We start from the raw sequence: 57,671 nt of genomic DNA on the forward strand, positions 1-57,671 counted from the left end.
GACCCTGAACCAGTAAAGATACAATCACCATAAAAAAGATGACATGAAAAATCTGATTAGCACCTTGAATACCAGCGGTTAAAGGAAAAGTTGCTAAAACAATGGGAACAGCCCCCCGTAAACCTACCCAAGAAACAAATAGTTTCTCTTTTATTGGCATCTTTACTAATGATAGACAAGAAAGGGTAGCAATGGGACGCGCCACGAAAATTAAAAATAAACCCATTGCTATTCCCACCGCAGCGATAGGAATAAGTTGGGACGGAATCACTAGCAATCCTAGGTTTAAGAACATGATAATTTGCATCAGCCAAGCTAGGGCTTCATAGAAACTAAAAATATTTTTTCCTGCACTAGGAAGGTGGGAATTGCCAACCACTAAACCTGCTATATAAGCAGCCAGAAAACCATTACCACCGACAACGGTACTTAAACCATAGGTCAGCAAAGTTAGAGCGAGTGTCATTACAGAATATAGCCCTTCAGCAGTTAAATTCATGCTACGAATGGCCCAAACTGTCCCCTTGCCCAAGCCATATCCCATCGCCAGGCCCATCAACATTTGCATAATCACCGATAGGATTAAAGACCACAATGAGAACTGCCCTTGTTCCAAGATTTGCACGATTTCAATAGTTAGTAAAGCGGCCATGGGGTCATTACTGCCAGATTCAAATTCTAGCAAAGGTTGCAGATTTCCCCGCAGACCTAAATTACCCGATCGCAAAATTGAAAATACGGCGGCTGCATCAGTAGAAGAAATAATCGCCCCTAACAATAATCCTTCAGTTAAATTAATTCCTCTTACGCCAATATTAAAGGTGGAAAAGGAACCCAGCATAAACCAAGCAAAAATCCCTAATAAAAGAGTGGTTAACCCGACTCCTACTGTAGCGAGAGTGAGTCCGGGAATTAACACGGGACGAATTTTCGCCCACTTAGTATCTAGTCCGCCGGAAAATAAAATAATAGTCAGCGCCATATCTCCGATAGTCCTGGTTAATTCGGGATTGTTATATTCAATAGCGCCTATACCTTCGGAACCCGTGACAATTCCAATCATTAGGAACAGTAGCAAACTAGGAACACCTAAGTGAATGGCAGCTTTACTAGCAATGACACTAGCTAACAGCAGGATAGCAATGGCAATAGATAAATATTCGATCGCAATCATCTAAAATTTCGGTTAAGGTTTGGCGGAAACTGCTAAATATATAGCAATCTTTTTGAAAAAAGACAAGGGAGGAATTTTCCTGGAGGTCTTTATGTCATATAATAGCTGCTAAGATAGTCCGACTGTGGAGATCAGTTGCAATGAACAACCATGATGTCATTCAGTGTAGCAGTGACAGTTGGGATTTTGCCATCAATCACCGCCCAACAACGGGTTTAAATGTTCACCCCACCGCCGATGATTTGATTTTATACTTAGCCCAGAAAGCGATTGAATTTCAGCTTCCCCCCCAGATTAACCGATTTAGTGACCTTTCGACACAGTGGCATGAGGAAATCGATCGCACTTTTGGTAGCTACCAGCAAGCCTGTGTGAGGGTTAACCAGCTTTTACTAGCCCTTCATCAACTTAGGGCGATCGCCCATTGTTGTCACCAAAGCCCCATTGGTAAAAAACTCCCCGCCGCGCTGTATGTGCATATTTCTGCCCTTAACCGCCTTGACCCGCTGCTGCGCCTGTATGAACATCTAGCCCGCCAAGCGCTTAACCCAGTTCCCCCCACAACTCTGATTAAATTTCATACGGATAAACCGATTATTTCTTATTTATTTTACCCAGATTTTGATACAGATGCTCACCCGGATTTAGCCACGAGTTATCAAGTGATAGTCCCTAGGGGTAGAGTAAATTTTTCTAACTATACTAACAGCAATAACCCGCCTATCCTACACCGTAAAGAAACTTTTGTGGCGGCGGACTATCCCCTTTATGACAGTTTTTACCAATTAACCCAGATGGAGGAAAAGCTAGGATTGTTGAGTAAAAAAACTCGACTTTATAGCAGTATTGGAACCCGCCAAGGTTGGTTAAATCATCTGGTTAGATGTGGTGTGGCGATTCAGGATCATCAGGTGGTGTATCTGTCTGATCAGGAATGGGAAACAGCTACGATTACTCCTCGCATTGAACGCCACAAAGCTGCGATAATTCGGAAAAGTTTATCTCGCCCTGTACGCCTGGCGCTGGAAGCGGGATTATTTCGGGAAAATAGCAGTTTCTTTGATTATGGTTGTGGTTATGGAGGTGATTTAAAACAAATAAGCGATCGCGGTTATTTATCAGCAGGTTGGGACCCTTACTATTCCCCAGAAACTGCCCAAATTGTATCGGAAATTGTGAATCTGGGTTATGTGATTAATGTGATTGAATGTCAGGTGGAAAGACGGGAAGCATTAATTCGGTCCTGGGAGTTAACGGAAAGGGTGTTAATTGTGGCAGCGCAAATTTTGATTGATGATTGCGATCGTGGTATTATTGCTTATGGAGATGGGGTGATTACTAATCGCAATACTTTTCAAAAGTATTACCAGCAAGAGGAGTTGAAAATCTATATTGATCAGGTTTTGAATGTGGATTCAATCCCGATTGATTTGGGTGTTTATTTGGTATTTAGAGATGAATCAGAAGCTGAGAATTTTCGCGCCTCCCGATTTCGATCGCGAGTTTCTTCTCCCCGCATTTGTGTCCAGGTTAAGCGTTTTGAAGAATATCAAGAACTCCTGCAACCTTTGATAGAGTTTTTGTGCGATCGCGGTCGGCTTCCGGTGGGGTCAGAACTGCCACAAACTTCCGAAATTGAGGCAGAATTTGGAACTATTAAACGCGCTTTTAAGGTAATTATGCAAGCCACTAACTCACAAGAATGGGAAAAAGTAGCAGATCGTCGTCGCCAAGATTTGCTGGTTTATCTAGCCCTCAGTCAGTTTGGAAAACGTCCGAAATTGTCGGATTTATCTGCACAGGTCAAAAATGACATTAAAGGGTTATTTGGTAGCTATAAGAAGGCTTGTGCTTTGGCTGATGTCATGCTTTATAGTATGGGGAACCCTGATATAATTGCTGAATGCTGTTATCATAGCGAAATAGGTCAGAAGCGCCCAAACTCCCTTTGGGTTCATATTAGCGCCCTAGAGAAACTCGACCCCCTGTTAAGGGTGTATGAGGGTTGCGCCCATCAGACGATTGGACGCTTAGAAGGAACAACGTTGATTAAATTTCATATTAAAACGCCGAAAATAACCTATTTATTTTATCCTGATTTTGATACTAATCCTCATCCGGTCCTACAAACCAAAATGGCGATCGACCTGCGAGATCTCCAGGTCAGTTATCGAAGTTATCAGGGTGCTAATGCTCCGATTCTTTATGCTAAGGAAGCCTTCGTTACCCCAGACTATCCCTCGTATGAAAAGTTTGCTAAACTTACCTGTCAGGAACAAGACTGGGGGCTTCTGGATGACAAATCAGCTATTCAAACCCTCGGAGGTTGGTTAAAATGTCTGGAGGAACACTGCGCGGAAATTCGAGGACATAGAGTTTATTGGCGATCGGATGCTGATCCTTATCAGGTTAAACTGATGAAATCAGCCCGCCGAAATCGTCGCCCAAAATCCCAATCTGTGGACGACCATACCGGAACAGAAAACCAGGAAACCACACCCAGTGAGGAGTAATTCATTATCATCTTAAACCTCTCCATAGTAGCATATTTTTGTGTTTTTTAACCTGCCACGACTCATTGATGATATTGATATTAACGACCCGGACAATTGCCCTTTAATTTTAACTAACTAGGAGATAAAAGCCAGATGAATGCTGAAACATTACTAGCATCTTATGCTCAAGGGGAGCGAGATTTTCACAAGGCTATTTTAATTGGCGCTCAACTTCAAGGGGCTGATCTTAATAGCATTAATCTGAATAAAACTAATTTGATGAATGCTACTCTTACTCAAGCGAATTTAAGTCTAGCAGAAATGATAAAAGCTAATTTAATTAATGCGGATATGGGTCATGCTAATCTCCGGGGTGCAGATTTGACCAAAGCCTATTTGAATGGGGCTAATTTGATGGGGGCTTCTTTGAATAAGGCTAAACTATTTAGTACCAGTATGGGTGGTGTCAATTTAATTTATGCCCAGCTAATTGGCGCGGATCTCAGACAGGCTAACTTAACTCAAAGCAAACTGATTGGGGCTAATCTGAGTAATGCTAACCTGCAAGATGCACAACTAAATAATACTAATCTGATTGGTGCAGATATACGTGGTTCTATGTTACTCAATGTTGATTTTAGGGGGGCTAATTTGAGTAGTACTTTAATTAATGATGACACTCAGTTAGACCCTAAGTGGCGTGTGATTTGGAAAATTTCTAATCATGGGGGTCAAAAACATGATTTAACTAATGCTGATTTGACGGAAGCTAATTTAATTGGGGTGAATTTGAAAGAGGCTAATCTCAAGGGCGCAGATTTGCGAGGGGCTAATTTGAGTGGCGCTTTTTTGACTAATGCTCAAGTAGAAGGCGCTCAATTTAAAGGGGCGATTGGACTTTCGGAAAATGCCAAGTTTGACCTGAAAATTCGGGGGGCAATTGTTGATTAAATCAACTCATAAAAAGCGGGTTTTTGAGTTTATTTATTGGCTGTAAATAGCGGTAAATAGCACCAATAAACCCGCCCCTAAAGTCTGGTTTTGGTCACTGAATGTAGTTCATTTCGTAGCCAAATTTGTTAGGGTCAACTTCGTTTAAATTCAAATCTCCTAACCCATATTCAGCCCAGCGACGTTCCACCATTTTAGCGACATCTGGATCAGATTCTAAGGCTTCCCCCCATTCGTGTTCGGTTTCTGGGGGGATTTTGGTGGTCGCATCAATACCCATCCTTCCCCCTAAACCAATTTTTTCACTCGCAAAATCTAAACTATCAAAGGGGGTATGGGGGAGAATAAATACATCCCTTGATGGGTCAACTTTTGAGGCGATCGCCCATACTACTTGGCGCGGATCGCGGATATTAATATTTCGATCCACCACGATCACAAATTTGGTATAGGTAAACTGCGGTAAAGCACTCCAAAAGGCTAAAGCAGCGCGGCGCGCTTGTCCGGGATAAGCCTTATCAATGGAAATAATTGCGGCTTTGTAGCTGAGGGCTTCCATTGGTAAAAAGAAATCACAAATTTCTGATACCTGCTGGCGCAGAATAGGAGTATAAATCCGATTAAGGGCGATCGCCATCATCGCCTCTTCTTTGGGTGGTCGTCCGCTAAAAGTAGTTAAATAAATAGGATCATGGCGGTGGGTGACACAGTGAAACCTAATCAGTGGCGAATCTTCGACACCCCCATAATAACCCATGTGATCACCAAAGGGTCCATCGGGTAGCACTTCCCCTGGGGTGATAGTTCCTTCTAGGACAAATTCTGAATCTGCGGGAACTTCTAAATCCACCGTTTTACACTTAGCCAATTGTACCCCAGAACCCCCATATAATCCCGCAAATAACCATTCAGATAAATCTACGGGAATGGGAGTAGCCGCCGCCATGATAATCAGCGGATCAACACCTAGGGCGATCGCAATTTCTAACTTTTTACCATTTTCCGCCGCCTTCCGCAGATGTCTCGCGCCACCACGCACGGATAACCAGTGAACAGTCATGGTATTATGAGACTGTAATTGTAAGCGATATACACCTACATTAGGAGTTCCGGTTTCACAATCTTTAGTGATTACCAATCCTAAAGTAATAATTTTTCCCGCATCACCAGAATAAGGGCGAATCATGGGAATTTTAGTTAAATCTACCTCTTCTCCCTCAATCACCACCTCCTGACAGGGAGGAAACCAATTCCGCCCAGGTTTGGCTTTCACCACATCAAATAAAACCTTACCAAAATCTATCGCCTGGGAGATTTTTTTCGGTGGTTTAGGTTGCTGTAACATCCCCAGTTTTTTACCTAATTCTTCTAACTCCTGGGGCTGTTCCATATTCATCGCCCAACAGACCCTTTGTTCGGTCCCCAACAGGTTCACGGCTACCGGGTAAGCGGCACCTTTGACATTTTCAAATAACAGCCCAGGACCGCCACACTGTAGCATTCGGTTGGAAATTTCGGCAATTTCTAAATCCGGGTCTACCAGGGCGCTAATTCTTCGTAACTGTCCCCGTTCTTCTAATATTTTCAAAAATCCCCGCAGATCTCGTGCCATGATTTTTACAGTTTTTCAATTAACTGTTTTCTATTGTGACATAATCCTGTTAATCATGGTACTTATCAAACCTCAATTATGGTGCGATCGAACCATTATTGCCTCACTGTTCCCTCAACGGGAAATCACTATCCACGGAGTCCCGGACAGCCAGAGTCCCTGGCTCAGATGATTATAACCCTTAGATGTCCGTAGGTTTGCTGATGATCCTATCCCCTGATTATACCCAAGTATGATATCATTATCAACGTCAGGGGTATAATCTTGTTGGGGTGCGTGATTAGACCCCAAAAGAGGAGTAGTTAAGCCATTAGTCGGATGGGGGATCATAGTTATTGACGATGATCCACCCGATCGCCATCCTCCATGCTAATCTAAAGAATAGAGAACAAATTTTGACGGTTTGTGTAGGGGTATGCCCCATAAGTCGCTCGTGCCACAGACGAATAATGGAACTACGGCGGTTAATCAGATCAGTAACCTGATCTATCAGACCGTTGTGTCGTTTCAACAACAGCACCCGGAGTGCTTACATATCCGCTATCAGAGTGTTTCCTGGGAACAACCTGAGTATAAAACTAAACTGTTAGCTAAATTGAATCACGGGTTGGGTCAAGCGCCTAACCCCGAAGTATTGCTATCTTGGGTGAGATCTTATCTGAGATCTCTGCTAAATTCAGAAGCGATCGCTACTAATACCTTTAATCAACTCAAGCCTAAACTTCAGCAACTCCTCAATTACGATAAAAACCAACATCTAAATGCTTCGATTCCTAACTTAAATGGTAATGGAATGATTGATAAAGGAGCGAGTATTCTACTACTTGATGCGGAAAATATTCAGCTAAACGCTGACGCCGAAAAGTTTTTAGAAAAAATCTGTCATTATCCTTTACAAATTAGGGTGGCTTTTGCGAACTGGCGCAGTTTAGGCAAAAAAGATGCCGAGTTTCATCAACGAGGCTATCAGTTGATTCATGTACCCGCAGGAAAGGATAGCGCGGATTTCAAAATGGCAACGGTGGGGTCATCAATTTTTGTACACTATCCTACGGCGCGAGAAGTGCTGGTTTGCTCATCAGATCAAGCCTTAATTCATCTCTGTAATACTTTACAATCTCACGGTTTGACTGTTTATCATGTCCGCAAAGATCAAGACCAAATTGTGGTATTTAATAGTCAAAATGGCACGACTCAAAAATATTCCTTATCATCGTCCAAAAAAGTTATTCCCAAAGTGGAAGAATTGCTGCAACAATTGCAAGAGTTAATTGTGGCTGAACAAAAGCGCACTAATTGCTATTGGATTAAGCTAACCAAAATATCTAGCCTTTATCATCATCAACATAAATTGACTTTGAGCCAGGTAATTGCTGAACACTTTATTGATTTTAAAGTCCAGGATATTTTTCTCAAAAACCCTCTGATTTTTGCGGTACATAAAATCTCAGATCAATCTCAAATTTATGTAACTTTATTTAATGAAAATTTCACGATTTCTACGGATAGCTTACCACCCAAGACTGCCCATAAAAATAAATCAAACACTACACCGACACCAATCAAATCCACCGATGATTTAGAAAATGCGTTAGTTAGTATTATCAAAGAAATAACTAAAAAATCCCCTAATTCTTTAGTGGATGTCTCAATTTTAGCGAGTAATTTTATGACCAAATATCATGTACCTATCAATAAGTTACTTCGCCAATTGAATCATAGCAAAAAATTACCCAATTTTTTGGAGTCTTGCGGTTCCTTTCACCTCAAACAAACCTCCAGAGGTTGGCAGGTTGGTTTATTAAATCCGAACTGAGTTAATTTACCCACGATCGCCTGTCTGTATCTCTTATACTAAAAGGTGGATTGTCTCAATTATGGCCAAATTGTCATCACTAATTTATGGAGTTCGACCACATTCATATCTATGTTGAGGATGCCATAGTATCTCGCAACTGGTTTATCGACAAATTCGGATTTGAGGAGGTGGGACAAAACATCAATGATCACGATCATACAATCACCATGGCCAATGGTCCGATTTATATCCTCCTGTCCTCACCCCGCCACCCACAGAGTCCGGTGGCGAACTTTCTCCGCCAACACCCCCCCGGAATTGCTGATATAGCCTTTCGGGTAGACAATTTATCCGAAACAATAGATCGCGCTATTTCTGGCGGCGCAAAACTTCTGCAACCCGTACAAAGCCATGATAGTGCGATCGCTGCTAGTCAATGGGGAATTATTTCCGGTTGGGGTTCCTTGCAACATTCCCTGATTGAAGTTAAGGCTATTTCCCCCTATAAATGGCTTCCCGGCTGTCAATACCCAATTAAACTAAAGCGATCGCCGATTCATTTAACAGCCATTGATCATGTCGTCTTAAATGTCGAAGTAGGTGATCTCAATGTTGCGGCAAACTGGTACAATTCTGTTTTAGGACTCAACCCCGAACAAAGTTTTAACATTCAAACTGATTACTCTGGCTTATACAGTCAGGTGATGACATCCCCCCAAGGAAAAATTAAATTTCCCATCAATGAACCCGCCTCCCCAAATTCCCAGATTCAAGAATTTTTGAATTTTAACCGAGGTTCAGGAATACAACATATTGCACTGACGACAACCAACATTATTGAAACCGTTGGTTTTCTCAAAAATCAGGGTTTACAATTCTTATCAATTCCCGAAAATTATTATGATACAATCGAGGCTAGGGGAGCTGCTTGCCGACTACAGCAAGATTGGGAACTCGTCAAAAAAAATCAAATTTTAGTAGACTGGCATCCTTCAAATTCAGCATCAATGCTGTTGCAAATTTTCACCCATCCAATTTTTAATCAACCCACTTTTTTCTGGGAATTAATAGAACGTCGTCAGTCAGCACAAGGATTTGGTGAAGGCAATTTTCAGGCTCTTTTTGAAGCGATAGAAAGGCAACAGATAGACCGTAGTTAACCACCCTCAAAACCGCCTATTTATGCTCATACTTAGGAAAATATAATGACTGAACTACGACAAAACTTAATCACTAGAGACTGGGTAATTATTGCCTCAGAAAGGTCTAAAAGACCCCATGAATTTGCGCCCCCCTTGTCTAAACTAGAACCCTTACCTACCTACCGAGATGACTGTCCATTTTGTCCCGGAAATGAACATCTAACCGGAACTCAAGAGTGTTTACGACTGGCTGATAATGGTGGTTGGCGAGTGAGAGTAGTAGGGAATAAATATCCGGCTCTCTCTGATGTTGGTCAACGAGTTCGTCATGGTGAAGGTATCTTTAAATCCCTGTCGGGAGTGGGATATCATGAAGTAGTAATCGAACACCCTCGCCACGATTTAAATATTGCTTTGATGGATATTAAAGACATTAGCAATATTCTCCGGGTCTATCGCCAACGCTATGGCGAACTACGAAAAGACCCTAGAGTTGAAACCATCATTATTTTTAAAAACCACGGAGGAAGTGCTGGGACTTCTTTAGAACATCCTCACTCCCAAATTGCAGCCCTTCCTATTGTTCCCTATCAATGGCGCGATCGCGCTAGAGAAGCAGTCCGCTACTACGATGATACGGGAGAATGTCTTTTTTGTCGCACCCTAAAAGACGAACTCAAAGCAGGCGATCGCATTATTTACGCAGGGGAGCATTTTGCCGCATTTATTCCCTACGCGGCGCTTTCCCCCTTTCATACATGGGTTTTTCCCCGTAATCATGCTTCTTCCTTTGATGAAATTACGGATTTAGAAATAGAGGATTTAGCCCAAACCCTCAAAGTAGTAATGTCTCAATTTTATTTTGGTTTAAACAACCCCGATTTTAACTATACCATTCGTTCCATACCCACGGCTGAACAGCGCACGGATTATTTCCATTGGTATATTGCCATCATTCCCCGCGTTTCCTTAACCGCCGGCTTTGAACTGGGAAGCGGAATGTATATTAATACATCTGTTCCCGAAGAAAGCGCTGAATTTTTACGCTCTGTCAAAATTCCCTCTAGTATTTGAAAGATTGCTGTGGGCTGGTTCTGAGGGCCGCCTACAGGAGCAAAAAAAAGCGACCCAAGAGGCCGCTTATATCTGATGAAAACCGCGTTCTGAATTGTTAGCCTTGTTTTAGACACTAATCCAGTGAGATACTACGAAAGATGAGTGAGCTTTGATGCTCAAAATAGGTAAGTGTTATATATGATCCCAAGTTTTCCCAGATTTGGCAGTGATCGCGATCAAATAAATCAGTGAATTTACTGATGGAAATTGGTGATGGGTTTCATACCCTAAGTGCGATCGCCTCATGGTTAAAGTTGTGTTCCAGATCACATCTTCCGTCAAGCCAAGGATTTAGTTAATAGGCTCGGTATTGCCACCCCTTACCCAACCGGTGCGACCTTCATCAGTGGCGGCGCGAACCCGCTGCCATTGTCTATCCTGGCTATCTTCCAAAACGATAACCTCTTCCTGATATCCGACCCCACCGACCCGGTTAGCATCAAGGCTAGGACTATCCCTGATAATTAACCCAATGGGTTGAACCACGATCGCCCGATAGGTCCCCTCCTCTAATTGTGGCTCAGGTTCAGGCTCAGGCTCAGGAGTAGGTTCAGGAGTAGGGGTGCTGGCTGTTTCAACCACCACTGGTTGATCAGTAGCAAAAGTCGGTCGTTGGGGGAGTTCCGTCAACCTAGCGGCAAAGTACAAAGCGGCGGCCAGAGTTGCGCCCGCCAAAATCAAGATAGCTAGGAACACACCGACTAAAAACTTAAAGATGCCATAAAGACTCATAGTATTTTGGGAAACATTTATTATCTGATCGCGATCGCCAAAAACAATCGGCTCAATGAAACCTGATGATAGCGAACATTGGAACCACATCAAGGCGAGCCACAAATTAAATAACCTAGTCCCCGTCTAAAATAGCTTATTGAGGCTATCTTGTCGGGAAGCCAATCTAGCCTTACCCGCCGCCGCCCAATCCTGTAAAAATTGAATCTGATCGCGAGCAGTACGAGCCAGAGGTATCATTTGACTGGCGGCTTCCAGTATATCCTCAGTGGTGAAATCACGATTTTGACTGAAACCAATGTGCATAGCTTCAATCAAAGTTTGCTCAATTTCCGCCCCAGAGAAATCCGGCGTTTCATAAGCTAGGCGATCGATATCGTAATTTTTGAGACCTTGGGGGCGCAATTTAGTTAGGTGTACCTCAAAAATCGCTTTCCGCTCATCTTGGTTAGGCAAACCCACAAAAAATATCTCATCAAATCTACCCTTACGCAGAACTTCTGGCGGTAAAGATTGGATATTATTAGCAGTAGCCACGACAAAAACCGGAGAAGTTTTTTCAGCCAACCAAGTGATCACAGTGCCAAATACCCGGCTAGTTGTACCGGCATCCCCTTTACCATCAACCCCCGCAAAGGCTTTATCTATTTCATCAATCCATAGGACACAGGGAGCGAGAGCCTCTGCTAACTGAATCATTTGGCGAGTCCGAGATTCCGACTCCCCTACCAGTCCCGCAAACAACCGCCCCACATCTAAACGTAATAAGGGTAAATGCCAATGGTGAGCGATCGCCTTAGCCGTCAGAGATTTACCCGTCCCCTGAATCCCCACCAGTAGCAAACCACGGGGATAGGGCAATCCATACTGTCGCGCCCGTTCCGAAAAAGCGCCGCCCCGCCGCAGTAGCCAATCTTTGAGGTTATCGAGTCCGCCAATATCAGATATATTTTCCTTGGCGGGGTAGAAATCCAAAATTTGAGTTTGGCGAATAGTTTGGCGTTTCTCTTCCAAAATCAGCTCTATATCACTGGGTTGTAGTTCCCCATGATTAGCGATCGCCTTAGCCAAAATCCGGCGAATGCGCTCCAGAGACAGACCCTGAAACGAGCGCACCATTTCATCTAACAGACGTGGCTCTGGGGTTTTTCCCGTTGCCATCAATAGGCTTTCCACCGATTTAGCAATAGTGAGGCGATCGGGCAATGGAAATTCCAGAATCGTGATCACTTCGCTGAGGTCTTCAGCAATAGTAACTTGGGGGGAAATAATCACCAAATTTTTCGGTTGAGACTTGAGGCGACGCGCCAGATTACGGATTTTACGAGAAATGGAAATATCATCTAAAAACCGATGAAAGTCCCGCAAAATAAAAATCGCCGGTGTCGTGTCCGGCACTTTTTCCACAAACTCCAAGGCGAGGAGGGGGTTACGAACTGCAAATCCCATATCATTAGGATTTCCCTCGTTGTAACCTTCTACAAAATCCCACACATAAACTGCTCGATTTCCTTGGTTCAAACCTACCTGCTTGATAGTTAACTCAAGGCGCTCCTCCTCTAATGTGGGAATATAAATCACCGGATAGCGCGATCGCAGTAATAATTCAAACTCCTGGTTAAATTGGCTCATGGCTTTTTTATCCAGATAATTGTTTTTTTAACGCTTCCAAGGCTGCCCAGCGGTGATCTATCGCTGAATCTACTGATTCCGAAACCTCAGTCGGGGCCGTAGGTACTTGACACATCGTGTCACACAGTTGACGACCTGGTAATTCCAAACACAACTGCTGATAAAACCAATCCGTAGGAGAAAAATGCCCTTGAGGGTCTAGGGTTTCCACCAAATCCTCAAAAGCCACCTCCACCTCTTCAGCGATCTGGTAATCAGATGATTTTTCTAACCAGATCGCCTCACTCGTCAGAATTTTCAAGCGGTGGTTGTACTGTTTCAGACAGCGATCGCAAGTCAAAGTTACAATCGTCTCCGCACGACCCTGGACATCCAAAAATGTCGTCTTATGACTAACTCGCATATACCCTCGCACCGGAGTCAGGGTATCCAAACCCGGGATAAACTCCTCAAACTGAAACTCCACCGTCCGCTGATGTGCATTAAGCAAATGAGGGATGTAAATAGCATCCATAATCTTGTGGCCGTCGCTTATTGTGCCAAAATGTTTGTCAGGCTTTCACTTTAATCACTAGACGGCGATCGGGTTCACTCCCCTGACTATAAGTTTCCACACCCTCACTATCCTTGAGAATATTATGGATTAGCCGTCGTTCCACCGAAGATAGGGACTTAATTTCCAACTCTATCCCCGTTTGTCGCACCTGACTCGCCGCATTTTCCGCCAAAGATCTTAACTCTTGGTAGCGGCGGGCGCGATACCCATTTAGCTCCACAGTATAAGCCACTTTTTCACCGTTGTCTTTCCCCAAATTCAGAATCGTATTAACCAAATACTGAATCGAATCGAGTCCCTCACCACCATCACCAATCAGATTTTTAGCCTGTTCAGGGGATATATTGGGACTTTGAATGGTTAACCAGTAGGAGTCTTCCTCCTCTGTAGGGACAACATTACCCGAAATATCTCCGAGTTTTAGGAGTTCCTCTATCCACTCCTGACCTCGACTAATTTGAGTCTTGTCCATTGCTTAGTTTATGCCTTCTTCTTAGAATGTCCGCCTGGTTCAAAAGGAAGTGAAGCACGTCCACTTTCACCTGGTTTCTTGTCTTTTTTGTCTTTTTTGCCGGTTTGTCTCTCCGACTCCTCCACAATTTTCTGGAGATTTTCCGGTAAAGGTTCTCGCGACAAGATAAACGCCTGACCTGTTTGGAAAATATTAGCAATCAGCATATACAGTAAAACACCAGCCGGTAGTGGGAAGAAGAAAAACATCCCCGTAAATAAAACTGGCGTGATTTTGTTAACCGTATCTTGTTGAGGATTACCCGAACTACCTTGATTTTGACCAGAGAGGACCTGGTTAATATACAAACTAATCCCGAATCCCAAAATCATCCCCACTATATCCCAGTGGATATTACCATCATCATCAAAAGCTCCTACCCGTCCCAAGGCATCAATAAACAAAAATCCCTTATCAGCAGCAATTCCTTTCAGGCTGGCTTGGATTGTCACTTCACCCGGTTTGACAGCTACCAAATTCCCTTCATCATCAATCTGAACCTTATCTTCCCCTTTAGTTACCATCCAATGGGGTTTAACTTTGGGATTTTCGTAACTATCCAGCTTTGACTGTAGACTTTCCCCTTGTGCTGTTTGAAATTTCACCTGGGTTTTTTGTCCCACTGCCAAATTATTACCAGTATCAATCAACGCCTGTACGGAAGAGTGAACACCATCTGCTACATAAACATTCTGAGCCTTACTCTTATATATTTGCGGTTGAATTTGCTCAATTTGTTCTTGGGGAAAAATTTGCAGGTCAATGGCGTAGTTAACATCCGAGAAGGGTGATCCTCGCAGGGTAGCAAACAAAGCAAATAGAATTGGCATCTGTAGCAGTAGTGGAAAGCAACCCGCCAGAGGATTACCCAATTCCTTATATACTCTGCTCATCTCTTCGCGTTGTTTCACCGGGTCATCTTTATAGAGCTTTTGGATTTTGTCCACTCGCTCTTTCATCAGCGGTTGTGTCACCTTCATCCGCCGCATATTCCGAATTGACCCGGCATTCAGCGGATATAGTGCAAAACGAATCACCAGAGTTAAGGCTACGATCGCCAAACCGTAACTAGGGACGATCCCGTAGAAAAAATCCAGGATCGGTAACATCAAATTGTTGGAAAGAAACCCAATACCAAAGTCCATGCGTCAAGAGTTAACCTAGCTGCTTGATTTTTTATACAAATTTTAACAATTAAGTTCCCAGGGTGGAACTTTTTTGCGCCATCTGATTGAATCTATATTTCCTGATTGTCTATGACCACAAGGAAATATAATCAACCACTATGGGTGAATTTTAAGTTACTGACCGATCACACCCGGCGATCTTCCCTGTTTTTGAGCAATTTTTTCACTAATGTAGTCGTAAAGCTCTCTAAATCTCGGTAAAGCTCTTAGTTCCAGACGGTTGCCATTTTTCAGGGTTAGCACCATATCTCCCCAGGCTCCGAATCCCCTAGGCACTTTGGCGACACTCACAATTTCTGAGTACACCACATCAGTGCGATCGCGTCCCATCCATCCTCCAATCACAGAAACCCGGCGGTTAGTAATACGATAACGCAGCCACAGTGCGCGGACCACTGCTCCCACAGTCAAAGGCAAGCCGATAATCGTAAATCCGATCAGTAAATTTATAATCAGATCACCAATATGGGGCCCACCTTCATAAAAGCTCTCCTCCCGAATGCCCATGTAAAACCTCTGCTTGTACTAACAACTTTTCTAATTCTCGCAGAATTTCTGCATAATTGCACTCGATCGCCGTTGGCTTGACCACAATCACCACATCCCAACCTGGCGAGATTGTTGGTAATAACTGTCGCAGTCCCGCTCTAATTTGTCGTTTGAGCAGATTTCGTCGCACCGCACGCTTGCTAACCTTCTGACTGATAGAAATACCAAACCTACTCGCGGGGACCCCTGCATCCATCTCAGGCGGAACTAACCGTTTTAATGCTCTCAGGGTTAAATGAGCAGTTTTACGATGTAGTCCCCTAGTATAGACTGCCTTAAAATCTTTGGGAGCGCGCAGTCGATTTACTTGAGGCAACATTTTGATTTGATCAGTTATAGCAGTGGATACCTAGACCAGCGAGGGCGCATCACCCGGCGGGAATAGAAGCTAGGGCTCATATCAATCGCCAAGCGTGAGCCCATCGCTTGCGTATCAGGGTTATGACCACTGCTTTGACACTCCCCCAAATCCATTGAAAGTCTGCCACCAGTGAAACGGATATCCCTTAAACAGATAACCGTGACCGTCCTTTTTTCCGGCGAGACCTAATCACCGCACGACCATTTCTCGTCCGCATCCGTACCCGAAACCCAGATACTCTCTTTTTCTTACGGCTAGTTCCTTTGAGTGTTTGTTGAGCCATTTGCCTATCCTCCCACAATCAGTGTTAAAATCACAATCTCTAATTGTAGCACATACACTGATACATTTACGCGGCATTTTTCCGGTTGTTCCCGGACAATGCAACGATAGCACTATTACCCGTTAAGGTAACAGAGGCGGTATCCCGCAAAGCTTTTAGAAAGATTCCAAAAGCACCGTTCCAGTCCCGTGGTAGAGTGAACCCGCACTCCCGACATCGGAACACTTTTGAGCCACCTAGCTGGGAATGGACATGACCACAGTGAGTACAGGTTTTGCTGGTGTATTCTTCGGTCACATCTACAACTGTTCAGTTATTTCCCCTTGATGTCTCAGGGTTAGTTTGAATCGATAATGCGCCCATTTCAGCATGGCGCGGGCAGTCTTAGACCTGATTAGACGCTTCACCTTGGCAACCATATTGGAAGTCTCGAAGGTGGGCCAAAAAATCAGGCTGTGTTATGGGATGGCCAGGGATGCGACCCAATCAACCAAGGGGTTGAAGTCCTCACCGGGTAGTCCCCACGCCCATTTCAGCTCTATTTCATACCCGAAGGTCTCGCACCATACTTGGTATTATACCGTATGGCCGTCAAATGTTAACCTAATTTGAGATTAAATCATGCTCCAGAAAACCTGACAGCCAGTTGGTTGAGCGATAATCAACTCAACCGCCCCAGCATCTGTTAATCAATACTGAGGACCCAAGTACCAACATAGCGTAACAGAGGCACATCACCGGGGCTGCGAACATTAGCATTAAAGTGGAACATCCCGCCAAAAGTAGGATTTCTGACGTTTGACATCACAATTTCTAAAGACTGTCCGGCTGGGATGGGTTCTTCTGGATAGATTTCAATAAAATTGTTTTCGGCATCCCAGATTACCTCCTCTAGGGGAATTGACTGATCACCGATACGAACCTCAATGCGATCGGGGTCAAATCTACCCTCGAAATGCTCAGGATACGAAATCGAGATCAAAGCCACAGCCATATTTAACTTCCTAGACGGAATTCTTAATCTGTAGCGGTCCCAGCGACCAGAGCGGCCACTTTGTAGAAAGAAATTGAGCAAATTCGCCCTTTCCGGTCCACCAAACAAAGTCACACCAGGACCTGATTGCGCCATAACCAGAGTCGGAAAAGCTCCCAACAAAAAGCCAGTCAGTGTCAAACCAGAAACTAGAGAACGGATTTTCATTGATACAAACTCCTGCGATAAGTGTAACGGCGGTAACAATTTGACTTATGGTTAAAGGATTATTTTCGAAATAAAGACAAACTAAAGATATCAATCAATGGGAACAACTACGATTATGATGTCAAACTAGACACTCATTCTGACACAATCATCATCATTGTGTCGAGTTGCTGTGGTAGCAGTGATTAGCCTGTTGTAGCAAAGGTTGCACATTTTGATTGATTAGCTACTTCAACCTAGACGGCCAGCTAGGTGGGGTGCTGTCAGATTTAGTGGTTGTCATCAAAAAATGACAAATGTTCTGATATGACGCGCTTTCCCAAGGCAGATCAAATTTCGATCGCTATCATAGAATCCTGTAGGGACGGGTTTCGCTCGTCACTAATCAATTGCCACAAACAAATAGGAGTGCTAAACCCGAAAGGAGCATGATTTAATCTCAAATTAGGTTAATATTTTAGGGCAATACGGTATAATAAGCGAGAAGAGTTGAGGATAAACCTATTGCCAAATATGTCAAACCCAAGGAAGCCGCCCAAATCCTTGGAGTCCATGAAAGAACACTCCGCAGATGGGACGAAAATGGCTCAATCGAGACCATCAGAACCCCCGCTGGGCAACGACGATACAACGTTGAGTCATATACTGCTGCCAAATCAGGCAGTGACAAACGCAAAGTCGTTATCTATGCCAGAGTTAGTAGCCGCGCCCAGCAGTCCGACCTCAACCGACAGGTGGCCGCACTGTCCAACCTCTACCCCGAAGCAGAAGTCGTCTCAGAAATCGGAGGCGGGCTCGACTTCAAGGGAAAGAAAATGCTGGCCTTACTGGGACATCATTTGTCAGGAGATGTCGGCATGGTTGTCGTTGCCCACCCAGACCGATTGGCAATATGGGGATTTGACTTGTTTCGATGGCTCTGTGAGCAAAACAGGTGCTCACTCATGGTTCTCAACGAGACAAGTCTCAGTCCAGAACCAGAAATGGTTGAGGACATCCTCGCCATCCTCCACTGCTTTAGCTCCAGATTATACGGACGGAGTAAATACAAAACTCAGGTCAAAGAAGATCCGGATTTACCCCAGCCCCGAGCTAAATCAAGTCTGGCGCAAATGGTTGGCCGCTTGTCGGTATTGCTACAACCAAGCAATTGCATTATCCCGGAGTGGTAAACGACTAAGCAAGTTAAAGTTACGCAATAAAGTGATGCAGAGTGACTTACCCGAATGGGTCAAAGAAACACCCTGCCACATTCGGCAAAATGCCATCTTTGATGCCTATCAGGCTTTGACCGCTAGTCCTGATGCAAGGTTTAGAAGTTGTCGTGACAGCTCTCAAGGGATTAAGTTCAATAATACTAATTTCTCTTCAGGGAGTTGGTATCCAAGACTAACGAAAGGATTAACTTTCATGGTTTCCGAACCCATCCCTAAAACTTGCGGGCAAGGGACTCAATTAGTCTTTGCCAAGGGGCGGTGGTTTGCGGTGTTTCCTGAACCAGTTGCCGTTACCCCAACTGACGCTACTGGCGTGATTGCATTAGACCCGGGCGTCCGAACTTTTATGACCGGGTTTGATGGTTCACGATTTCTGGAATTGGGCTCCGGAGATATAGGACGCATCACTCGGTTATGTCAACATTTGGATGATTTGATGAGCCGAATCGCCAAGGAACCCTGTCGTTCAAGAAGGCGACGGATGAGGCAAGCGGCTCAACGAATGAGAACTAAAATCCGGAATTTAGTGGATGAAGCCCACAAACAAATTGCTCACTACTTGACTCACAACTACAGCCTAATTTTTTTGCCCACCTTCGAGACTTCCGATATGGTTGCCAAGGTGAAGCGTCTAATCAGGTCTAAGACTGCCCGCGCCATGCTGACATGGGCGCATTATCGATTCAAACTAACCCTGAGACATCAAGCCGAGATAACTGGAACCACAGTTGTAGATGTGACGGAAGAATACACCAGCAAAACCTGTACTCACTGTGGTCATGTGCATTCCCAGATAGGTAGCTCAAAAGTGTTCCGATGTCCGGAGTGTGGGTTCACTCTACCACGGGACTGGAACGGTGCTTTTGGAATCTTTCTAAAAGCTTTGCGGGATACCGCCTCTGTTACCTTAACCGGTAATAGTGCTATCGTCGCATTGTCCGGGAACAACCGGAAAAATGTCGCGTAAATGTATCAGCGCGAAATGATTTTGGTCAAGCCGTCGAAAAGGGACGGAGTTTGAGATATAGGAGTTTTTGATGAAAATTGCGATCGCCAAAGAACTAAATGTTAATGAACGCCGAGTGGCTCTGATACCGGACGTAGTATCTCGTCTGGTCAAACAAGGCTTAGAGATTTATGTGGAAGCCGGAGCCGGAGAAGGGTCTTGTTTCTCGGATGCTCTGTATGAGCAGGCGGGAGCCCACGTGATTACGGACTCAGCCAAGTTGTGGGGAGAAGCCAATATCCTGCTGAAAGTGAGTCCGCCACAAGAAGACGAAGTTGGCAAAATGGCTGAGGGGGCAGTATTAATCGGATTTCTCAACCCCTTGGGAGAGCCAACCCTGATCCAAAAATTAACCGATCGCCGGGTGACAGCCTTCAGTATGGAAATGGTCCCCCGCACCAGTCGCGCTCAAAGCATGGATGCCCTATCCTCCCAGGCTAATATTGCCGGATATAAGGCAGTTCTGATCGCGGCGGCGAATTTGCCTAAATACTTCCCGATGCTGACCACGGCAGCCGGAACCATCAGACCGGCTAAGGTCTTAGTTCTAGGGGCGGGGGTAGCCGGACTACAAGCGATCGCCACAGCACGGCGTTTAGGAGCGATCGTAGAAGCCTTTGACATTCGCCCAGAAGTCAAAGAACAAGTCCAAAGTTTAGGGGCTAAATTCGTAGATGTCACCTTAGAAGAAGATACGGTCGCCGAGGGAGGCTATGCCAAAGAAATCTCAGAGCAAGCCAAACAACATACCCAGGAAGTGCTAACCCAGCACGTGGCTGCCTCTGATGTGGTGATTACTACGGCTCAAGTTCCCGGCAAAAAAGCCCCCGTTTTAGTCAACGCTAACATGGTGGATCAAATGAAACCCGGTTCAGTGATTGTAGACCTAGCCGCCGAACAGGGGGGAAATTGCGAAGGTTCAGAACCAGGTAAAAACATCCAGAAAAATGGTGTCACCATCATGGGACCCATTAACCTGCCAGCCTCGATGCCTGTTCATGCCAGCGAGGTATATGCTAAAAACCTCTCAGCCTTATTACAACTGATGGTAACCAAGGAGGGAGAACTTGATCTAAACTTCGCAGATGACATCCTCGATGGAGCCTGTGTTACCCACGGCGGGGAAATTCGTTCCCAACGGGTTAAAGAGGCTTTGGGAGTTCCTGTGGGTCAATAGTACAGACCACAGGCATCTCTAGCCTCAAGGGTATCAGGTCTATACTCCCCTATTTGTGAGGGGGGAGCCGCTCCCCTCGCTGGGTCACTGAGTAAAAGTACGGTGACGAACAGCTAGACGCTTTCCAAGCTACTGGAGATATTGAATGACAACAGAAACTCTGATTTCGGCTTTATTTGTTTTTGTCCTGGCATCATTTGCTGGGTTTGAGGTGATTACGAAAGTGCCACCAACCCTACACACTCCCCTAATGTCTGGCGCTAATGCCATCTCAGGAATTGCGGTTTTAGGGGCGATTATTATTGCCGGAGAACAGGATTGGAACATCACGGTGATTCTGGGTATTGTGGCTGTGGTGTTGGCTACTATTAATGTTGTGGGTGGCTTTTTGGTTACTGACCGGATGCTGCAAATGTTCAAGAAAAAGGAGGTTAAAGCATGATCGACTTTCTACCAACAGGCATCGAGTTGAGTTATTTGGTGGCGGTAACCCTGTTTTTCTTTGGTCTGAAAAAGTTGGGGTCTCCAGCAACGGCTCGCAATGGGAATATCTTGGCATCTATTGGGATGTTAATTGCGATCGTGGCTACTCTTCTTAATCAGCAGGTTCTCAACTACGGCACAATTCTGATAGCGATCGCCATAGGTTCCGCTATTGGTGGCATCGCCGCCTATAAAGTCGAAATGACTGATATGCCTCAGATGGTCGGTTTGTTTAACGGTCTCGGTGGTGCTGCTTCTTCTATGGTGGCTGTAGGCGAGTTCTGGCGCTATTTAGCCACCGCTGATGCTCCCCCGCTACCAACTACTGTTACAGCGGTGTTAGGGGTTTTAATTGGCGGTGTCACCTTCACAGGCTCCCTCATCGCTTTTGCCAAACTGCAAGGGATTATGAGTGGCTCTCCGATTCTGTTTCCCTTGCAACAACCCTTTAACCTAGCCCTGTTAATTGGCTTTGTAAGCGCAAGTGTTTATATCTGTGTACAACCCTTCAACGTCCCTGTTTTCCTGGCTTTAGTGGGCATTTCTCTGGTGCTGGGAGTGCTTTTTGTTATCCCCATCGGTGGCGGGGATATGCCTGTGGTGATTTCCCTGTTAAACTCCTTCTCAGGGTTAGCTGCTAGTGCGGCGGGTTTTGTGGTGATGAATAACCTGCTGATCATTGCTGGGGCTTTGGTAGGTGCTTCTGGTATTATCCTTACGGTGATCATGTGTAAGGCGATGAACCGCTCGATTACCAACGTCCTATTTGCTGGGTTTGGTACGGGTGAAGGTACAGCCGCAGCGCCTAGCGCTTCTGGTGGTGCAACCAATAAGAGCGTTCGCAATATCGACCCGGAAGAAGGGGCGATGATGTTGGGGTATGCTCGGTCTGTGGTGATTGTTCCCGGTTATGGCATGGCTGTAGCTCAGGCACAGCACTCGGTTAAGGAACTGGTGGATATGCTAGAATCCTTGGGGGTGGATGTTAAATATGCGATTCACCCGGTGGCGGGACGAATGCCGGGACACATGAACGTTCTGTTAGCCGAGGCGAATGTTCCCTATCCGCAGTTGTATGATATGGATGACATCAACCCCCAATTTGAACAGACTGATGTGGCTTTGGTGATTGGGGCTAATGATGTGGTTAACCCGGCGGCGCGGGAAGATAAAAATAGCCCCATCTACGGAATGCCGATTCTGGATGTTGACAAAGCCAAGCATACTATTGTGATTAAGCGTGGTATGAGTACGGGATTTGCTGGGGTTGATAATGATTTGTTCTACAAGGACAAAACTATGATGCTATTTGGCAGCGCTAAGGATATGGTTGCTAAGTTGGCTTCTGAGGTTAAACAACTCTAGGCTGTTCCCATAATTTCCGGTTCTACTGACATCCTTCGAGTCCCATGGACGGCGGGGGATGTCTGTCTGTATTGGGGTTTTATTTTAGGCTTCTCAGGAGTTCGGCTACGACGCGCCGATAGTCTGATGCTGCTTCTCTGGCATTTTTGCTGCGAGACCTAATAATGGAAACGCCTTCTAGGGGACAGCGTTCATGGGCTTTGTAGGAGCGAATAAAATTCTGGAAAACTGGAATACCTGATTCCCGCAAGGACTTTTGAGCCTCAAAAGCATCTCCAATACTGCGGGGGTCAACTTTGGTGAGCAGGACTTTATAATCAATGTTAATGGGGGCGACGCGATCGCGTACAGTAGCCATTAAAGCTACTAAATCCATGGGTGCGGCTTGGCTGGGTAAAATTAGATAATCAGCTACCTGGACTACGGCGGCTAGGGATTCGGATTTCAAGGCTGGGGGAGTATCGACGACAATCATTTGCACCTGTTGAACTTTCCTTAACTGTTTCAGGAGACTGGGATTGGTTTCTTCTGAGACATCAAAGGGCATTTCTCCCTGTTCAACCCACCACATAGCAGAACCCTGGGGGTCTGTATCTACTAGGAGGGTTGAGAAGTTGCTGGAAAGTATAGCCGCGAGATTGACAGCGGTTGTGGTTTTACCAACTCCACCTTTCCCATTGGCGATCGCTAAAATTGTCGGCATTCTATCTGAATCGGATAACTTGCTTAGAAAACATACCACGAAAGGTGGTTTGGTAGCGCTTCGGCGATCGCCTCCCCGTACCAGAAAGCCCCAAGATAGAGCAGAACAAGCCTCTACTTTGGGGTTATGGGTTAACTGGTCGGACGTTCAATCACGCCGCCACCTAGGAGTAAATCTTCGGAGTACCATACAGCCGCCTGACCGGGGGTAATGCCGAAAATAGGCTCATCAAAAATCAGTCGGACTCTGCTACCAATTTGGGGGTCTGCTTCGGAAGATAAAGGAACCACGGTTACGGGTAATGGCTTACTGCGATAACGAATTTGTACCTCGGCGCGGATAGGTTCAGAAGGCGGCGCAATGGATACCCAATTAACGCGCCTAATAGTGCATTCGGTTTGAGTCATGCGATCGCGATCGCCAACTACTACCCGATTGCGTCCGGGGTCAATACTCAGGACATATAATGGCTCTGCTGCCGAAATTCCCAAGCCTCGGCGTTGACCGATAGTATAGTGGTGGATGCCATCATGTTCCCCCAAAACCCGGCCTTCCGTATCGACAATTTCGCCTTTTTTCCCAGTAATATATTTATCTAAAAAGGCGCGCATAGAACCATTCGCCTCCACCAAACAGAGGTCTTGGCTTTCGGGTTTATCAGCAGTTTTCAGGTTATACTGAGCGGCGATGCGTCTAGTTTCGGATTTCGGGACTTCTCCCAAGGGAAAAACCACACCCGCGAGTAGATCCTGAGTTAAATCATACAGAAAATAAGACTGATCCTTAGTGCGATCGACGGCTCGTTTTAACTGATGGCGATCGCATTGTGAATTATAGGAAACCCTAGCATAGTGACCGGTAGCGATGTGGTTAATATTTAACTCCGTAGAAGCATAACCCAGCATCGGGCCAAACTTAACCGCACGATTACACTGGGAACAGGGTAAAGGAGTAATCCCCGCCCCATATCCTTCCACCAAATAATCAATAATATGGGTTTGGAACAGATCTCGGCTATCGACAATATAATGGGGGATGCCAAGCTGTTCGCAGATATGGGCTGCATCTACCATACCCTCGGAACAGCATTGACCCTTACCCCGCATTAACCATAGGGTTAACCCCACCACCTCATATCCTTGGTGATGCAGAATCGCCGCTGCTGCGGAACTATCAACCCCTCCTGAAAGACCAACAACAATTTTTTGCATTGAAATTATCGCCTCTACCAATTCCACCCGTCGCGACACGACTATACAATAAATTATATGTTATCAGATCGATGGGTAGTAGGTTCGCGCTCCGGGAAACTCCCCCAATTTCCCCCCCGATACTATGAGCCACGACTAAAACGGGGTTTCTGTGCTAAATATCGGTAAGGAAACAGTTGTTGAGTTACAGCTTGTTCACCAGTCGCTTAATACATTGCCCTGACCTTGTTCACCAGTCGCTTAATACATTGCCCTCACCCTAAATCTGGATCCCAGAGTGGGATCCAGATTTTGAGAGGTGATCAGATGATTTCTGAACAGGCTGTAATTGGCGATCGCCACTTAACTTTGAAAAATCAGTCAATCCCATTGATAGCCATGACCCAAGTATTTAATAGTACCGCCTCCGCCCTCTGTTACTCAATTATTTGCGATCGCACCCCCACCGAGGAAACCCGCGAATTTTATCATAATGATGTCGTGCGATTTGTCCTGGAACAACATAGGCGAATGCCCGATTATCTGCAATTTCCCATCTGGCTATTAACCGTTATTTTCGACTGCTGGGGATGGCTAAACGCCTCACCCTTTCATCGTCAACCCCACCAGCTTCGTCGCCAACAAATCGAAGCCTGGAAAAATTCCCCTTTTAGCCCCTGTCGGGATTTGATGCGCTTTTATGAGAGTTTAGTGGTACTGTGTTGGCAATCTTTGGTTAATTCCAATCAATGCGATCGCCATGTTTGAACCCCAATCCTGTGAAATTGCCGTCATTGGTTCCGGTCCTGGGGGTGCAATTACCGCCTGTTTATTAGCCGAAGCCGGACGGGATGTGCTACTTATCGAAGAAGGCGCTTTTCTTCCCCTAGAGTCCTGTGCGCCCTTTTCCCAGGAGGAAATGGTGCAGAAATATCGCAATGGGGGGTTAACAGCAGCCCTAGGAACCCCCAAAGTTCAATATGTCGAAGGTCGCTGTGTGGGGGGAGGTAGCGAAATCAACAGCGGGCTGTACCATCGAACCCCGGCGCAGATATTGGAGAGGTGGCGGACTGAGTTTGAGGTGGAAGGCTTAGAAGATGCTGACCTGTTACCCCATTTTCTAGCCTGCGAAGAGGCTGTTACTGTCTGTTCCCTACCAGGAAAACCCCCCGCCGCCTCTCTGAAACTCCACGAAGGCGCTATCAAGTTGGGCTGGGAGTCCCTAGAAGTGCCGCGCTGGTTTCGCTATGAAACCCAGGATGACCCGAATTTACCACCCAAGGGAACCCGCCAGTCAATGACTAAAACCTTTATACCTCGCGCTTTACGGGCGGGGTGTAGGTTGCGCTCAGAGACGCGAATTAACCGAATTGGTCGCCGAGGTCAAAAGTGGACTATGTGGGCTAATACGGGCGAAATTGAGGCGGAAACGGTGTTTATCTGTGGCGGGGCTATCCAAACCCCGGCTTTGTTGCGGCGCAGTGGGATTACTGACAATATTGGGAATTCTCTACAACTGCATCCGACGGTTAAGGCGATCGCTCAATTTTCCGAACCTGTTAACGCCCTTGATATGGGGGTTCCCGTCCATCAGGTTAAGGAGTTCGCCCCCCGGTTCAGTTTTGGCTGTTCGATTAGTTCCCCCCCTTACCTGTCGGTGGGAATGGTGGATCATCCTGAGTATATGGGGGAGGTACACCGCCACTGGGAAAATATGGCGATTTATTATGCCATGATTACCGCCTCCGGTCGGGGTTCCGTGCGTACCCTCCCCGGTTTTCGCGATCCTTTGGTGCGCTATCGCCTCACCGGTGAGGATTTGCGAAATTTGGGTGAAGGTTTGCGGAAATTGTCTCAACTGCTATTTGAGGCGGGGGCGATCGCAGTTTATCCCAGTTTGTCCGGTTTTGGGCGGTTGAAGAGAGACGATGGCGATCGCATCCCGGAAATTCTCCCGGCGGCGAGTACCAATTTGATGACGGTTCATCTGTTTTCCTCCTGTCCTATGGGAGAAAATCGTCGCCTGTGTGCGGTCGATTCTTTTGGCAAAATTCATGGCTTTGAGAATCTTTATATTGCTGATGGGAGTCTGTTATGTACCGCCCCCGGCGTGAATCCTCAAGGGTCGATTATGGCGATCGCTCGACGGAATGCGTTAAAGTTTTTAGACAAACTTTAGCTGTTGAATAATTACCAACTGCCAAAACTGTTCTAATTTCTGCCATCAATAATGTTGTTAATTCCCCGAAAAATAACAATTAGACCCACCACGGCTTTCTACCTGATTCCGGTTGTCATTTTAATGGCATTTGTGATCATCTACGGCGTGAGAGTTCCCCACTGGGATGAATGGGCGATCGCCACCATCTTTGAGAAAATAGCCCAGGGAAAAGCTGGGTTAAGCGATTTTGCCGAAATGTACAATGATCATCGCTACTTTTTCCTGAGATTAATTATCGTCCCCTTGGCATTTATTTCCGGTTGGGAGAAGATTTATGAAATCTTAATCGGGGTGTTATTTGCCATCCTTAACGGGATGTTAATTGTCAAAATTTCTCGCCAATGTTATCCAGATATTTCGCACTCCCGCCAATTCCACATTATTAATGGTCTATCCTGTCTGATTCTGTTTTCCCTAGGACAGTATCAAAATTGGCTGTGGGGATTACAATTGGGGATATTTCTAGTTAATCTGTGTGTGACAACTTCTCTCTGGGTTCTCAATTCACCGCCAGCCAAAAATAGCCTAATTTTGGCGACTCTACCCATCCTCATTGCCAGCTTCACATTAGCCCAAGGCATTATAGCATGGTTGGCGATTTTACCCACAGTTTTTTTAAGCCATACTCCCATCAAATCAGGATTAAAAAACAGCCTGATATGGCTAGGATTATTTGCCATTACTACCGCCGTTTATGTGCTGGGATATGACAGCAACAATCCCAGCAACTTTAACCTGTTGTATCTGCTCAATCATCCAGTGTTTTGGGTGCGGTTTTTTGTCACCCTATTAGGAGCGCCTCTAGGTTTCTATTCTGTGCCATTAGCCAATATTTTGGGGGTTTTGGTATTATTCAGCTTTGGGGGTGCGATCGCCTGGGGATATCAAAAAAACGGGTTCCAATTTTTAAAAACTGTCGCCCCCTGGATTAGTTTAGCATTGTTCGCCTTACTATTTGCAGCCATTACCACTTTTGGCAGGGTTGAAGCCGCATTATTTACCGATTTAGGGTTAGATTTTGCTTTGGGTTCCAGATATATCAGCAATTCCCTCTTTTTGTGGGTAGCGGTGTTACAAATTGGGTTATATTTCGCCAATGGAGAGGTTCCCCTTCTTCCCGGTAAACGGGGATTAACTGGTGTAGCGATCGTGATAATTTTTCTAACCGCAATTAATTCAGTATATGCCATTAACGAAGGTCAAGAATATCGGCAAATTTCTCAGCAGATAACCAGATGTCTGAAGGTGATCCAAGTTTGGGACGATCGCTCTCCTCACTGCTGGCACTGGTTTGAAATTATCCCCTCTCGCGATCGCTTTAAACAAACAGCGATCGTCTTAAATGATTTGGGATTTATTGACAGTCCTCAACTACAATTTATCAAGAGTTCCGAAAATTATGGTGCGATCGTCTGGTACAATTCCCCAGGTGTGTTTTCCCAAAACCATGAAAATGGCTGGATTATATTGCACGGAAAATTACAACTTAATCCTCAGCTAGTTGATGAAAATAATCAGCTGATGATACTTTCCAAGTCTTCAGAAGCCACAGCAATTTCTTACCCAGAGATTGACCAACATTTTTTTTTGGCTGCCATAGAAACAGCAGTTTTTAATCTGTATGAAAATACATCAATTCAAGCATGGATCAAGATAGGGGAATCCTCAGAATTACTACCTTTGGCGGGAGAAACTCAGATTAAAGTAGTTCTTGATGGCATCCCTAACCCCGGCTTTAACCGCCAACCTGAAAGCATTTACGGCTATATTAACCCCCCCCTCGCCACCTTAACTTTCAACCCCGGCGATCGCTTTATGCTAAACGGTTGGGCGGCGTTTGGCGATCGCGACCAACAACCCGATCGCGTCTTTTTTTCATATAGCGACCAGGACTTTTTCTTCGCCGACACTGCGATCGATTTGGAAACCCCCCAGGTGGCCGAATATTTCCATAGCGATCGCTACTCAAAATCTGGTTGGATCGCTGAACTTTCCGCGCCGGATATTCCCCCCGGAGAAACCACTATTCACGCTTGGGTTTATGATCCTGATAGGGGGGAGTTTGTCACCCTACAACGAGAAATTCCGTTAATTATTCTAGGAGGACCAGAGAGAGACCATGAGTGATCTAGTTTTAGTTACAGGTGCATTAGGCTGGTTGGGATTCAGTTTGGTCAAAGCCCTAGTTAAAGGACTCCCAGATATTGAGGCTTTTTCCCAACCCAGAAATAATCAGATTATTCGCTGTCTAATTTTACCCGGTCAAGACCCCGAAATTTTGAAAAACCTCTCCGATAAAATTGAAGTGATTGTCGGAGATTTGCGAAATCCCCAAGACTGCGATCGCTTTTGTGAAAATGCGAATCATGCCATTCTATTTCATACCGCCGGAATCATTCACCCTCCGCGCGTTTCCGAATTTTATCATATAAATGTCAACGGAACCCAAAACCTGTTAAATTCCGCCGTCACCAATCGCGTCAAAAGGGCTGTGATTGTCTCTTCTAATTCTCCCTGTGGTTGCAATCCCCACCCCGATCATTTATTTGATGAAAAATCCCCCTACCATCCCTATATGAATTATGGCAAATCCAAAATGCTGATGGAGTTAGCCGTTATGTCCATGCAGGAATCAGGAAAAATAGAAACCGTTATCGTCCGTCCGCCCTGGTTTTACGGGCCAAACCAACCCCCCCGACAAACCCTATTTTTCCAAATGATTCGGGATGGAAAAGGTCCCATTGTAGGAGATGGAAATAATTTGCGATCGATGGCTTATATAGACAATCTCTGTCAAGGACTTTTGCTATCAGCCGAATCCGAAAAAGCCAACGGTGAAACCTACTGGATAGCCGATAATCGCCCCTATTCCATGAATGAAATTATCGATACAGTCGAGAAACTGCTAGAATCCGAATTTAACCAAACTTGCGCCCACAAACGTTTAAAATTACCCGGAATTACCGGAGATATTGCCACCTTAGTTGATGGCACTTTGCAGAGTTTAGGATTATATCAGCAGAAAATTCATGTATTATCAGAAATGAATAAAACTATCGCCTGTTCCGTCGCCAAAGCCCAACGAGAATTAGGCTATTCTCCTACAGTTTCCCTAGAAGAAGGAATGCGTCGTAGTCTGAAATGGGTGTTCGAGAATTACCGAGGAATTGATAACTAATGGCTGATTATATCATCGTAACCGAGGGATTAACCGCTACAGAAGCCACTGCAGCCGTCGATAACTTATCCCCTTATTTTAAAGCCGTAATCTGTCAGTTAGCCGCCGATGCTGAACCCAATTCTCGCGTGTTTGTTGCGCCTGGTAATCCCTTCGGACATTCCCAATCTGAGGAAGATTATGCCGGGGAATTTCTCCAGCAATTGCGCCCAGATTTACAGGTTTTAGTTCCCCAAAATGTCCGAGATAAAACCTATTTAGATACCTTTGATAATGCGCGGGTATTGCGTTATTGGTTAAAGCAGGAAAAATATTGGCCCCTATACTCAGTAATTTTATACTGCAATAAACCCCACAGTTTCCGAAGTAGGATCATGTTTAAATCATGTGATTTTCCGGTGCAAAAAGTAGTAGGTTGTCGTCCTGAGAAGGTTGATAATTCTATGGCGATCGCCCCTCGATTATGGTTTTATAATTACCCGCCAATCCAATTCCTTTACGAATTGGCAACATTAGTTTACGATGCTGGGAGAGTCATTATTTGGAAGGTTAGCGGTAGTCCATAAAAACTTGTAAACAACTTCTATTTTGATAAGAGAGTCTCCAAACTGATAGTCATTTGATTGGTAACTTTCAAGTGTTTAATCTTGATTTTATCTTGTTCCCTTAAAAGAGTACGACAAGTTAACAAATCAGTTTGATTATTTAAAATTGAATACAATTGACTATTGTTATCTATCAAATTGCTTTTGAGATAAAACAAAATACCTTGAAAATCTATAGATATGGTTTCCTGATGATAACCTTGAATTGGATTTAAGTGATTGTTTAAAGTCAGTAAAATATACATCCTACTCATACCATCGGCAAATTTACCCTCAATATTTTTTAAAACAGAGTCATGATAATTTTTCACATTTATGGAGGATTTTAATTCAATTAAAATAATCATCAATCTATAAATTTTTTCATCAATCAAATTTTGTGTTGTATCCTGATATTTTTGTAATACTAAAATAGCACATTCAGGAGTTTTACTTTGGGTTGAGATACCGGGTATAGGTTTTTATAAATCAACTTTCCAAATTTTTTCAACTGTAGATTTATCATTATGATAATCCAATTGGTCAATCTTAATTGAGACTAGACGATTATTTGAGTAGTTCTTATTTTTATTTTCTTCGATTTCTATTATTTCATCATCACGGACTGGAATTTCAACTATAAATTGTTCATTAGTTAAAGCCTTATGTACTTCATCTCTCAGCAATAATATATCCTGATTGCCAGGATTATTTAAATAATAATGTTTCCTATTTTTTGATTTTTTACTCATCTTTAAACTAGCAAATTAAAAATCATCCTGTTGGCGGTAAATATAATCAGTCAGAATCCGCAGAGATTTATCTACATTATCTTCAACTTTTCGGAAATCTCTAAAATAAATGCCATAGTCATCACTTTGATAATCAACAATTTTTTCTCCCGTAAAAAAATAAACTCCTACTTTTTCCTGGGAAACCGAAATAGATGGATCAACATATTGAAGTTGATCAGCTTCGATGATTTGTCCAACATCAACTTTATATTCATTTTTCAGAACATCTAAATAGATATAATTATTAATCGCATTAGCTAAAATTGGACTGTGTGTCGTAATTAACACCTTATTATCATTTTCACTAATAAACTGTAGTAGTATATTTAATAAATTTATTTGATTTTCAGGATGTAAATTTTCCTCCGGTTCATCCATGATCAGAAAATTATTCTTTTCATTTACCCAATATTTCAGATACAAATATAGAAGCGTTAATTGATTGACAGAAGAAGACGCTAAATACATTGGTAAATCAAGGTTACTGACATCTAACTTAAAAGCAAATTCGATTGGTGCTATTCCTTCTTGACTCATCAGATTAATTTCGCCACCCATAATTTTCTGTAATTTTTGAACAAGATTTAGATAAAATTCTGGTTTTACTATGGGCAACTTCTCATTAAGAGAATAGAGACTTTCAATAATTTGATTAATTGGTTCTGTATAAGGTCTATTACTAATATTTAAGTCTTTAATTTCCGACAAATTAATTCTTTCATCATCCTGTTTAGTTTCCATTAAAGTTAGCAATTTATCCACAATTTGTTCACGTTCTTTTCTTTCAATCTTATAAATATAACGATAAAATATAGGTAAAAAACTACGACTAGCAGGCAAGAAAAAAGTTTCATGCTCATATTGTAGCAAAATTAAAATTATACTTTTAATTAATATGCTTTTTTTGCCTGCAATTAAATATCTATCAACAATTGTGCGAGGTACAAAATCAAAAAAATCTTCAGGAATCTTTTTTTCCTCAATTTGGAATCGTAAAGAGTTATTTTCTTTTTTTATCTCTAAATAATTAGAATCAATCTTATTATCATCACTGGCTTTTATGGTAAAACTTGCTTGTAAACCTCCTCGCTTTATTTCATCAATACTTGCTTCAAAGTCAAGTGATATATTATCAAATAATTTGGATGCTTGTAAATCTTTAAAAGTGTGCTTCTTTAAAGCATCCCTTAAAAAGGAACTATAGCTTATGATGATTTTATCAATTAATTCCTGATTAACTTCAAAGTGTTTGGCGTTTTTCAGAAGATTATCTTCAATAATGTCTAAATTATTTTGAGCAAAATTGTTGATGATTCGTTGATTAAAAATAGTCCATAATAATTGAGATACATAACTTTTTCCACTATTGTTATATCCTACAAAAACTAACAAATTTTTTGACAAATCAATGGCTTTACTATTGTTTTTAATCGGCCCAAAATTTTTGATAATTAATTTCATATTAATCCTTGTTGAAATAACTTTGACTATATCTTAATCTGTGATTTTAGCAAATTTTGATAATTTTGTGCAACTTCAGCTTACCAATATTAGTAGTTGTCCTCCAAAGGTTTCTGTTACAATTCCTTGACAAATTGGCCACATTAGTTTACGATGCTGGGAGAGTCATTATTTATTTGGAAGGTTAGCGGTAGTCCATGAAACATCTGGTAACAGGGGGTTCCGGTTTTTTAGGAAATCTGATCGCCCGTCGGTTGTCGCAACGGGGAGAAGAAGTCAAAATACTAGATATTTGGGAAGATCCAACTCGCCCCCAGGATATTGAATATATTAACTGCGATATTCGCGATCGCCAAGGTGTCGCCGCCGCCATGAAAGGGGTTGATATCGTTCATCATAATGTCGCTTTAGTTCCCCTTACCAAGTCGGGAAATAAGTTTTGGGAAGTGAATGTCGAAGGGAGTCGGATCGCCGCTGAGGAAGCTGCTAAAGCAGGGGTTAGCAGTTTTATTCACATGAGTTCTAGTGCCTTATTTGGCGACCCAAAATGTCCCATTACTAACGATACTCAACCCCAGCCTGTAGAGATTTACGGACGCGCAAAATTGGCGGGAGAATTAGCAGTCCGTGAGGTTTGCGATCGCCAAAGTTTACCCTTAATAGTAATTCGCCCCCGGACGATTTTGGGGGAGGGAAGGTTAGGCATTTTTCAGATTCTATTTGAGTGGATTCAAGAAGGGCGAAATGTCTACGTTATCGGGGATGGAAATATAAAATTCCAGTTTATTCATGCTCTGGATTTAATGGACGCTTACCTATTAGCTTTGGATTTAGGAAAACCAGGAATTTATAATGTCGGAAGCGATCGCTTTGGGACTCTTAGGGAAGGTTTGGAAAATTTAATTAGCTATGCGGGGACTGATTCTCAGGTAAAAAGTCTCCCCACCACTTTGACAATTGGCACCTTGAGACTCTTGGATATTGTCGGTTTAAGCCCCCTCGCACCTTGGCATTATCTCACCTATCATAAAGAGTTTTATTTCGATGTTGAACCCCTGTTAAATTTGGGATGGCAACCCAAATACTCCAATGATGATATGTTCCAGGAAAGTTACGATTGGTTTCAGAAAAACTATGATAAAATTCAGGCAGAAAAGGCAGGTTCCGCACACCGTAAACCCGTCAAAGAAAAAATCCTTTGGCTGCTCAAACAGTTGTCTTAACTGTTATAATGATGATACACGACTGCTTTCTGCAAAGGGGTGTGATGAAACCTAAATTTGGTATAAAAATTAAACCGGAATCTACCCGGGTATCTAATCCCAATTCGGCAGAAGTTACCCCAGAAAAATCGGGAGAAATTGGGGATATAATCAAGTTGCTGCGTCCCCACCAATGGACTAAAAATCTGTTCTGTTTGGCGGGGGTCATTTTTGGGGGTAGGTTAGGAGAAATTAATGCGATCGCCAACGGCATTTTAATGGTCGTCCTGTTTTCCATGATGGCATCAGCCGTCTATATTTTCAACGACATTCAAGACATCGATCGCGATCGCCAACATCCCAAAAAGCGATTTCGTCCCCTCCCCAGCGGACGGGTAAAATTAACAACCGCCAAAGCGATCGGCATTTTTTTAATCACCGTTTCTCTCATCGGTTCTTACAATCTAGGAATCCCCACCTTTTGCTGTCTGTTGTTGTACGGAATTAACAATGTCGCTTATTCCCTAAAACTCAAAAATATTCCCCTTTTTGATGTCAATTGTATCGCCTTCGGTTTCGTCCTCCGTCTCCTCGCCGGAATTTACGCCGTGGGAGACACACCCACCGCCTGGATTACCCTTTGTACCTTCTTTTTAACCTTATTTCAAGGTTTCGCCAAAAGGCGATCGGAACTCCTCTCTCTCCTCCACAAACACAACCCCATCGAATCCCTAGAAGAATTATCCCCAGACTCTCTTAATTCCACCGAAAAACCGTCATATCTGCAACTCTTTTATCAACGGGGTCAAAATAATCAACAGCGCCCCGTTTTATGCCATTATACCCTACCCTATCTCGACTCTTTGCTAAACAGTACAGCCACCATAACCATCATGTGTTATTCCCTATTTACCATCAGTTCCGGGAAAAATACTTCCTTAGTTATCACCGTTCCCATTGTCTATTATGCGGTAATGCACTACAAACGCATCGTCACAGTTTTAGCAGCCGGAGAAGAACCCGATCGCATTTTAATCGAAGATAACAGCATCAAAATCAGCCTATTTGTGTGGCTAGTTTCCTATTTAGCGATCGTCTATTTCGACCTGCATATTTTTCTTTAAAATCAGCCCTACTAGAAACCCGGTTTCTCACAGAAACCGGGTTTCTTTAGCTTACCCAGTGAGAAACGGGGTTTCTTTAGATTACCGAGGGTTATCAATCTGTTGTATAATTAGTTAGCTGCCAATCAGGGTTGGTAATTATGGCTAAATGTCCAATCTGTGAAACCCAATACACAGAAAACCAGGTCGAAACCTTTACCGTATGCGGTTATGACCTGACCTCGCTAATTACAACTGCCATAGGGGAACCACCCCCGTCAGTAATTTCCAACACGCCACTATATTGGCGGTTCCCCCTCGGATGGTCGAGTGTGGAATGGTCTGCATATTTATGTTGAAAATTTGGTCAATCTTCTGGAATGCAGAGACAAAAGGGTGGTGCGCGGCGGTTCGTGGTACAGCTTTCCAGGTTACTGTCGTTGTGCCTACCGCGACTGTATTTACCCGGCAGACAGCAGTTACGGTTTCCGGGTGTGTTGTTCCCTCCCGGAGACTCTTCGCCCTTAACTATATTACCCTTTTTTATTGTGATCAGTCTTATCCGCTATGCAAGCCTTAACCATAAAAACTCTGTGTTCTGAAGCTGAAAAATTTTCAATCTTAGAATCCCAACATCTAGAACCTTCACTTTATGGAATTACAGATGGTAAAAAGGTAGGTACTTACTTAGAGCAAAAATTTAGAAACTACCTGAAAAAAAATTATGACTTTAGGGAAGGAAATTCAGCCATTGGTATTGATTTCCCGGAACTGCAAGTTGATATGAAAGTGACGAGTATTAAACAGCCTCAATCATCCTGTCCTTTCAAGTCAGCTAGACAAAAAATTTTTGGTTTAGGATATTCTCTATTAGTATTTGTTTACGAAAAGCTAGATCATCATGATAATCAAACGGCTAATTTAAAGATTCTGAATGTCATCTATGTGCAAGCAGAGAAAACCGCCGATTTTCAAATGACTCGCGGAATTCGTGAAATTTTGCAAAATGAAGGAAATGTTGATGATTTAATTGCGTTTATGTGGGATCGAAATCTCCCCGTTGATGAAATTGAAGCTACCAATATTGCCGAAGAAATCATGGCTAATCCTCCAGAAGTTGGGTTTTTGACAATTTCCAATGCTTTACAATGGAGATTACAGTATAGATAGAAGAGTAATTGAACGTGCGGGTCAGGAAGATGGTATAATTACTGTTTATCGTTTTGAGTAGCTAGGTCCGTTATTAACAACAAATTAAAAGTAGAATATGGAGATTTTCAAACCCCTATAGAGTTGGCGAAACGAATTTGCCAAAAATTGTCAAGTTTAGGGGTGAATCCAGATTTGATTGTTGAACCGACCTGTGGTGTCGGTAATTTCATTGTAGCATCGATTAAACAGTTTAATTTGGCTGCTAAAATTGTGGGAATTGAGATTAACTCTGATTATATTAAAGCAGCTAAAAATAGTCCAATTATTAAACATGATGAGCGAGTTATTATTCACCATGGAGATTTGTTAAATTTCCCGTTGTCAAACTTGGAACAGTCGGGGGAAATCTTGGTTATAGGTAATTTTCCTTGGATTACCAATTCACAACAAGGGTTAATATCCGGTAAAAATTTGCCGCAAAAAAGTAACTTTCTCGGATATAAAGGCTTAGATGCTTTAACTGGAAAAAGCAATTTTGACCTGTCGGAATGGATGCTTATTCAAATTATTGAATGGTTGCAGAATTATGAACATAGCTATCTGGGGATGGTTTGTAAAACCTCTGTGGCTAGAAAAATTTTACACTATTTGCGCGATCGCCAAAAAAATGTCTGCCAATTTTCTACCTATGGAATTGATGCTAAAAAGTATTTTAAGGCGGCAGTTGAATCCTGTCTTTTATTCTGTGAATTTCGAGGTAAATTTAAACGCTATTTTTGTGATGTATTCCCCAGTATGGAAAGTGCGGATTTCCAGAGAATTGGTTTCTCTCATAATCGGCTGATTGCGGATATGGTCACTTTTCAAAAACTGAGTTTTCTTTATTCCGAAACTCAGCCCTTGATTAAATGGCGATCGGGAATCAAACACGATTGTGCCAAAATTATGGAACTTCGTCAAGTTAATGATGATTTAGTGAATGGTTTGGGAGAAAAAGTTAACTTGGAGGATGATTATATTTTTCCACTTTTGAAAGGCTCAGATATTGCTAATGGGAAGATTAGCCAAACTGATAAATATGTCCTGGTTACTCAAAAATCTCTGGGGGAAGACACGACTTTAATTCAAAACCACGCGCCCCAAACTTGGAATTATCTTGAACAGAATGCGGCGAATTTAGATGGTCGCCAAAGCAAAATTTATCAAAATCATCCCCGTTTTTCTATTTTTGGGGTGGGAGACTATACCTTTAAACCGTGGAAAATAGCGATTTGTGGTCTTTACAAAAAACTAGAGTTTCGATTGATAAGTCCCCTCAAGGGAAAACCTGTTTTATTTGATGATACGGTTTATTTTTTGGGCTTCGACACTGAACCGGAGGCGATCGCCATATTTGAAATAATCACTTCTGCTGAGGCGATCGCTTTTTATAATTCACTAATTTTCTGGGATGAAAAAAGACCCATCAAAACCAGCATTCTCAATTGTTTAAATTTACATCCGAGGCTAATACCCCCAAGAAACCCGGTTGTGAGCAACGGGGTTTCTTTTCCCCCACCATGTAGATAGATGGGGAATTGGGGGCGATAATTAGTTAGTAGCTTCGCGCACTGTTTGAAGGTGATTGAGACTTTCTTGATTAATAGCGATCGCCACATCTCCCTGATTAGCAAAACCAGATACCCGTTGCACCTGTCCCAAAAAAATCGGTTCCGAAACCCCTGGTTGAGGGTGAACAATAGTTCTGGCGCGGATAACTAAAGGCATTTGTCCTGCGCCGCCGCGACCGGGTGAATATAGGTCACTAGCAGCCTGTTGGAGAGTCGCCTCTAGTTGTGACTCAGTAATATCTGGAGCCACAACAATCACAATTTGGCGAGCGCCATCATCAAACACCCTGCTATAGCGGACTGCTCCAGGAATTTCAACCCGTTGAAATAATCCCAACCCCAAAGCGAACACGCCGCCAGCGAGGACTCCGGTAAAAGCAGTTATCCCCACCAGGCGAAAACGAATGCCCCAGTTTAGTACAAAAGCCAAAACAGTTAATGCAGCTAAAGCCAGGGTAGCGATACCCAGCCACTTAGAAAAATCGAGTAATTCAGGGGTAGTCAACATGGTAAGTCTTGTCCGAGACCAAAAGATTAATAAATCGTCACCTATCAACTGTCAATCATCAACCGTCACCTGTCAAGGCTTTTTCATAATCAGAAAATAAGTATTCATTTCCCCCTTTCCTTTCACGTCAATGATACCTCTGGGTTGAAATTCATAACCATGGCGCAGACGTTGATAGGTAGTTTCAGTGACTTGAATTTTCCCCGCCAACCCATGAGACTCCATGCGGTTAGCAGTGTTGACAGTATCCCCCCACAAATCATAAGCAAATTTGCGAGTTCCAATCACCCCGGCTTCTACCGGACCCGTATTGATACCCATTCTCATAGTCAAAGTTTCTCCGGGTTTTAGGCTAAAATTTGTCACAATCTTTTGCATTTCCAAAGCCATATCAGCGATCGCCTCCGCATGGTCTGGTCTCGGGGTAGGGAGTCCCCCCACCACCATATAAGCATCACCGATAGTTTTAATCTTTTCCAGTCCGTAATTTTCTGCCAACTGGTCAAAAGCGGAAAAAATTTGATTAAGAATTTCCACCAATTCAGCCGGGGATAGATTATCGGATAGTTTAGTAAAATTGACAATATCAGCAAATAATACAGTCACATCAGCGAAGCTATCAGCAATGGTACTTTCTCCCTGTTTTAACCGTTGTGCGATCGGTGCGGGGAGGATATTCAGCAATAACCGTTCCGACTTTTGTTGTTCCGCCGCCAACTTTTGCAGATAGGCTTGTTCTTGGTCTCGCAGGCGTTTTTTTTCCAAACAGGCATTAATTCTAGCCCGCAATAGAACATGATTAAAAGGTTTAGATAGATAATCCTCTGCACCGAGTTCAATACACCGGACAATGCTATCAATATCATTAACCGCCGAAATCATAATTACGGGAATGTGGCGCAACTGGAGATCTGCCTTGAGGGACTCCAGCACCTGATAGCCGTTCATTTGTGGCATCATAATATCCAACAATACCAGATCCAGCGCTGTCGATCGCATAATTTTCAAGGCTTCAAAGCCATTAGAAGCCACCAGTACATCGTAACCCTGTTTTTGTAAACGTCGAGCCAACAGGTCACGATTGATTTCATTATCATCAACAATCAACACAAGATCCGGGTGAGCATTCATCTAAACTTAGAACTTACAGATGGATATCACGAAGTCGCCTTATTTTTGAGGTGAGTCTCAATTTTCTCAAGTAGGCGGGGGAACTCCACTGGTTTAGTGTCATAATCATCACAGCCAGCAGCGAGACATTTTTCGCGATCGCCAGCCATAGCATGGGCTGTGAGGGCAATCACTGGAATTTCCTTAGTTTTAGTATCAGCCTTAATTTCACGGGTCGCTTGCCACCCATCTTTAATGGGGAGACTCATATCCATTAAAATCAAATCGGGGGCTTGTGTTTGGGCTAAATTCACCCCTTCCGCCCCATCTTCAGCAATTAAGACATCATAACCCTTTCGACTCAAGCGCCTTTTGAGCATATCGCGATTCATTTCATTATCTTCTACCAATAGAATCTTAGCCATGATCTAATTTTAAGGTTGAGGGTTTGACCAGTTATCTTTTCTGAAAAAGCCAGGAAACTACCCAGTTAATTCTCACTCAAACAGCCTTGGGTATAAGCATCAACTCCTGAATACTCTTCGGGGACTTGGGTTGTAGCGATCGCCTCTGAGGTTTTCACCTTGACTCGGGTAGGGATGACCACCTTAAAGGTTGACCCTTCTCCCAGTGTACTCTCTACTTGAATATTACCTCCCATCATTTGACAGAAGCGATCGCTAATAGCCAATCCCAAACCAGTTCCCCCATAGCGCCGAGTCGTCGAGGCATCCCCCTGGGTAAATGGCTGAAACAGTTGTTCTTGTTGTTCCTGACTCATACCGATTCCCGTATCATGAACCTTAAATTCTAGGACCGAACCCGACTCTTGGCTATAGGGGAGGGAGGATACACGAGAGACCTCTAACTTAATTTTCCCATTAGTTGTAAATTTCGCAGCATTACTGAGCAAATTCAGTAGAATCTGTCTAACCTTAGTCACATCAGCATACATAATCCCGATATTGTCAGGACAATCGACGGTCAGGGTGTTATTATTTTTGGACATCAGGGGTTGAGCCGTACCCATAACACTTTCTAAGAGACTGGAAATATCAAAAGCCTCTAAAAACAGGTCCATCCGTCCCGCTTCAATTTTAGAGATATCCAGGATATCATTAATCAGAGTCAGTAGATTTTTACCGGCAGTATAGATCCGTTCCAGGTCAGGCACAATATCTTCATATCCTAATTCTTCCGCTTCCTCGGATAAAATCTCGCTATAGCCGATAATGGCATTGAGGGGAGTACGCAATTCATGGCTCATATTAGCCAAAAAGGTACTTTTCGCCCGGTTAGCGGTTTCGGCGGCTTCCTTGGCGCGTTCTAAGGCTTCTGCTGCTGTTTTTCCTTCGGTGATATCTTCGACAGTTCCTTCATAACAAACCAGTTCCCCCATAGCATCAAAAACAGCCCTGGCATTTTCCGAAATCCAGATAGTTGTCCCATCTTGGCGATATACTTGGGATTCAAAGCCTGATATAACTGAACTCTTGGCGATCGCTGCTACAAATTCCGCCCGTCGGGTAGATTTAACATAAAGCTGGGTGCTAACATCGGTCAAATTAGCGATTAAGTCTTCCGGGGAGTCATAACCCAAAATCCTAGCTAAAGCTGGGTTAGCGCTAATATAGCGACCGTCTGGGGTAGTTTGACAGATACCCTCAGCCGCATTTTCAAAGATACTGCGATATTTAGCCTCTGTTTGTCGTAGCACTTCTTCCGTGCGTCGCCTTTCAATAGTGTTAGAAAACATTTCTCCCACCATTTTCAGCAGGCTAATAGTATCCGAAGACAAGGTATCAAGAGAACTGAGACTATCAAAGCGCAAAAAACCCACCAAAGATTTGCGACACACCAGAGGAATCATCGTCAGAAATTGCAGTTGGTGCTGGATATATTCTGGGTATTCATAACCGACCAATCCGGTCTCTTTATGGAAGTTTTCTAAGGCTTCCAGTTCCTCAAGAATCTGGTCAGATAAATTAGCCGATCTAATATGGATAACTTCATGCTTTTGTAACCATGAAAAAATTCCCGTAATTACCTCACAGTTAAGTTGGCTTGAGGTGACTTTTACTTGATTTGCGACCACGGAAACCAGGTCTAATGGTTCATTGTCTGACGACTCCGATACCAGGTTATTCTCGGCTTTAATAGACATCAAATTCGAGCGCCAGTCGTAGATAGATTGGCTATGATATTCAGGATCGGCGAATAGATAAATATAGCTTCTATCTACTCCGATAAACTTGCTTATTTTTTGCAGAGCTTCTTTAATTCCTGCATCAATTTCCTCGGTGCTTAGACTAATAAAATAGGTGGAAAGATTCGTAATTAGCTGCTCAAATTCTACTCGATTTTGCAGAGCTTTTTCTACTCTTTTGCGCTCGGTAATATCCCGGAAACTCCAAACCCTACCCACCAGTTTATTGCCGACTTTAGAAGGGTGAGAGTAAACCTCAAAAATCCTCCCATCCTTGAATTCTACCACATCGTATGTCGGTATGTAAGGTTGGGCGGACAGTTGCATAATAGTTTTGAGAAACTGGGGGGGGTTTTTCAATTGTCGCATCACAAAAGCTAGGGTTGAGCGATTTTGATTAGGCTCAAGGAATGATTCTGGCACCTCCCACATTTGGACAAATTTTTGATTAAAATGGCACACTTGACCATTGCGATCTAGGGCTAAAATTCCGGCATCCGTTGAGTCAAAAGTGGCTTGTAACATGGACAGGGAACGGGCGGCTTCTTGTTCGGCTTGTTGGCGATCGCTAATATCAAAAAACACTAAAACCGTTCCCACCCAACAACCATTTTCTACAATCGGGTTGAGAATGTACGAAACTGGTAAAACTTGACCATCACGACAGGCTAAATGATCCTGAGCAGATTTCAGCGGTTCTAACAGCTTTTCCTGGGTTCCTTGGTTGACAGGGGAGTGGGAATAACTATTCAGCCGTGATTGAAATTGTTGGGGAAATTCTTGTAAATGGGGAGCAATCAGTTGGAATAAATCTTGACCAGCGATTTCTGACTCTGACCAGCCCAAAAGTTGTTCAGCTTTGGGATTCATCGATAACAGATTCCCCTGAGCATCTAATATACATAATCCCGCACCGAGAGAACCAATTACCGCCTGTAGGCGATCGCGTTCTGCTTCTAACCGCGCCTCTGACTCTTGGCGTTGGCGTTCGTATTTTTCGATCATTTCCTCCGAGGAAAATGTCAGAGTTTGCGCCGCTAAATCTCTTTGTTGATCGGCGGCGCGATAACTTGAACTAACCTTTTTTAAAAACTCCCGCCAAGCCTTGGGGTCTGATGGTGGCGCGTCCATTTGAAAGCCGATTTCTTGGAGTTGTTGTTGAAGCAGAGGGTGGATCATGGTTCATAATTGAAAAATGGGGACTCAGTGTTGATGCTAGGTGAGAAATCAAAGAGAATCTGAATTGGAATCTAAGATCACCCCAGAGGGAGGGTCAGAGACAGACCCATGGGGGTAAGCTAGTTTTTGTTCCGCTAGGCGTTTGGGTTCTAAATACAAGTTTTCCACTAAGGCTGCAATTCCTGCAAACCAAGGTGGAACTATCAACGCCCCAATTAGCCCTAAAAGCTGCACCCCTGCTAAAACTGATAAAAGCTGATATAGGGGATGTACACCTACTGAAGACCCCACCAATAAGGGATCGAGAACGTAGGTTTCCAGGTTCTGCACGATTACATACAGTAGTAACACCCAAAAAAATAGAAATCCACCTTTGGCTAGGGCTACCACGAGGGCGGGAATTGCTCCTAAAATTGGACCCAGGAAGGGGATTAAATTGGTAAACCCAGCGATCGCACCCAAGCCTAGAGCATAGTCCTTTAGCCCTAAAAACCCTAAGCAGGTAGTAATACTCACCCCTAATATGGCAGATACAATTAATCTACCTCTAATATAACTGCCCATGCGACGACCTACGGGCTGGGCTTGGGCTGCTAGGCGTTCGTTCCACGGGTATGGGAACAATTGTACAAAACTTTTGACCAGAGTTTTGCTATCTGCTACCATATAGCCGGAGACGAATAGTGATAGAATCAGACTAAATACCCCTCCGACAATACCTCTGGTGATTCCGTAGGATCTGAGAATTAATTGCTGAGATGAACGAATTGTCCAGTTGGTCAGGGATTGGGTATCTACTAGGCGATCGATTAAGTCGGGGATATCTTCCCCCAAACTGCTGGCTATGTTACTGATTAGATCGAGGCTGCGTTCAGCGAAAATTGGTAACTGACGCACCAACAGGTTGATTTGATCAACCACACTCGGACCGATGATTAAACCTAATCCGGTAATGCCGCCAATTAGGGTTAAATATACTACAATCACCGCTAACCAGCGGGGAATTTTCAGGCTTTGCGCCCAGTTAACTAAGGGAATGATGGAGGCTGCTAATACCACCGAAATCATGATCAGGATAATTAATCCCTGAAGTTGCCATAATAAAACTAATAGTAAAACAGCACCAACAATCAACGGAACATTGGAAACTGACAGGGTGATATGTCTTTCCTGTCTGGGGGAGTTTTGGTCGCTCATCTTGGCGGTTAATTGCGTGAGTTAATCACAGATAAGGGGTTGACAGTGTTTTGATTTTAGTCGATTTCTGAACTAGAACGCCGCCTCGGAGGTGATTATTCTTGAGTCGCCCCAAATCCGGGAACTTTTGACGATCGATTCATGATCGATATAGTATCTACTAGCACTATTATATTTGAGAACCTATTTTGCTCTATGAGATTTCACTTGGAAGGATGGCCGTTTGCACCTAATTATTATGCGATCGCCACTTATTTTATCTGGCAAGAACTTTTGAGGCGATCGGATTTACAGGTTTCCTATCAAGCCAATCCTTCAGCCCCCCATGATTCTAACCCAATTCTCGATCGCTTACTGGGTCAGTTGTCAATTCCCACCCCAGACCACCCTAGGGATAGTAACTCAGCAGATATCTGTTTAAGGGTTTCCCCAGAAGTGGATTTTACCCCCACTGATAGCCAAAAAACTGGGATTTTGACCGCCCCACAATGGGGAACTCTCCTGAATATCAGTCCCGAAAATGTGTCACTAGCCCCTAATATCACCCTAATTACCCCGACAATGTGGTGTAAGGATGGATTACTTCGCGGCGGTATTCCACCTCACCAGGTCGCTGTTATCCCCCCTGGAGTTGACACGGAAATTTTCCACCCGTTAACCTCCCCAGACAGACAGGAATTGCGTAAATCTCTGGACTGGGACTATTATTTTGTGTTTATCCATGTTAGCAACCTCGAAAATACCGATGGTCTTCGCCCTCTCCTCAAAGCCTTTGCGGGGGTGGTGGAAGTTTACCCCCATGCTAGACTGGTATTGAAAGGCTGCACCCCACAGGGGGAAAAATTACTCCTCGAAAGCAGTCAAGCTATTTTAACTGATGCGGAAGCTACACGAGTACAGCCTAGGTTAGCCTACATTGGCGATAATTTACCTTTGGAGTCGGTGGCGAAATTGTATCAGGCGGCTGATGTTTATGTGTCCCCTGATGTCGCACCGGGGTTAAATTTACCGATTTTGGAAGCGATCGCTTGCGGTCTTCCCGTGATTTATTCTGAAGGTAGTCCCGCCCAAGAATGGACTCATCCTGATTTTGGCTGGGCGATTTCTAGCCAATTCCGAACCTTTGTGATTGACTATAAAACTCGGTTTTTGCTACATCCCAACTGGGAACATTTACTGACTTTAATGCAGCAGGCTATTGAACAGCCGCAAATCGGAACTATGGCGCGGGAGTTAGTCCCCCAGTTTGTCACCAAAAAATTTACCTGGAAACATACCGTTGACCGGATTTTAGAAGTTCTTAACCCCCAGTCAAAACCCCCGGCGGCGCTGGGGTTAAATATCGGGGGCGCTAACATCAATTCTCGCCCCCGTAACCTGGTGGTCGAAGGTTGGCGATGGTTGCCCCATTCTTATGCTTTGATTAATAGCCATCAACTCCTAGAACTTAATCAGCGATCGCCCCTTAAACTATTCCATCGGGATATGCCCTATGTGACCACCGATTGGCAGCCTAGCCGAGGTTTATTTACCCAGGAAGAAGAGGCGATTTTGGACAGTATCCCCATACCCCCAGAAGACCTGAAAGCCGATGTAACTTTGAGGATGTATTGTCCGTTTAACTTGGCATCTTCTGACAGTAAAAAAACCTTTGTTTTTGGTTGTACAGAGTGGGGAATTGTGCCACAAACTATTTTGCGGGGAATGGGGGTTAAGTCTTTGAGGGAGGCTCATTTAAATTCTGATAGTATTATCATCACCGCTTCCGAATGGTCGCGCCAAGGTTTTTTGAATAGTGGCGCAGTCCCTGAAAGGATGGCGATCGTCCCCTTGGGATTTGACCCAAAGGTGCATTATCCCCTCAATGAAGAAGACCGCAATAGTCTCCGCCGTGAGTTAGGATGGAATGATTATTTTGTGATTCTCAATATTGGCATTATGTGGAATGAACGTCAGGGGGTCGCTAGGCTTTTAAAAGCCTTTGCACAAATTGCTGAGAGTTATCCAGAAGCGAGGTTAGTTTTAAAAGGTAGAGATGCGATTTTTAAGTCCAAAGAATCCATTAAAGCCGCCAGTAAACAAGTCTTAAATGATTCCCAAATAGATTTAGTAAAACCCCGGATTAGTTATATTGGCGATAATTTATCTGCCACCGAAATCGCCAGACTCTACAAGGCGGCTGATTTATATGTTTCTCCTTATTCGGCGGAAGGCTTTAATCTCCCAGTTTTGGAAGCCGTAGCCTGTGGAACTCCGGTTATTTGCACCAAAGGAGGGCCGACAGATGAGTTTACTAGAGAAGATTTTAGCTTTTATATTAATAGTCAGCTTAAATGTTTTCAAGATTCCGAAGGTGATACTAAGTTTTACTTAGAGCCTGACGGTAATCATTTGGTGGAATTGATGGAAAATGCCCTCAAAAACCCGGGTTTAAGGAATAAGAATAAATCGGCGGGCTGCGAATTTGTCAGGGCGAGATTTACTTGGTCGAAAGTATGCGATCGCCTATTAGAAGTGTTATTGTCATCTTAAAACCCTTGACAATTCTCACCATGGGATGTCTAATGGAAGATTGCCAATCAGTTGCATACTTAACAAAGGCTCGGTCAGCACCCCCGGCTGAAGCACGGGGGCTTCCTGCCCCCCGCTTTCAGGTAGCTGACCAGCTTAAGCCTTAACTGGCTACGTTCAGAGCAAGAGTTAAAGTTCCTACCCTGGAATGCGTGCTAGTTCCAGGCTCTAGAACCAAATCGTTAAACAGTCCTAAGGGGTTAAGACAGTGCGATTTGGAAAGTACCGACTCTGAACATTAGCGAAGCAAACATTACCCCGCAAGGGAGTCGGAGCCAACCATAGCTCCATGGAGGGGCAACCATACCCCTCCACCCCGCAAGGGGGTGCTGGCGGCGGTCAGCCGCTTGAGTCGGTTTTCCTCTCCGCGATAAATCACGGAGCTTCCAACCCTCCCAGGAGTTTTACGTGAAATACTTCTTTCTCTCAGAAGGGTGGACAATTGGACGGATTTGGGGTATCGGTGGCCTGTGGGATGTGGCCACCCAGCGGCGACTTCCAGATCTACAAAAACTAGATATATGTGTGTCCAACGATACAGACACTGAAAAAATGTGGCTGTACAGAGTTGAAGATGAAGTTCTGATGCTAGAAGTCAAACCCCAATGGACAGAACACCCATCAACAGGTATCGGTCAAGTAGTTCTCACCCGTCTAATTACTGCTGACCAGGTTCTGGACCGTCTGGGAACAGCATCAACCGAGTGCCGAGTCCAGGGCGGTCTTTTTTAGGAAAGCCGCCCCCCAGTGTTTAGATCTTGGGTTTTGCTTGCAATTGGTTCTAATAATCTATACAATTCTTTAACAAAATCTGCGAAAATTCTCAGCTTCTAGTTTTTGATAGAAGTAGGGGATGGATTGCGGTAACAAGTGTTGGTAGAATAGATCCCAAAGTTAGGACACCAACTGCAAACGCCAAAACCGAGCGTTAAAATCAAAAAACAGGCAAACTAACGAAGAATCTCATGGCTCATGGGAGGATATCGGAAGCCGCCTATAGAGGGCAGAGTTTTTGTCTGACCCGACCGTAATACCGGATACTGGATTGATGCTAGTGAAGGCTATGGCGGTTCAAATAGCGGGCTTGGTTTGTAATCTCTCATTTAAACGTCTGTAATTCACATTCATTGATTCTAGGAGGAGCGTAGTCAATGGGACTACCCTGGTACCGCGTACATACAGTAGTTCTGAACGATCCAGGACGGCTGATTTCTGTACACCTAATGCACACTGCTCTTGTCGCAGGTTGGGCGGGCTCTATGGCCCTGTACGAATTGGCAGTTTTTGACCCATCAGACCCAGTTCTAAATCCCATGTGGCGTCAAGGTATGTTTGTCATGCCTTTTATGGCTCGTTTGGGTGTAACTCAATCCTGGGGTGGCTGGAGTGTAACTGGAGAAGTAGCCGATAACCCCGGCCTTTGGTCTTTTGAAGGGGTAGCCGCTACCCATATCATCCTGTCAGGTCTATTATTCCTGGCAGCAGTTTGGCACTGGGTTTACTGGGACCTGGAACTGTTTACCGATCCTCGGACTGGTGAACCAGCCCTAGACCTGCCCAAAATGTTCGGAATTCATTTATTCCTATCTGGTTTACTTTGCTTTGGCTTCGGAGCCTTCCACCTGACCGGACTATTCGGGCCGGGAATGTGGGTTTCTGACCCTTATGGATTGACGGGGAGTATACAACCTGTCGCGCCTTCCTGGGGACCTGAAGGATTTAACCCCTTCAATGCTGGCGGTATTGCGGCTCACCATATTGCGGCGGGAATTGTTGGCATTATTGCTGGACTATTCCACCTGTCCGTCAGACCACCTCAGCGCCTCTACAAAGCCCTGCGTATGGGAAATATCGAAACTGTACTATCTAGCAGTATTGCAGCGGTATTCTTTGCGGCTTTTGTGGTAGCTGGAACTATGTGGTATGGTTCGGCTGCTACCCCGATTGAACTGTTTGGACCTACCCGCTATCAGTGGGATCAGGGATACTTCCAACAGGAAATTCAGCGCCGGGTACAAGCAAGCATTGCTCAGGGCGACAGCCCCTCAGAAGCATGGTCTAAGATTCCTGAAAAACTGGCATTTTATGACTATGTTGGTAACAGTCCCGCCAAAGGTGGCTTGTTCCGCGTTGGTCCGATGAACAAGGGCGATGGTATTGCTCAAGGTTGGTTCGGACATCCAGTATTTACTGATGCAGAAGGTCGCGAATTAACTGTTCGTCGTCTTCCTAACTTCTTTGAAACTTTCCCGGTCATTCTGACTGATGCTGATGGAGTGATTCGCGCTGACATTCCTTTCCGTCGCGCTGAGTCTCGCTACAGCTTTGAGCAAACTGGGGTGACTGTTTCCTTCTATGGTGGTGAACTGAATGGTAAAACCTTCACCGATCCCGCCTCTGTGAAGAAATATGCCCGTTTTGCTCAACAGGGCGAACCCTTTGCCTTTGACCGGGAAACTCTCGGCTCTGATGGGGTATTCCGCACCAGTACCCGTGGCTGGTTTACCTTCGGTCACGCTTGCTTTGCTTTGCTTTTCTTCTTTGGTCATATTTGGCACGGTTCCCGCACCATCTTCCGAGATGTATTTGCTGGGGTTGAAGCTGACCTGGAAGAACAAGTTGAGTGGGGTAACTTCCAGAAAGTTGGTGACCAAACAACTCGTGTTCAAAAGACTGTCTAATGGCAGTTGTTGAGTAGTTGTCAGGACAGGTTCATGGGTATATCAAGACTGGTGGCAGCCTTCCTCAATGGTTGGCGATCGCCTCTGGTGAAGATATCCGACCTGTCCTTTTTTTGGTGAAACTCCCGAAAAAATATCCAACCCCTCCCTATTCTCCTAGACTGGGGAAATTGGGGATTAAGTTAGGGCAGGTTTTTCAGAGTGGCATCAAGACTGATAGACTGGTAGTTAACCCGGGATATGAGGAAACATTGACATGGAAAGTGTTGCATACATATTAGTTTTGACGCTGGCTCTCGGCGTGTTGTTCTTTGCCATTGCCTTCCGGGAACCCCCCCGCATTGGTAAATAAGTCGCCAACAGCATTTGATTTTCTGATTCCAATTGGGTTGTAAGGGGTATGCTTCTTAGAACCCGATTGGATATGGCTTTCGTAAATCAATCAGCATCCATGGCAAAATCTGAGTTTAAAGGACGTATATTATGCAATGTCCCGTTTGCCAACATACCAGTACCCGTGTGTTAGAATCGCGATGGGCTGAATCACTGAAAAGCATCCGGCGACGGCGGGAATGTCTCAATTGTAAACACCGTTTTACCACTTATGAACGCATCGAGTTGGTTCCTTTAACGGTGATTAAGCGTGACGGACGGCGAGAATCTTTCGATGGTTCCAAATTGTTACGGGGTTTAGTTCGTGCCTGCGAAAAAACTGGCATCGCTTCTTCTGAACTAGAAACCATGATCGAAGACATAGAAGCAGAACTCCAACAGCGTGCCACCCGCGAGGTTTCCAGCCCAGAAATTAGTGAGCTTGTACTCGATCGCCTCAAACCCATAAGTGAAGTGGCTTATATTCGCTTCGCCTCAGTTTACCGGGAATTCCAGGGAATACAAGATTTTATAGCATCCCTGACTGATTGGGAACGGACACCCGCAGTCATTCCAGAAACTTCTGACCAACATCTACCCACTGAAAGCAACCACCCCACCCCTAGCCCAGTCATGAGGTAGGCTCCTCCCAGGTATACCGAAGGAGGGCCAGGCAGCTCATTGCTAAAGTCAGAGTTTGATGATGTCATCCGCTCAACTCTGGGGATAATCTTACCACAAATATGCTGAAGTCAGCACCCCCGGCTGAAGCACAGGGGCTTCGTGCCCCCCTTTCAGGTAGCTGACCAGCTATAGCCTTAACTGGCTACGTTCAGAGCAAGAGTTAAAGTTCCTACCCTGGAATGCGTGCTAGTTCCAGGCCCTAGAACCGAATCGTTAAACATCTCTAAGGGGTTAAGGACGTGCGATTTGTATAGTACCGACTCTGAACATTGGCGTTCGCGCAGCGTGCGCGTTAGCGCAAGCGCAAACATTACCCCGCAAGGGAGTCGGAGCCAACCATAGCTCCATGGAGGGGCAACCATACCCCTCCACCCCGCAAGGGGGTGCTGGCGGCGGTCAGCCGCTTGAGTCGGTTTTCCTCTCCGCGATCAATCACGGAGCTTCCAACCCTCCCAGGAGTTTTACGTGAACAACAATGGGGAGTATTTTTGTTGCTACCCTTGATGAGGATGATAATTTTGGCGACAGTGTTCGCCGTATTAGTCCCGATCATGTACTTTTGAGTGGAACAGATTTATCTGTTAAGGCAGGTCGGATGTCTTAGTTGTGCTCCACAACAGCACATCTAGCCTATCAAACATAATAACAAGTGCCAGGCAACCGATGACAAGGGATAAACGAGGACAGAAAATCGCCATTTTTGATAGTGGTGTGGGGGGTTTAACGGTTTTAAGGGAATTGTATCGGCAACTTCCCAATGAATCGATTTTGTATTTTGCGGATACGGCACGATTACCTTACGGGACACGATCGCCTGAAGAGATTGTGCAATTTGTCCGCGAAATTATTACTTGGGCAGTCGCTCAGGATGTTAAAATGGTGCTGATGGCTTGTAACACCAGTTCCGCCTTGGCTTTAGAAGTCGTTAGGTCTGAGTTTGATATACCAATTTTAGGCTTAATTTTACCCGGATCCAGGGCAGCTATCAGTCAGGGTGAGCGGATCGGGGTAATTGCGACCCCAGCGACGGCGGCGAGCAATGCCTATCGTCAGGCGATTCAAGAAATCAACCCGGCTGTGCAAGTTTGGCAGGTTGGTTGTCCGGCTTTTGTTCCGCTGATTGAACAAAATCGCATCCATGACCCTTGTACATTAGAGGTGGCGCGAGAATATCTAGCCCCTTTAATACAGCAGCGTATTGATACCCTAATCTATGGTTGCACCCACTATCCCCACTTAGCTCCGGTGTTGCGATCGCTATTACCAGCTTCGGTAAAATTAGTTGATCCAGCAGTGCATTTAGTCGAAGCAGTCGTCCAGGAGTTAGAATTACTGGGATTACGCCATAGCGACCTACCGCGACCGACCCGTTTTTGTGTAAGTGGCTGCGCGGAGCAGTTTGCTAATCTGTCGGTACAATGGCTAGGATATACACCTGCGGTCGAGTCGATTACCTTACCAACCCTTACCTCTGCGGGGGTGGAAACAGCCATTTCTGTGGGGGATGGGATAATTTAGTTGAGAAACCCGGTGGCTCAGACAAATCTGGTGGTGACCAGAAAATTGACTGAGAGAAACCGGGTTTCTTTGGGGGTTGTAGCCTGTTCTAACTGTCCTTAAACTTGCGGAATGCTAAGGTGATGTTATGACCCCCAAAACCGAAGGAGTTAGATAAAGCCACCTCGACAGTTTGGCTGCGGCTGTGGTTAGGAACATAATCTAAATCACATTCAGGATCGGGATTTTCCAGGTTAATGGTGGGGGGAATTTGGTCATAGGCGATCGCCAATACCGCCGCCACTGCTTCAATACCCCCAGAACCTCCTAACAGGTGTCCCGTCATAGATTTAGTGGAACTCACCGCCACTTTATGGGCGTGTTCACCCAGAGCCGTTTTAATGGCTGCTGTTTCCGTCGGATCATTAGCGGGGGTGCTGGTTCCATGAGCGTTAATATAGCTAATTTGGTCAGGAGTTAATCCCCCATCTTTCATCGCCAAAGCGATCGCCTTAGCCGCGCCGATACCACCCGGAACCGGGGAAGTCATATGATAAGCGTCGCAAGTCATACCATAGCCGACAATTTCGCCATAAATGCGAGCGCCGCGACTCAGGGCATATTCCAGCTCTTCCAAAACCAGTATTCCGGTACCTTCACCCATAACAAAACCATCTCGTCCCACATCAAAAGGACGACAGGCATGGAGAGGGTCATCATTGCGAGTAGACAAGGCTCGTGCTGCCGCAAACCCCGCCACCGACAGGGGAGTGACAGCCGCTTCTGTACCGCCACAGATCATCGCCTGAGCGTATCCTCGTTGAATTAGTCTAAAAGCATCTCCCACCGCATTAGACCCGGCTGCACAGGCTGTTACCGGGCAGCTATTAGGTCCTTTAGCTCCCGTATGTATAGCAGTGAGTCCAGCCGCCATGTTAGCGATCATCATGGGAATCATAAACGGGCTGCATCGGTCTGGGCCACGAGTTAAATAAACTTCCTGCTGATCCTCGAGAACTTTGAGTCCCCCAATGCCTGTACCAATCATGATTCCCACCTGGTCTGCATTCAGGTCATCAATTACTAATTCCGCATCAGCGATCGCCTGTTTACTCGCCGCCACTGCAAATTGAGCAAACCGATCCATGCGTTTGGCTTCTTTGCGCGAAATGTAGTCACAGGGATCAAATCCCTTCACCTCTCCAGCAATGCGACAATCATGGCGTGAAGCATCGAATAAAGTGATAGGGCCGATTCCATTACGCCCAGTTAACAACCCCTCCCAATACTCAGTAATCGTATTACCTATGGGAGTAATTGCCCCGAGACCTGTAACAACAACGCGCTTGCGGTTCATATCAGTCATGACTTTTCTATCAGAAGTTAACCACCCAGAATGCAGAACACAGGCAAATCCTCCCTAGGCGGAGGCTGTTACCTTAGCATCAATAAAACTCACCGCGCCTTGGACTGTGGTAATTTTTTCGGCTGCTTCGTCAGGGATCTCGATATCGAATTCCTCTTCCAATGCCATAACCAGTTCTACTGTATCTAACGAGTCTGCGCCCAAGTCATTGACAAAATTCGCTTCTGGTGTTACCTGTGCCGGATCAACTTCTAGTTGCTCGGCGACAATTTTCTTAACTGTTTCAAATGTATCTGAACTCATGGAATTTTTCCTCTATAGGATGCCGCGTATTCCATATTATCGGAAAGCGTAATCCCCGCGATCATCATTTTCTACTTTTCTGGTAGATTCTGCTCCTGGGGCGGAGGCAACCTTTATGGTTTCTTTAGGTCTGCGATCGCTCCCTAGGGTAGATGATATATTAACAATGGGTGCTTCCCCCCCCCACAGTCAATTCATAAAAATATTGCTATGTCATCTTCTGTCAAACTCAGATATGCCTATTTTCCCGGTTGTGTCGCTCAAGGTGCTTGTCGGGAACTTTATCAGTCAACCCAAGTGCTGACCGAAACTCTGGGAATTGAGTTAGTCGAGTTAAAAAAAGCCTCCTGTTGCGGTTCGGGTACTTTTAAAGAAGATTCTCAACTCCTCGAAGATACTGTCAACGCCCGAAATCTTGCCCTAGCCGAGGAGTTGAACTTACCCCTACTCACTCACTGTAGCACCTGTCAGGGCGTGATTGGTCGGGTTGATGAACGCCTGAAAGACTATCAGAATAGTGATCCGGCTTATCTGGAAAAGGTTAACCAACTTCTGCAAAAGGAAAGCTGCACCCCCTACAAGGGCGCAACCGAGGTTAAACACTTATTATGGGCTTTGGTGGCTGATTATGGTTTAGCGGAAATTGAGCGCCGGGTGACTAGGAAGTTATCCGGTTTGAAATGTGCGGCTTTCTATGGCTGCTATCTCCTGCGCGCCCAACATCAGTTAATCTATGATGACCCTCATCAACCCGAGTCTATGGAAAATGTGTTCCGGGCGCTGGGGGCTACACCCGTTTATTATCGGGGACGGACTCAGTGCTGCGGTTGGCCGATTTCTAGTTATGCTACCAATGAATCTTTCCAAATGGCGGGTAATCATATCGAAGAGGCGATCGCCGCTGGGGCTGATTGTATGGTCACCCCCTGTCCTCTGTGTCATCTTAACCTAGACTCCCGCCAACCAGAAATCTCGAAATTTCTGGGGCGATCGTTCAATTTACCCGTCCTTCACCTTCCCCAAATCATTGCGATCGCGCTAGGTATCAGCCCCCAAGCCCTCGGTTTAGACAACCACATTGTCTCCACCACCCCCGTATTAGAGAAGATCATGAACAATTGACAATTGAGAATTCTGCCTCCCCCTAACTAGGTGTGGGTGAGGGGTAGTTTTTCCCGTGTTAGGGAGAAATTCAGCAAGTTGGCAGTTCCCTGTTAGGTCCGCAAAATATTACAGAGTTTAAAGTTTTGTCGCCTTGTGTATCCTGAAAGGCAAACACTAAGCTAAAGTGATCGAAGATATACGATAATCCTGCTTTGAGCAAACCGTTTAATCTGCATGTGTATGTAGATACGGTCAAAACCTGATATCTTTGGGAGAACTTAATTCAATGTCTCATTCCGTCAAAATTTACGATACCTGTATTGGTTGCACCCAGTGCGTTCGTGCTTGTCCCCTGGATGTCCTAGAGATGGTTCCCTGGGACGGCTGTAAAGCTGGTCAGATTGCTTCCTCTCCCCGTACCGAAGACTGCATCGGTTGTAAGCGGTGTGAGACTGCTTGTCCTACTGACTTCCTCAGTGTTCGGGTTTACCTGGGTGCTGAAACCACCCGCAGTATGGGTCTGGCTTACTAAAGTGGATCTGATGGCAGTTACCCAAATCTTTTTAGGGTTAAACTGCCTCCGCACAGTTTCACGGATTTATTTGATGACTCACAGAGGGCTCTGTTCCCTCTTTTTTTTGTCTCCGTCCCCCTGTAGGTTGGGTGCAACCCAACAAAGGAGTAGGTTGGGTGAAGCTGTAGGTTGGGTGCAACCCAACAAAGGAGTAGGTTGGGTGAAGCTGTAGGTTGGGTGCAACCCAACAAAGGAGTAGGTTGGGTGAAGTTGTAGGTTGGGTGCAACCCAACAAAGGAGTAGGTTGGGTGAAGCGCAGCCGGGCCCAACAAAGCCCCTCTGTGTAGTAGAGTAGGTTAGGTGAAGGGCAGCGTAACCCAACAAATAGGGTTTGTATTTGTGTGGAAGGAGAGTCGAACCCAAGCCGTCAGTTACAGCTTGTTCACCAGTAGCTTAATACATTGCCCTCACCCTAAATCTGGATCCCAGAGAGGGAGAGGGACTTTGAGAGGTTATCAGATGATTTCTGAACAGGCTGTAACCCATGCACGCACCCACTAAAATTATGAAATATCGAAGAGCTAAAATAGAAGGTGGCACATACTTTTTCACTGTGGTAACAGACAGGAGACGAGAGTTTTTGTGCTTTCCCGAAAATATCTTATTATTAAGGCAGGCTGTCCGAGAAGTGATGGCGGAATATCCTTTCGATATAAATGCCTGCGTTATCTTACCGAACCATATACACTGCGTATGGACTTTACCAGAAGGCGATCGCGATTTTTCTAATCGGTGGCGTTTGGTGAAAAACTATTTTACCCAAAAATGCGATCGACAATATCACGGTCAAATTTCGGCATCTAAACAACAGAAACAGGAGAAAGCGATTTGGCAACGTCGTTTTTGGGAACATTGCATTGTGGATGAAACCGATTTTATTAATCATGTTGAATACATTCATTATAACCCGGTTAAGCATGGTTTAGTCAAAGCCCCAAAGGATTGGCAGTATTCAAGTTTTTTAAGGTATGTTCGTCAGGGTATTTACGATATTAATTGGGGTGCAGAAACGGAGATTGTATTTGATGCGAATGTGGGACGGGAATAAATTTTAATAAATTGGTATTATGTACCACACCCAACAGAGGGTAGGTTGTGTGCAACCCAACAGAGAGTAGGTTGTGTGCAACCTAACAGGGGTAGGTTGTGTGAACCCAACAGGGGTAGGTTGTGTGCAACCCAACAGGGGTAGGTTGTGTGCAACCCAACAGGAGTAGGTTGGGTGCAACCCAACAGAGGGTAGGTTGTGTGCAACCCAACAGGAGTAGGTTGGGTGCAACCCAACAGGAGTAGGTTGTGTGAACCCAACAGGAGTAGGTTGGGTGCAACCCAACAGGAGTAGGTTGGGTGCAACCCAACAGGAGTAGGTTGTGTGAACCCAACAGGAGTAGGTTGGGTGCAACCCAACATGGGTAGGTTGTGTGAACCCAACAGGAGTAGGTTGGGTGCAACCCAACAGAGGGTAGGTTGTGTGAACCCAACAGGAGTAGGTTGGGTGCAACCCAACAGAGGGTAGGTTGTGTGAACCCAACAGGAGTAGGTTGTGTGAACCCAACAGGAGTAGGTTGTGTGAACCCAACAGGAGTAGGTTGTGTGAACCCAACAGAGAGTAGTGCAACCCAACAGAGGGTAGGTTGGGTGCAACCCAACATGGGGTAGGTTGGGTGCAACCCAACAGAGGGTAGGTTGGGTGCAACCCAACAGAGAGTAGTGCAACCCAACATGGGGTAGGTTGGGTGCAACCCAACAGAGAGTAGGTTGGGTGCAACACGACATCGGGTAAAGTTGGGTTTCGCTGCGCTTCACCCAACCTACAACTACAATTATGGTATAATCGCGCAGAACCCCAATGATCTAAGTTTGAGGAGTTACCAATACTAATGTGTGGAATTGTTGGTTATATCGGCACTCAAATCGCTACAGACGTTCTCATGTCTGGGCTGGAAAAACTGGAGTATCGGGGTTATGACTCGGCTGGACTCGCTACGGTCTGGGAAGGTCAAATTAATTATCTTCGGGCTAAGGGTAAACTCTATAATCTACGCGATAAGTTAAGCCAGGTGGAAATGCCAGCCCAAATTGGTATTGGTCACACCCGCTGGGCTACCCATGGGAAACCAGAAGAATATAACGCTCACCCACAATTGGACCCCTATGGACGGGTGGCGGTGGTTCAAAATGGCATTATTGAAAATTATCGGGAACTGCGGGAAGAGTTGAAGGGAAAGGGATATGAGTTTAAATCTGATACCGATACGGAGGTAATTCCTCATCTGATTTCTGAGTTTTTATCACATCTATCTAAGCCGGAACCGGGTTCCCCTTCGGTTTTTTTTGAGGCGGTGCGTCTCGCGGTTAAGCGTTTGGATGGGGCTTTTGCGATCGCTGTTTTATGTGCAGACTATCCCAATGAGTTAATTGTTGCCCGCCAACAAGCACCCCTTTCTATTGGCTTAGGACAAGGGGAATTTTTCTGCGCTTCTGATACTCCCGCTTTAGTTCCCTATACCCAAGCTGTTGTCAGTTTAGATAACGGCGAAATGGCTCGGTTGACTCCTTTGGGGGTTGAGATT

54 protein-coding genes and 3 pseudogenes (2 of these 57 cut by a window edge) are annotated in these 57,671 nt (G+C 44.7%); 31 read left to right on the forward strand and 26 right to left on the reverse strand.

Annotated elements, in window-relative coordinates:
- Nucleotides 1-1,174, reverse strand: the 5' portion of a protein-coding gene (locus HFV01_RS25295; protein ID WP_006622008.1) for a potassium/proton antiporter. The gene continues 56 nt to the left of window position 1, outside the view; the window shows 1,174 of its 1,230 coding nt (coding positions 1-1,174); its start codon is at nucleotides 1,172-1,174; its stop codon lies off the left edge, out of view.
- A 140-nt stretch (nucleotides 1,175-1,314) separates the two neighbouring features.
- Between HFV01_RS25295 and HFV01_RS25300 the strand changes: the two genes are divergently transcribed.
- Both HFV01_RS25300 and HFV01_RS25305 read left to right on the forward strand, forming a co-directional pair.
- Nucleotides 1,315-3,687, forward strand: a complete 2,373-nt coding sequence (locus HFV01_RS25300; RefSeq protein ID WP_006670708.1) for a DNA phosphorothioation-associated putative methyltransferase — start codon at nucleotides 1,315-1,317, stop codon at nucleotides 3,685-3,687.
- Between the two features lie 135 nt (nucleotides 3,688-3,822).
- A complete protein-coding gene (locus HFV01_RS25305) occupies nucleotides 3,823-4,620 on the forward strand; it encodes a pentapeptide repeat-containing protein (RefSeq protein ID WP_006622010.1) in 798 nt (265 codons plus the stop codon).
- Between the two features lie 94 nt (nucleotides 4,621-4,714).
- Here HFV01_RS25305 and HFV01_RS25310 read toward each other — a convergent pair whose 3' ends face one another.
- Nucleotides 4,715-6,232 (reverse strand): UbiD family decarboxylase, encoded by a 1,518-nt coding sequence (locus tag HFV01_RS25310; protein WP_006670706.1) that lies wholly within the window; start codon nucleotides 6,230-6,232, stop codon nucleotides 4,715-4,717.
- Nucleotides 6,233-6,647: 415 nt separating this feature from the next.
- Here HFV01_RS25310 and HFV01_RS25315 point away from each other — a divergent pair, with 415 nt between their 5' ends.
- The 3 genes from HFV01_RS25315 to galT all read left to right on the forward strand — a co-directional run bounded on the left by HFV01_RS25315 (nucleotide 6,648) and on the right by galT (nucleotide 10,246).
- Nucleotides 6,648-8,048, forward strand: coding sequence for an NYN domain-containing protein (locus HFV01_RS25315; RefSeq protein WP_006622013.1), 1,401 nt, complete (start codon nucleotides 6,648-6,650; stop codon nucleotides 8,046-8,048).
- 86 nt (nucleotides 8,049-8,134) lie between these two features.
- Nucleotides 8,135-9,190: a 4-hydroxyphenylpyruvate dioxygenase gene (gene hppD / locus HFV01_RS25320; protein WP_006622014.1), complete on the forward strand. Its 1,056-nt coding sequence runs from the start codon at nucleotides 8,135-8,137 to the stop codon at nucleotides 9,188-9,190.
- Nucleotides 9,191-9,235: 45 nt separating this feature from the next.
- Nucleotides 9,236-10,246 (forward strand): galactose-1-phosphate uridylyltransferase, encoded by a 1,011-nt coding sequence (galT, locus tag HFV01_RS25325; protein ID WP_006622015.1) that lies wholly within the window; start codon nucleotides 9,236-9,238, stop codon nucleotides 10,244-10,246.
- Nucleotides 10,247-10,579: 333 nt separating this feature from the next.
- Here galT and HFV01_RS25330 read toward each other — a convergent pair whose 3' ends face one another.
- From HFV01_RS25330 to HFV01_RS25375, 10 genes and pseudogenes are all read right to left on the reverse strand, one after another.
- Entirely contained in the window at nucleotides 10,580-11,020 is a 441-nt protein-coding gene (locus HFV01_RS25330) for an SH3 domain-containing protein (RefSeq protein ID WP_008051939.1), read from the reverse strand.
- Between the two features lie 126 nt (nucleotides 11,021-11,146).
- Nucleotides 11,147-12,652, reverse strand: coding sequence for a Ycf46 family AAA ATPase (locus HFV01_RS25335; RefSeq protein WP_006622019.1), 1,506 nt, complete (start codon nucleotides 12,650-12,652; stop codon nucleotides 11,147-11,149).
- Between the two features lie 7 nt (nucleotides 12,653-12,659).
- Complete coding sequence (locus tag HFV01_RS25340; protein WP_006622020.1) at nucleotides 12,660-13,166, reverse strand: YceD family protein; 507 nt, start codon at nucleotides 13,164-13,166, stop codon at nucleotides 12,660-12,662.
- 37 nt (nucleotides 13,167-13,203) lie between these two features.
- Nucleotides 13,204-13,680, reverse strand: coding sequence for a Jag family protein (locus HFV01_RS25345; protein ID WP_006622021.1), 477 nt, complete (start codon nucleotides 13,678-13,680; stop codon nucleotides 13,204-13,206).
- 8 nt (nucleotides 13,681-13,688) lie between these two features.
- Nucleotides 13,689-14,864, reverse strand: a complete 1,176-nt coding sequence (yidC, locus tag HFV01_RS25350; RefSeq protein ID WP_006622022.1) for a membrane protein insertase YidC — start codon at nucleotides 14,862-14,864, stop codon at nucleotides 13,689-13,691.
- A gap of 156 nt (nucleotides 14,865-15,020) precedes the next feature.
- The gene (locus HFV01_RS25355) at nucleotides 15,021-15,413 is read right to left on the reverse strand and encodes a PH domain-containing protein (RefSeq protein ID WP_006622023.1); all 393 of its coding nucleotides are present in this window, start codon (nucleotides 15,411-15,413) and stop codon (nucleotides 15,021-15,023) included.
- A complete protein-coding gene (gene rnpA / locus HFV01_RS25360; RefSeq protein WP_006622024.1) occupies nucleotides 15,385-15,774 on the reverse strand; it encodes a ribonuclease P protein component in 390 nt (129 codons plus the stop codon). The genes HFV01_RS25355 and rnpA overlap by 29 nt, the downstream gene beginning before the upstream one ends.
- Nucleotides 15,775-15,961: 187 nt before the next feature.
- Nucleotides 15,962-16,099 (reverse strand): 50S ribosomal protein L34, encoded by a 138-nt coding sequence (rpmH, locus tag HFV01_RS25365; protein WP_071533534.1) that lies wholly within the window; start codon nucleotides 16,097-16,099, stop codon nucleotides 15,962-15,964.
- A gap of 66 nt (nucleotides 16,100-16,165) precedes the next feature.
- Nucleotides 16,166-16,557: pseudogene (locus tag HFV01_RS25370) on the reverse strand (zinc ribbon domain-containing protein); the annotation flags it as partial.
- Nucleotides 16,558-16,784: 227 nt separating this feature from the next.
- Entirely contained in the window at nucleotides 16,785-17,300 is a 516-nt protein-coding gene (locus HFV01_RS25375) for a DUF2808 domain-containing protein (RefSeq protein WP_006622026.1), read from the reverse strand.
- A 503-nt stretch (nucleotides 17,301-17,803) separates the two neighbouring features.
- On the opposite strand from HFV01_RS25375, the pseudogene HFV01_RS25380 reads away from it, so the two are divergent.
- The 5 genes and pseudogenes from HFV01_RS25380 to HFV01_RS25400 form a co-directional block, all read left to right on the forward strand.
- A pseudogene (locus HFV01_RS25380) lies at nucleotides 17,804-18,379 on the forward strand (IS607 family transposase); the annotation flags it as partial.
- Nucleotides 18,288-19,484 carry an RNA-guided endonuclease InsQ/TnpB family protein gene (locus HFV01_RS25385; protein WP_083806361.1) on the forward strand — a complete coding sequence of 399 codons (1,197 nt, stop codon included), beginning with the start codon at nucleotides 18,288-18,290 and terminating at the stop codon, nucleotides 19,482-19,484. The pseudogene HFV01_RS25380 and the gene HFV01_RS25385, both read left to right, overlap by 92 nt.
- Before the next feature lie 70 nt (nucleotides 19,485-19,554).
- Nucleotides 19,555-20,700: a Re/Si-specific NAD(P)(+) transhydrogenase subunit alpha gene (locus HFV01_RS25390; RefSeq protein ID WP_006622028.1), complete on the forward strand. Its 1,146-nt coding sequence runs from the start codon at nucleotides 19,555-19,557 to the stop codon at nucleotides 20,698-20,700.
- 145 nt (nucleotides 20,701-20,845) lie between these two features.
- Nucleotides 20,846-21,142: an NAD(P) transhydrogenase subunit alpha part 2 gene (locus tag HFV01_RS25395; RefSeq protein WP_006617139.1), complete on the forward strand. Its 297-nt coding sequence runs from the start codon at nucleotides 20,846-20,848 to the stop codon at nucleotides 21,140-21,142.
- Nucleotides 21,139-22,548 carry an NAD(P)(+) transhydrogenase (Re/Si-specific) subunit beta gene (locus tag HFV01_RS25400; RefSeq protein WP_006622029.1) on the forward strand — a complete coding sequence of 470 codons (1,410 nt, stop codon included), beginning with the start codon at nucleotides 21,139-21,141 and terminating at the stop codon, nucleotides 22,546-22,548. The genes HFV01_RS25395 and HFV01_RS25400 overlap by 4 nt, the downstream gene beginning before the upstream one ends.
- Before the next feature lie 79 nt (nucleotides 22,549-22,627).
- On the opposite strand, the gene HFV01_RS25405 is transcribed toward HFV01_RS25400, so the two are convergent.
- Together HFV01_RS25405 and mnmA are read right to left on the reverse strand one after the other, a co-directional pair.
- Nucleotides 22,628-23,251, reverse strand: coding sequence for a ParA family protein (locus HFV01_RS25405; protein WP_006622030.1), 624 nt, complete (start codon nucleotides 23,249-23,251; stop codon nucleotides 22,628-22,630).
- Between the two features lie 131 nt (nucleotides 23,252-23,382).
- Nucleotides 23,383-24,462: a tRNA 2-thiouridine(34) synthase MnmA gene (gene mnmA, locus HFV01_RS25410; protein WP_006670839.1), complete on the reverse strand. Its 1,080-nt coding sequence runs from the start codon at nucleotides 24,460-24,462 to the stop codon at nucleotides 23,383-23,385.
- 306 nt (nucleotides 24,463-24,768) lie between these two features.
- Between mnmA and HFV01_RS25415 the strand changes: the two genes are divergently transcribed.
- The 5 genes from HFV01_RS25415 to HFV01_RS25435 are packed head-to-tail and all read left to right on the forward strand — an operon-like array spanning nucleotide 24,769 to nucleotide 30,406.
- Complete coding sequence (locus HFV01_RS25415; protein WP_006622032.1) at nucleotides 24,769-25,209, forward strand: hypothetical protein; 441 nt, start codon at nucleotides 24,769-24,771, stop codon at nucleotides 25,207-25,209.
- Entirely contained in the window at nucleotides 25,202-26,620 is a 1,419-nt protein-coding gene (locus HFV01_RS25420; protein WP_193520496.1) for a GMC family oxidoreductase N-terminal domain-containing protein, read from the forward strand. The genes HFV01_RS25415 and HFV01_RS25420 overlap by 8 nt, the downstream gene beginning before the upstream one ends.
- A gap of 51 nt (nucleotides 26,621-26,671) precedes the next feature.
- Entirely contained in the window at nucleotides 26,672-28,789 is a 2,118-nt protein-coding gene (locus tag HFV01_RS25425) for a hypothetical protein (RefSeq protein ID WP_193520497.1), read from the forward strand.
- Nucleotides 28,782-29,840: an NAD-dependent epimerase/dehydratase family protein gene (locus tag HFV01_RS25430; RefSeq protein ID WP_006622035.1), complete on the forward strand. Its 1,059-nt coding sequence runs from the start codon at nucleotides 28,782-28,784 to the stop codon at nucleotides 29,838-29,840. Before HFV01_RS25425 ends, HFV01_RS25430 begins: the two co-directional genes overlap by 8 nt.
- Nucleotides 29,840-30,406 (forward strand): YdcF family protein, encoded by a 567-nt coding sequence (locus HFV01_RS25435; RefSeq protein WP_006622036.1) that lies wholly within the window; start codon nucleotides 29,840-29,842, stop codon nucleotides 30,404-30,406. Before HFV01_RS25430 ends, HFV01_RS25435 begins: the two co-directional genes overlap by 1 nt.
- A gap of 17 nt (nucleotides 30,407-30,423) precedes the next feature.
- Here HFV01_RS25435 and HFV01_RS31295 read toward each other — a convergent pair whose 3' ends face one another.
- The 3 genes from HFV01_RS31295 to HFV01_RS25445 all read right to left on the reverse strand — a co-directional run bounded on the left by HFV01_RS31295 (nucleotide 30,424) and on the right by HFV01_RS25445 (nucleotide 32,679).
- Nucleotides 30,424-30,819, reverse strand: a complete 396-nt coding sequence (locus HFV01_RS31295; protein WP_318285946.1) for a hypothetical protein — start codon at nucleotides 30,817-30,819, stop codon at nucleotides 30,424-30,426.
- An 87-nt stretch (nucleotides 30,820-30,906) separates the two neighbouring features.
- Complete coding sequence (locus HFV01_RS31300; protein ID WP_318285947.1) at nucleotides 30,907-31,176, reverse strand: hypothetical protein; 270 nt, start codon at nucleotides 31,174-31,176, stop codon at nucleotides 30,907-30,909.
- Between the two features lie 15 nt (nucleotides 31,177-31,191).
- A complete protein-coding gene (locus tag HFV01_RS25445) occupies nucleotides 31,192-32,679 on the reverse strand; it encodes an AAA family ATPase (RefSeq protein WP_006622038.1) in 1,488 nt (495 codons plus the stop codon).
- Nucleotides 32,680-32,876: 197 nt separating this feature from the next.
- On the opposite strand from HFV01_RS25445, the gene HFV01_RS25450 reads away from it, so the two are divergent.
- From HFV01_RS25450 to HFV01_RS25465, 4 genes and pseudogenes are all read left to right on the forward strand, one after another.
- Nucleotides 32,877-33,902, forward strand: a complete 1,026-nt coding sequence (locus HFV01_RS25450; RefSeq protein WP_006622039.1) for an NAD-dependent epimerase/dehydratase family protein — start codon at nucleotides 32,877-32,879, stop codon at nucleotides 33,900-33,902.
- A gap of 44 nt (nucleotides 33,903-33,946) precedes the next feature.
- Nucleotides 33,947-35,005, forward strand: coding sequence for a UbiA prenyltransferase family protein (locus tag HFV01_RS25455; RefSeq protein WP_006622040.1), 1,059 nt, complete (start codon nucleotides 33,947-33,949; stop codon nucleotides 35,003-35,005).
- Nucleotides 35,006-35,551: 546 nt separating this feature from the next.
- Nucleotides 35,552-36,215: pseudogene (locus HFV01_RS25460) on the forward strand (type II restriction-modification system restriction endonuclease).
- A 62-nt stretch (nucleotides 36,216-36,277) separates the two neighbouring features.
- Nucleotides 36,278-37,705 (forward strand): hypothetical protein, encoded by a 1,428-nt coding sequence (locus HFV01_RS25465; RefSeq protein WP_006622042.1) that lies wholly within the window; start codon nucleotides 36,278-36,280, stop codon nucleotides 37,703-37,705.
- Between the two features lie 21 nt (nucleotides 37,706-37,726).
- On the opposite strand, the gene HFV01_RS25470 is transcribed toward HFV01_RS25465, so the two are convergent.
- From HFV01_RS25470 to HFV01_RS25490, 5 genes are all read right to left on the reverse strand, one after another.
- Entirely contained in the window at nucleotides 37,727-38,254 is a 528-nt protein-coding gene (locus tag HFV01_RS25470) for a Ycf51 family protein (RefSeq protein ID WP_006622043.1), read from the reverse strand.
- Between the two features lie 72 nt (nucleotides 38,255-38,326).
- A complete protein-coding gene (locus tag HFV01_RS25475) occupies nucleotides 38,327-39,385 on the reverse strand; it encodes an adenylate/guanylate cyclase domain-containing protein (RefSeq protein ID WP_006622044.1) in 1,059 nt (352 codons plus the stop codon).
- Nucleotides 39,386-39,411: 26 nt separating this feature from the next.
- Nucleotides 39,412-39,789 carry a response regulator gene (locus HFV01_RS25480; protein WP_006619127.1) on the reverse strand — a complete coding sequence of 126 codons (378 nt, stop codon included), beginning with the start codon at nucleotides 39,787-39,789 and terminating at the stop codon, nucleotides 39,412-39,414.
- 65 nt (nucleotides 39,790-39,854) lie between these two features.
- Nucleotides 39,855-42,749, reverse strand: coding sequence for a PAS domain S-box protein (locus tag HFV01_RS25485; protein ID WP_193520498.1), 2,895 nt, complete (start codon nucleotides 42,747-42,749; stop codon nucleotides 39,855-39,857).
- Nucleotides 42,750-42,797: 48 nt separating this feature from the next.
- Nucleotides 42,798-43,946 carry an AI-2E family transporter gene (locus HFV01_RS25490; protein ID WP_006622046.1) on the reverse strand — a complete coding sequence of 383 codons (1,149 nt, stop codon included), beginning with the start codon at nucleotides 43,944-43,946 and terminating at the stop codon, nucleotides 42,798-42,800.
- 195 nt (nucleotides 43,947-44,141) lie between these two features.
- Here HFV01_RS25490 and HFV01_RS25495 point away from each other — a divergent pair, with 195 nt between their 5' ends.
- Nucleotides 44,142-46,478, forward strand: coding sequence for a glycosyltransferase family 4 protein (locus tag HFV01_RS25495; protein WP_318285949.1), 2,337 nt, complete (start codon nucleotides 44,142-44,144; stop codon nucleotides 46,476-46,478).
- 292 nt (nucleotides 46,479-46,770) lie between these two features.
- Here HFV01_RS25495 and HFV01_RS31305 read toward each other — a convergent pair whose 3' ends face one another.
- The gene (locus HFV01_RS31305; protein WP_111894403.1) at nucleotides 46,771-46,959 is read right to left on the reverse strand and encodes a hypothetical protein; all 189 of its coding nucleotides are present in this window, start codon (nucleotides 46,957-46,959) and stop codon (nucleotides 46,771-46,773) included.
- Here HFV01_RS31305 and HFV01_RS25500 point away from each other — a divergent pair.
- The 5 genes from HFV01_RS25500 (at nucleotide 46,926) to nrdR (ending at nucleotide 50,212) form a co-directional block, all read left to right on the forward strand.
- The gene (locus HFV01_RS25500; protein ID WP_187757809.1) at nucleotides 46,926-47,249 is read left to right on the forward strand and encodes a hypothetical protein; all 324 of its coding nucleotides are present in this window, start codon (nucleotides 46,926-46,928) and stop codon (nucleotides 47,247-47,249) included. The genes HFV01_RS31305 and HFV01_RS25500 overlap by 34 nt on opposite strands.
- A gap of 419 nt (nucleotides 47,250-47,668) precedes the next feature.
- Nucleotides 47,669-49,198, forward strand: coding sequence for a photosystem II chlorophyll-binding protein CP47 (psbB, locus tag HFV01_RS25505; protein ID WP_006668669.1), 1,530 nt, complete (start codon nucleotides 47,669-47,671; stop codon nucleotides 49,196-49,198).
- Between the two features lie 17 nt (nucleotides 49,199-49,215).
- Complete coding sequence (locus tag HFV01_RS25510; RefSeq protein ID WP_006622051.1) at nucleotides 49,216-49,479, forward strand: hypothetical protein; 264 nt, start codon at nucleotides 49,216-49,218, stop codon at nucleotides 49,477-49,479.
- A complete protein-coding gene (locus tag HFV01_RS25515) occupies nucleotides 49,455-49,550 on the forward strand; it encodes a photosystem II reaction center protein T (protein WP_006619121.1) in 96 nt (31 codons plus the stop codon). The genes HFV01_RS25510 and HFV01_RS25515 overlap by 25 nt, the downstream gene beginning before the upstream one ends.
- A 131-nt stretch (nucleotides 49,551-49,681) precedes the next feature.
- Nucleotides 49,682-50,212, forward strand: a complete 531-nt coding sequence (gene nrdR, locus HFV01_RS25520) for a transcriptional regulator NrdR (RefSeq protein ID WP_006668667.1) — start codon at nucleotides 49,682-49,684, stop codon at nucleotides 50,210-50,212.
- A gap of 352 nt (nucleotides 50,213-50,564) precedes the next feature.
- Here the strand turns inward: nrdR and HFV01_RS31310 are convergent, their stop codons facing one another.
- Nucleotides 50,565-50,771 carry a hypothetical protein gene (locus tag HFV01_RS31310; RefSeq protein WP_039932516.1) on the reverse strand — a complete coding sequence of 69 codons (207 nt, stop codon included), beginning with the start codon at nucleotides 50,769-50,771 and terminating at the stop codon, nucleotides 50,565-50,567.
- Here HFV01_RS31310 and HFV01_RS31315 point away from each other — a divergent pair.
- Both HFV01_RS31315 and murI read left to right on the forward strand, forming a co-directional pair.
- Nucleotides 50,730-50,858 carry a hypothetical protein gene (locus HFV01_RS31315; RefSeq protein ID WP_006622053.1) on the forward strand — a complete coding sequence of 43 codons (129 nt, stop codon included), beginning with the start codon at nucleotides 50,730-50,732 and terminating at the stop codon, nucleotides 50,856-50,858. The two genes, HFV01_RS31310 and HFV01_RS31315, sit on opposite strands and share 42 nt — an antisense overlap.
- Nucleotides 50,859-50,917: 59 nt before the next feature.
- Nucleotides 50,918-51,772: a glutamate racemase gene (gene murI, locus HFV01_RS25525; RefSeq protein WP_006622054.1), complete on the forward strand. Its 855-nt coding sequence runs from the start codon at nucleotides 50,918-50,920 to the stop codon at nucleotides 51,770-51,772.
- Nucleotides 51,773-51,860: 88 nt separating this feature from the next.
- Here the strand turns inward: murI and fabF are convergent, their stop codons facing one another.
- Nucleotides 51,861-53,117 (reverse strand): beta-ketoacyl-ACP synthase II, encoded by a 1,257-nt coding sequence (gene fabF / locus HFV01_RS25530; RefSeq protein WP_006622056.1) that lies wholly within the window; start codon nucleotides 53,115-53,117, stop codon nucleotides 51,861-51,863.
- A gap of 54 nt (nucleotides 53,118-53,171) precedes the next feature.
- Nucleotides 53,172-53,420: an acyl carrier protein gene (gene acpP / locus HFV01_RS25535; RefSeq protein WP_193520500.1), complete on the reverse strand. Its 249-nt coding sequence runs from the start codon at nucleotides 53,418-53,420 to the stop codon at nucleotides 53,172-53,174.
- Nucleotides 53,421-53,630: 210 nt separating this feature from the next.
- On the opposite strand from acpP, the gene HFV01_RS25540 reads away from it, so the two are divergent.
- From HFV01_RS25540 to glmS, 4 genes are all read left to right on the forward strand, one after another.
- On the forward strand, nucleotides 53,631-54,542 hold the full coding sequence (locus HFV01_RS25540; RefSeq protein ID WP_006668666.1) for a CoB--CoM heterodisulfide reductase iron-sulfur subunit B family protein: 912 nt from the start codon (nucleotides 53,631-53,633) through the stop codon (nucleotides 54,540-54,542).
- Nucleotides 54,543-54,810: 268 nt separating this feature from the next.
- Nucleotides 54,811-55,056, forward strand: coding sequence for a photosystem I iron-sulfur center protein PsaC (gene psaC / locus HFV01_RS25545; RefSeq protein WP_006616272.1), 246 nt, complete (start codon nucleotides 54,811-54,813; stop codon nucleotides 55,054-55,056).
- 526 nt (nucleotides 55,057-55,582) lie between these two features.
- Nucleotides 55,583-56,146 carry an REP-associated tyrosine transposase gene (locus HFV01_RS25550; RefSeq protein ID WP_006622061.1) on the forward strand — a complete coding sequence of 188 codons (564 nt, stop codon included), beginning with the start codon at nucleotides 55,583-55,585 and terminating at the stop codon, nucleotides 56,144-56,146.
- A gap of 832 nt (nucleotides 56,147-56,978) precedes the next feature.
- Nucleotides 56,979-57,671: the start of a glutamine--fructose-6-phosphate transaminase (isomerizing) gene (glmS, locus tag HFV01_RS25555; RefSeq protein WP_006622064.1), read on the forward strand. Its footprint extends 1,239 nt past the window's final position; only the first 693 of its 1,932 coding nucleotides appear in the window; its start codon is at nucleotides 56,979-56,981; the stop codon falls past the right edge of the window.

The sequence above is a fragment of the Limnospira fusiformis SAG 85.79 genome, from assembly GCF_012516315.1.
Taxonomy (GTDB): domain Bacteria; phylum Cyanobacteriota; class Cyanobacteriia; order Cyanobacteriales; family Microcoleaceae; genus Limnospira; species Limnospira fusiformis.

Bases quoted from the DNA above. Each gene is read 5' to 3' on its own strand.
- HFV01_RS25300 (WP_006670708.1), top strand. From the start codon at position 1,315: ATGAACAACCATGATGTCATTCAGTGTAGCAGTGACAGTTGGGATTTT.
- HFV01_RS25305 (WP_006622010.1), top strand. From the start codon at position 3,823: ATGAATGCTGAAACATTACTAGCATCTTATGCTCAAGGGGAGCGAGAT.
- HFV01_RS25310 (WP_006670706.1), bottom strand. From the start codon at position 6,232: ATGGCACGAGATCTGCGGGGATTTTTGAAAATATTAGAAGAACGGGGA.
- HFV01_RS25315 (WP_006622013.1), top strand. From the start codon at position 6,648: ATGCCCCATAAGTCGCTCGTGCCACAGACGAATAATGGAACTACGGCG.
- hppD (WP_006622014.1), top strand. From the start codon at position 8,135: ATGGAGTTCGACCACATTCATATCTATGTTGAGGATGCCATAGTATCT.
- galT (WP_006622015.1), top strand. From the start codon at position 9,236: ATGACTGAACTACGACAAAACTTAATCACTAGAGACTGGGTAATTATT.
- HFV01_RS25330 (WP_008051939.1), bottom strand. From the start codon at position 11,020: ATGAGTCTTTATGGCATCTTTAAGTTTTTAGTCGGTGTGTTCCTAGCT.
- HFV01_RS25335 (WP_006622019.1), bottom strand. From the start codon at position 12,652: ATGAGCCAATTTAACCAGGAGTTTGAATTATTACTGCGATCGCGCTAT.
- HFV01_RS25340 (WP_006622020.1), bottom strand. From the start codon at position 13,166: ATGGATGCTATTTACATCCCTCATTTGCTTAATGCACATCAGCGGACG.
- HFV01_RS25345 (WP_006622021.1), bottom strand. From the start codon at position 13,680: ATGGACAAGACTCAAATTAGTCGAGGTCAGGAGTGGATAGAGGAACTC.
- yidC (WP_006622022.1), bottom strand. From the start codon at position 14,864: ATGGACTTTGGTATTGGGTTTCTTTCCAACAATTTGATGTTACCGATC.
- HFV01_RS25355 (WP_006622023.1), bottom strand. From the start codon at position 15,413: ATGGGCATTCGGGAGGAGAGCTTTTATGAAGGTGGGCCCCATATTGGT.
- rnpA (WP_006622024.1), bottom strand. From the start codon at position 15,774: ATGTTGCCTCAAGTAAATCGACTGCGCGCTCCCAAAGATTTTAAGGCA.
- rpmH (WP_071533534.1), bottom strand. From the start codon at position 16,099: ATGGCTCAACAAACACTCAAAGGAACTAGCCGTAAGAAAAAGAGAGTA.
- HFV01_RS25375 (WP_006622026.1), bottom strand. From the start codon at position 17,300: ATGAAAATCCGTTCTCTAGTTTCTGGTTTGACACTGACTGGCTTTTTG.
- HFV01_RS25390 (WP_006622028.1), top strand. From the start codon at position 19,555: ATGAAAATTGCGATCGCCAAAGAACTAAATGTTAATGAACGCCGAGTG.
- HFV01_RS25395 (WP_006617139.1), top strand. From the start codon at position 20,846: ATGACAACAGAAACTCTGATTTCGGCTTTATTTGTTTTTGTCCTGGCA.
- HFV01_RS25400 (WP_006622029.1), top strand. From the start codon at position 21,139: ATGATCGACTTTCTACCAACAGGCATCGAGTTGAGTTATTTGGTGGCG.
- HFV01_RS25405 (WP_006622030.1), bottom strand. From the start codon at position 23,251: ATGCCGACAATTTTAGCGATCGCCAATGGGAAAGGTGGAGTTGGTAAA.
- mnmA (WP_006670839.1), bottom strand. From the start codon at position 24,462: ATGCAAAAAATTGTTGTTGGTCTTTCAGGAGGGGTTGATAGTTCCGCA.
- HFV01_RS25415 (WP_006622032.1), top strand. From the start codon at position 24,769: ATGATTTCTGAACAGGCTGTAATTGGCGATCGCCACTTAACTTTGAAA.
- HFV01_RS25420 (WP_193520496.1), top strand. From the start codon at position 25,202: ATGTTTGAACCCCAATCCTGTGAAATTGCCGTCATTGGTTCCGGTCCT.
- HFV01_RS25425 (WP_193520497.1), top strand. From the start codon at position 26,672: ATGTTGTTAATTCCCCGAAAAATAACAATTAGACCCACCACGGCTTTC.
- HFV01_RS25430 (WP_006622035.1), top strand. From the start codon at position 28,782: ATGAGTGATCTAGTTTTAGTTACAGGTGCATTAGGCTGGTTGGGATTC.
- HFV01_RS25435 (WP_006622036.1), top strand. From the start codon at position 29,840: ATGGCTGATTATATCATCGTAACCGAGGGATTAACCGCTACAGAAGCC.
- HFV01_RS31300 (WP_318285947.1), bottom strand. From the start codon at position 31,176: ATGAGTAAAAAATCAAAAAATAGGAAACATTATTATTTAAATAATCCT.
- HFV01_RS25445 (WP_006622038.1), bottom strand. From the start codon at position 32,679: ATGAAATTAATTATCAAAAATTTTGGGCCGATTAAAAACAATAGTAAA.
- HFV01_RS25450 (WP_006622039.1), top strand. From the start codon at position 32,877: ATGAAACATCTGGTAACAGGGGGTTCCGGTTTTTTAGGAAATCTGATC.
- HFV01_RS25455 (WP_006622040.1), top strand. From the start codon at position 33,947: ATGAAACCTAAATTTGGTATAAAAATTAAACCGGAATCTACCCGGGTA.
- HFV01_RS25470 (WP_006622043.1), bottom strand. From the start codon at position 38,254: ATGTTGACTACCCCTGAATTACTCGATTTTTCTAAGTGGCTGGGTATC.
- HFV01_RS25475 (WP_006622044.1), bottom strand. From the start codon at position 39,385: ATGAATGCTCACCCGGATCTTGTGTTGATTGTTGATGATAATGAAATC.
- HFV01_RS25480 (WP_006619127.1), bottom strand. From the start codon at position 39,789: ATGGCTAAGATTCTATTGGTAGAAGATAATGAAATGAATCGCGATATG.
- HFV01_RS25485 (WP_193520498.1), bottom strand. From the start codon at position 42,749: ATGATCCACCCTCTGCTTCAACAACAACTCCAAGAAATCGGCTTTCAA.
- HFV01_RS25490 (WP_006622046.1), bottom strand. From the start codon at position 43,946: ATGAGCGACCAAAACTCCCCCAGACAGGAAAGACATATCACCCTGTCA.
- HFV01_RS25495 (WP_318285949.1), top strand. From the start codon at position 44,142: ATGAGATTTCACTTGGAAGGATGGCCGTTTGCACCTAATTATTATGCG.
- psbB (WP_006668669.1), top strand. From the start codon at position 47,669: ATGGGACTACCCTGGTACCGCGTACATACAGTAGTTCTGAACGATCCA.
- HFV01_RS25515 (WP_006619121.1), top strand. From the start codon at position 49,455: ATGGAAAGTGTTGCATACATATTAGTTTTGACGCTGGCTCTCGGCGTG.
- nrdR (WP_006668667.1), top strand. From the start codon at position 49,682: ATGCAATGTCCCGTTTGCCAACATACCAGTACCCGTGTGTTAGAATCG.
- HFV01_RS31315 (WP_006622053.1), top strand. From the start codon at position 50,730: ATGGGGAGTATTTTTGTTGCTACCCTTGATGAGGATGATAATTTTGGC.
- murI (WP_006622054.1), top strand. From the start codon at position 50,918: ATGACAAGGGATAAACGAGGACAGAAAATCGCCATTTTTGATAGTGGT.
- fabF (WP_006622056.1), bottom strand. From the start codon at position 53,117: ATGACTGATATGAACCGCAAGCGCGTTGTTGTTACAGGTCTCGGGGCA.
- acpP (WP_193520500.1), bottom strand. From the start codon at position 53,420: ATGAGTTCAGATACATTTGAAACAGTTAAGAAAATTGTCGCCGAGCAA.
- HFV01_RS25540 (WP_006668666.1), top strand. From the start codon at position 53,631: ATGTCATCTTCTGTCAAACTCAGATATGCCTATTTTCCCGGTTGTGTC.
- psaC (WP_006616272.1), top strand. From the start codon at position 54,811: ATGTCTCATTCCGTCAAAATTTACGATACCTGTATTGGTTGCACCCAG.
- HFV01_RS25550 (WP_006622061.1), top strand. From the start codon at position 55,583: ATGCACGCACCCACTAAAATTATGAAATATCGAAGAGCTAAAATAGAA.